Here is a 57,671-nt window from a genome sequence, read left to right on the forward strand (position 1 = left end):
GCCTCGCCCCCGGCGAGGCTTTTTCGTTTCAGGCCGCCAACTGTGCCATTACGCGCTGCTACTCAAGCATTTGCGCATGCGGTATGCGAGTTCCCGCGCCGGACATGGCGAGTGACATGGCTCTGACTTATACCTTCAAGACCCCTCCCGCCGATGTCAGTCAGTGAATCGAGATATGACGGTTGTTCTTGCTCAACGCGCGTTGCATCGCGAACGCAAGGTCAGGAACAACGCAAGGTCAGGAACAACGCAAGGTCAGGAACAAGACCGGCAACGTCATCGCTGCACTCGCGCGAGCGAGGGGACCAAGGAACATCGACCATCATCAGACAAGGGCCTCAAGGCCCGGATAAAGGACAGGGAGCAAGCCAAAGGCCACCCAAGAAGCCTGCGCCGCCCTTGCCGTGACTCGTCGCCGTCAGCGCAGCACCCGTGGATGGATGCGTCCAGGTGCGCCTCGGTGACCAAGGAGGACAGACCATGCTCAGGATTTCCCGTCTCACCGCCATCGCCGCCGCCATGGGCGCCAGCCTGATCGCCTTTGACGCGGTCGCCGAGACCTACTTCGAGATCACCGACGGGGAGCTCACGCGCCCCACCGGCTTCCGCGAATGGGTGTTCGTCGGCACCCCGCTCACGCCCAATGACATGAACAACGGCAAGGCGCCGTTCCCCGAGTTCCACGCCGTCTACATCGATCCGGAAAGCTGGGATCACTGGAAGGAGACCGGTGAATTCCGTGACGGCGCCATCATGATCAAGGAACTGATCAGCGTCGGCAGCAAGCAGGCGGCCAGCGGCAACGGCTACTTCATGGGCGAATACATCGGCCTCGAGGCGACCATCAAGAGCAGCGAGCACTTCCCGGATGAACCCGGCAACTGGGCCTACTACAGCTTCTCGACGCCGGACCACTCGAGCCTCAAGGAGACAGCGGCGCCCTTCCCCACCGCGGCCTGCAACGCCTGCCACGCGGCGGCGGCAGCCGATGACTTCGTCTTTACCCAGTACTACCCGGTACTGACCGCCGGCAAGGGCGCCGGCGACGACGCCGGTGGCGGCACCCAGTCCCAGCTTGGCAACGACGGCTGATCGCCTGTCTGGCCCCGTTCCGACAGTCCAGGGCCTGAACCATCGGCCAGGGAGTCAGAGTCAGGAACGGGGACCATCTGGAATATGGTGCCTAAAGGTGCCAATGAAAGGTGCCTATGAAAGGTGCTATGTAGAAACGTGCGGTACGTGCACATGCGAACCGCAGCCGGCCGTATAGACATATAAACACCCGATACCCAGTAGCACGAAGGCCGGCAAGACAAGCACCTGGCACCACCGAGCATGAAGCGATGGCGGTGACCCTGCGTCACCCTATGGCCTTGCAGGGTACGTCTACCGGCGAGCCACTGGATTCGCCCCGGAGTCCAGAAGTGGCATAGGGGCTGCCCCGAGAGAAGGATGTCTCTCGGCAGCGATATCCGCCATCCTTCTTGCGTTCCCTGCCCTCCTGGCGGCCCTCCCCGGCCGCCTTTTTTTATGTTCTCGGCGCCCTCTTCCCGCGGACCAGCGATATCCGTCCCAGCTCTTTGCTATCGGCCATATTCCGCTGCCCCGGCTCTCTTGATCCTTTACGACCAAAGTCGGCCCTTGGCGCCAATTGCAATCCAGCCAACCTGCGCCATACTACGGATAACGTCATGCTAGCAGCCTGTCATACCACCTAGCGAAAACCGCGACACGAGCAGGCTTCAGTTAGACGGAGAGCACCAGGCCTTCGTCACTACGACACCTGATGTTTCGCCGCCATAGCAACAACCTCGTCGCCCCTGCCAACAGGAGACATCATGCGTCTGTCAGGAAAGACCGCCTTGATCACCGCCGCCGGCCAGGGCATCGGTCGCGCCACCGTCGAGCGCTTTATCGCCGAGGGCGCGGAGGTCCACGCCACCGACCTCGATCCGGCCAAGCTCGAGGATCTGGCAGATCGCCGGGGTGTCCGCTGCCACACCCTGGATGTGACCGACCCTGCGGCGATCGCCGAGCTGGGGGCGAAGATTCCGACACCGACCATCCTGTTCAACTGTGCCGGTTACGTGCATAGCGGCAGCCTGCTGGAGTGCTCCATCGAGGACTTCGATCGCTCCATGGCGATCAACGTCACCGCCATGTACCACACCATCTCGACCTTTCTTCCCGGTATGCTGGAGGCCGGTGGTGGCAGCATCATCAACATGGCGTCGGTCGCCAGCAGCCTGAAAGGTGTTGCCGGACGCTTTGCCTACGGCACCAGCAAGGCCGCCGTCATCGGTCTGACGCGCTCGGTGGCGGCGGACTACGTGACCCACGGCATCCGCTGCAACGCCATCTGTCCGGGTACCGTGGAGTCGCCCTCCCTGGCGCAGCGTATTCGCGCCCAGGCCGAGGCTCAGGGACAGGACGAAGCCCAGGTGCGCCAGGCCTTCCTCGACCGCCAGCCAATGGGACGCCTGGGCAGGCCAGAGGAGATCGCCGCACTGGCCGTCTATCTGGCCTCCGATGAATCGGCGTATACCACAGGCACCAGCCAGATCATCGACGGTGGCTGGCTAGCGTAAAAGACGACACAACGACATCAATCCATCGACCTTATCCATCCAATCAACGACAAAGGACACCCCATGAAACTGCTGCGATTCGGCGCCCCCGGCCAGGAAGCTCCCGGTATTCTCGACGCCAACGGACGTGTCCGTGACCTGTCCGGCGTCATCGATGACGTTGCCGGAGAGGCCCTCGGACGTGACAGCCTGGCGCGCATCGCCGGCCTCGATCTGGAAAGCCTGCCCGAGGTCCCCGCCGACACCCGTATCGGCCCCTGCGTCGGCCAGGTCGGCAAGTTCATTTGCATCGGCCTCAACTACGCCGATCACGCCGCAGAGAGTGGCGCCGAGGTGCCGCCGGAGCCGGTGATCTTCAACAAGTGGACCAGCGCCATCTGCGGCCCCGACGACGACGTCATCATTCCCCGCGACTCCTCCAAGACCGACTGGGAGGTCGAACTCGGCGTGGTCATCGGCAAGGGTGGTCGCTATATCGACGAAGCCGACGCCCTCGAGCACGTGGCGGGCTACTGCGTGATCAACGACGTATCTGAGCGGGAATTCCAGCTGGAGCGAAGCGGTACCTGGGACAAGGGCAAGGGTTGCGACACCTTCGGGCCCCTCGGCCCCTGGCTGGTGACCCCGGATGAAGTGGAAGATCCCCAGGTGCTGAACCTGTGGCTCGAGGTCGACGGCAAGCGATACCAGGACGGCAATACCCGCACCATGGTCTATCAGGTGGCCTACCTCATCAGCTACCTGAGCCGTTTCATGAGCCTGCAGCCAGGCGACGTCATATCCACCGGCACGCCGCCTGGTGTCGGCCTGGGCCAGAATCCGCCGGTGTTCCTGCGTCCGGGTCAGACCATGCGCCTGGGCATCGAGGGCCTCGGGGTGCAGACCCAGAAGGTCGTGGCGGATTCGGACGCATGAGCCAGCGCGACCAGCCCATGACCGTGGCGGTGTGCGTCGAACCAGGGCAGATGGCCCTGGAACAGCGCCCCCGCCCCGAGCTTGCCGGCGGCGAGGCCCTGGTGCGCATTTCGCGCATCGGGGTCTGCGGCACCGATATCCACGCCTTCGGCGGCAACCAGCCCTACTTCGACTACCCCCGGGTGCTGGGGCACGAACTGGCCGGTACGGTGGAGGCCCTTGCCGACGACGTGGACGAGGCGACCCGTGCCCGCCTCGAGCATCAGCCGGTGTACGTGATCCCCTACCTGCACTGTGGCGAGTGTCGCGCCTGCCGGCGCGGCAAGACCAACTGCTGTCAGGCGATGCAGGTGATCGGCGTCCATCGCGACGGCGGCATGGCCGAGTGGCTGAAGGTTCCGGTCGATCATCTGGTGGCCTGCCCGGCACTGGAACCAGACGAGCTGGCACTTATCGAGTGCCAGGCCATCGGTGCCCACGCGGTGCGCCGGGCCGCGGTGGAAGCGGAGGAACTGGTGGCGGTGGTCGGCGCCGGCCCCATCGGCATCGGCGTCGCCCAGGTCGCGCGGGCCCGCGGTGCACGGGTACTGCTGCTCGATACCAGCGCCGAACGCCTGACCTTCTGCCGCGAAGCGCTCGGCTTCGAGCAGACCCTGGTAGTGGGCGAGGACGATCCGCAGGCGCGCCTGGCCAGTCTCAACGACGGCGCACTGGCCGACGTGGTGTTCGACGCCACCGGCAACCCGAGCGCCATGGAGGCCGGCTTCGGCCTGGCCGGACACGGCGGCCGCTACGTACTGGTCAGCATCGTCAAGTCAGACATTCGCTTTGACGACCCGAGCTTTCACGGCCGAGAACTGACCCTGCTCGCCAGCCGCAACGCCACCCGCGAAGACTTCGACTGCGTCACCGAACTGCTGGAAGAAGGCCGTATCCAGGTGCGCCCGATGATCACCCATCGTGCCAAGCTCGAGGCCCTGCCGGAGACCATGCCGGTGTGGTGCGGCGGCGAGGCCGGCGTGATCAAGGCGATGATTCACCTCGATCGATAAGTCGGCGCCAGGACCAGCGAGCCCCCTTCGACGGGCACCGAACACTCTTTCACCAGGCGGCGTACGGCACCCACCGTCATCTGCTGCACCCGATCACCAGGCCGTCACGATAACAACGTCAACGCCTTTGCCGAGGACCGTCCCATGTCCACACAGTCATCGACCACCACGTCATCGACCACCGCTGCATCGAACAAGGCAGCGTCGTCCAACGCGACCATCGCCAGCGACCAGCCCGCCCAGGAAAGCCTGCGGGTCCATCCTGCCGACAATGTGCGTGTCGCCCTGCGCGACCTGCCCCAGGGGCACCGCATCGACGAGGGTGCCGACACCCTGACGCTGGTGGAAGCCATCCGCCACAAGCACAAGTTCGCCCTCGAGGATCTGGCAGTCGGTGACACCGTCACCATGTACGGCGTCACCGTCGGCCGGGCCACCCGGGCGATCGCCCGTGGCAGCGTGATCCGCACCGACAACCTGGAGCACTTCACCCACTCGGATACCCCGGTCACCCGCCGGGAGCACTGGCAGGCACCGGACGTTTCCGCCTTCGAAGATCACACCTTCGATGGCTTCCATCGTCCGGACGGTGGCGTGGGCACCGCCAACCTGTGGCTGGTGGTGCCGCTGGTGTTCTGCGAGAACCGCAATATCGAGGTGCTTCGCCAGTGTGTGGCGGACGCCCTGGGTGACGACCCCTTCCGCGACTACAAGCAGATGGCACGCCAGATGCTTCATGGCGATAGCCCGAGCCATGTGACCGAGCCTCCCTCCTCGCCCTTTCCCAACGTGGACGGCGTGCGTTTTCTGACCCATACCCTGGGCTGCGGTGGCACCGACGACGATGCCCAGGCGCTGTGTAACCTGCTGGCGGGCTACATCACCCACCCCAACGTGGCCGGCGCCACGGTGCTGAGCCTTGGCTGCCAGAAGGCCCAGATCGCCATGCTCAAGCAGGCGGTGGCAAGCAAGGACCCGCAGGGCCTGCGCCCGGTGCACTACCTCGAGCAACAGGCCAGCACCAGCGAAGACGCCTTGATCGAACAGGCCCTGGGCACCATCTTCGATGGCCTGCGCGAGGCCAACCAGGTAACCCGCCAGCCGGCGCCGCTATCGGCCCTGCGTATCGGGGTGGAGTGCGGCGGGTCCGACGGCTTCTCGGGTCTGTCGGCCAACCCGGTGGTGGGCGGTGTCATCGATCGCCTGGTTGCCCTCGGCGGCAGCGGCATCCTCAGCGAATTTCCCGAGCTCTGCGGAGTCGAGCACGAACTGCTGTCGCGCTGCGTCGACGACGCCACCGCCGAACGTTTCTCGTCGCTGATGCAGGCCTACCAGCGCCACGCCGACGCCGTCGGCGCGAGTTTCTCGATGAACCCCTCGCCGGGCAATATCCGCGATGGTCTGATCACCGATGCCATGAAGTCCGCCGGGGCCGCCAAGAAAGGCGGCGACAGCCCGGTGGTCGAGGTCCTCGACTACACCGAGACCGCCACGCGACCCGGCCTGGCGCTGCTGTGCAGTCCCGGCAACGATGTCGAGTCCACTACCGCTCTGGTCGGCTCCGGCGCCAACCTGGTGATCTTCACCACCGGGCTCGGCACGCCCACGGGTAACCCGGTGGCACCGACCCTCAAGGTCGCCAGCAACTCGGACCTGGCCCGCCGCATGGCGGACATCATCGACTTCGATAGCGGAGCGGTGATCCGGGGCGAGGCCTCCATCGACGAGCTCGCCGATGACCTGCTGGCGCTGTGCATCGAGACCGCGTCTGGGCGCTACACCACCCGCGCCGTGGGGCTGGCCCAGCACGACTTCATTCCCTGGAAGCGCGGGGTGTCCTTGTGAGCGTTCCTGTGAAAGAGCCTGTGAGCGTCCCTGTGAGAGAGCCTGTGAGCGTCCCCGTGAGAGAGCCTGTGAGCTTCCCTTGAGAGAGACTGGCAACATGCAAAACGCAACCACCGTCACCCTGATGCAGTTCGGCATCGGCCGTTTTCTGCTGGCCCACGTCGACCTGTTCGCCAGCCAGGCGCGGGACGAACACGGCAGTGATATCCGTATCATTGCGGTACAGAGCTCGGACCGTGCGGCCGGGCGAACCAAGGCCCACGCCCTGGCCCGGGACCCGGTCTACCCGGTCAGGATGCGCGGCCGACGTGATGGCGAATTGATCGATACCACCCATCAGGTCGACAGCATCACCACCGCGCTGGTTGCCAGCGAAGCCTGGGCCGAAGTGGAGCGGCGTTTTCGCGATGAGGTAACTCACGTGGTCTCTAACACCTCCGAGGCGGGCTATCAGGTCCCGGCGGGCGATGGCCCACGGCGGGACTGCCCCGAGAGCTTCCCCGCCAAGCTGACGCACCTGTTGAAGACACGCTTCGACGCCGGCCGTCCCGGCGTCACCCTGCTGCCATGCGAGCTTCTGACCGACAACGCCCTCAAGCTCAAGGACGTCATCCTGGAATTGGCACAGGCCCACTACGACGACGATGGCTTCATGGCATGGCTCGAGCGGGACTGCGTGTGGGCGGTGACCCTGGTGGACCGCATCGTCTCCGCCGAGCTGGATCCGGTGGGCGCCGTCGCCGAGCCCTATGGCCTCTGGGCGATTCAGCAAACGCCCGGGCTGGTGATGCCGTTCTCCCACCCGGACGTACATCTGGTCGACGATATCCGTCCCTTCGAGCGGCGCAAGCTGCACCTCTTGAACCTGGCTCATACCTGGCTGGTCGCTCGCGTCCTGGATCTCGGTCTCGGCGAGGAAGTGACACTGGTTCGCCAGGCGATAGACGACCCCCGCCTGGGAGACGAACTGGAGAAGATGCTGCGCCAGGAGGTGGTGCCGGTGCTCGATCAGGAACTTCCGGGCATGGAACTCGAGGACTACGTCGACAGCATTCTGGATCGTTTCCGCAATCCATGGCTGGACCACCGACTGGGAGATATCGCCCAGAATCATCCCCAGAAGCTGGAGCGAAGGCTGGCGCCGGTGGTACAGATGGCCGCCCGCCAGGGTCGGGACGTACCACGCCTGGCCAGCGCTTTCCCCTCGACGGCTTCCGCGTCGACCTCGTCCCTGTCCTCGACCTGACAACGTCCTGGGCAAACTGGCGGATCACTCAAACAAGGCACCCTTCAATAACACGCCGCCGCCGGATGTCATCCGGCGGCGGCGTATGGCTTCGGCTCACGCCCTTGGCCCAAGGCCGTTCTCGTTGCCCGGTGCAGCACGGGTGCTTCCGCTCCCTCAGCTCAGGCGTCGTCCTGGCGACTCTTGAGGCGTTGCTTGAGCTGCATATAGGTGCCGTAGTGACGATCGAGGTGCCGTCGCATGGCGGCCTCGGCGGCTTCCGGGTCCCGGGCGGCGATGGCCTCGACGATCTCGGTGTGGGCCTCCAGGGCAGCCAGGTCCTCCCCGGGCTGCTGCAGCGCCAGGGCGCGACGGTCATCGAGCCACTCGGATAGTGCCTGATGGATGGCGTCGTAGATGGGGTTGTGCCCGATACTCGCCAGGACGCCATGAAAGTCGTTATCGGCCCGCTTGACGGCGGCATCATCGCCGATCACCGAACGCTGATGCGCCAGAGCGTCGCGCAACGCCTGGATCTCCTCATCGCTTGCGTGCTGCGCCGCCTGACGGGCCAGCGCGACCTCGAAAAGCGCCCGGGCCTCCTGAAAGTACTGCTGCCCTTCGGGTTTGGCCAACAACTGCCGGGTGACCCCGGACAGCCTCGCCATCACGGCCTCGGCGGTGGGCCGGATAACCCGTGCCCGAGTGCCGCTGTTTATCGCGATCAAGCCTAGCTGCTGCAGGTAGAACAGCGCCTCCCGCACGGCCGGGCGCCCGACCCCGAACTGCTCCATCAATTCACGTTCGGACGGCAATTGATCATTCTCGCCCAGCCGCCCTTCGAGGATTTCAGCCTCCAGTTGTTCGGCCACCTGCTCGGACAGCGTCTTGCGCTCCACCCGATATTTGCTCATCGACGCGGGTCTCCCTCGATCCATCACCCGGAGCGTCTCCGGGACACGGCGCACATGGTACTGCAAGGCGCACCCCCTGGGCAGCAAGGCGTCACTGCGGCACACTCGCCCCGGGCCAGGCCAAACCTCGACGGCGCTCGGTCATTGCTCGGTCAGCGCCGTCAGCGCATAGCGCTCGGCAATCTGGCGATACTGATCGCGCTGGGCATGGTCCAGGGGAATGCCGGTTTGCTTGCGCTCGTCGCGGGTCTGCCACTCGCGATCCCCCGGCGCCAGCACCCGCTGACCCTCTACCGGCGTCATCTGGCGCAGATCCTTGAGGTACTCGGCCAGGCGACGCTCGAAGGCGCTGCGCTCCTCGAAGGCGCCCGGGTCCATCACCAGAAAGAAGTGACCGACGCCGCGCGGAGTCGACATGTCCGGCCCGCCCATCGGCAGCAGGCGAAAACCGTGGACCATGTTGGCCAGGGTCGAACTCAGCACCTCGACCATGCCGCCAAGCCCGGCCCCCTTGAAGCCGAAGCCGGCGCCACCTACCGGCAACAAGGCGCTGACCTGGCGGGCGTCGGTGGTCGTGCTGCCGTCGCTGGTCGCGGCGATATCCGCCGGCAAGGGCCGTCCGATGGCCGCATACTGCTGCACCCGATTCATGGGCACCGAGCTGGTGGCCATGTCCAGCAGATACGGATCCTCTCCGGCCACCGGTGCAGCGAAGGCGATCGGATTGGTGCCGTGGAAGGCCCGCTGACTACCGTGGAGCAGAACGAACGGATCGGAATTGCAAAAGGCCATGCCCAGCATGCCCTGCTCTGCCGCGGCAAGGGCGTAGCAGCCGGCGGCACCGAAGTGCGACGAGTTGCCGACCGCCACCGCACCGATGCCGACCTCCCGGGCCATGCTGACGGCATGCTCGATGGCCCGATACCCGGCCAGATGGCCGAAGCCATCATCGGCATCCAGTACCGCAGTGCCGGCCAGACGCTGCTTGATGCTCGGCGTCGGGCTGCCCTTGATCCGCCCGCCTTGCAGGGCGTTGAGATAGTGCGGCAATAGCCTCAGGCCGTGGCTGTCGGTGCCCATCAGCGACGCCGTGACCAACGCCTTGGCCACCGCTTCCCGGGAGGCCTGATCGGCGCCGGCGGCCGTCAGCGCCTGTTCGATAAAGCGATGCAGATCCTTGTAATCGACCCGACAGGCCTCGTATTGACTGGCACTCATGGGGATTCCTTGTGAGGGGGATAAGGGCCGCAAGGCGCGCGCCGATCGCTCGGCGCCGCCTTGACTCGGCCATACCGGGTCACCGCCGCAGCGGCGACCCGGGACTCAGCGGTAGACCAGCGTCGGCAACCACAGCGAAATCGCCGGAATGAAGGTCACCAGCAACAGCGCCACCACCAGAGGGATCAGGAAAGGCAGGGTGCCGCGCATGCACTTCTCGAAGGAGATATGCGACACCCGCGACAGCACGTAGAGCACCATGCCTACCGGCGGGGTCAACAGGCCGATCATCAGGTTGAGCACCATGATCACACCAAAGTGCACCGGATCCACCCCGGACGCCACCGCTACCGGCAGCAGCACCGGCACCAGAATGGTGATGGCGGCGATGGTCTCCATGAAGCAGCCAACCACGATCAGCACCAGATTGATGATCAGCAGCACGGCGATGGGATTGTCCTGGAAGGGTCCCAGCAGCCCCATGACGTGCTGGGTGACCTGGTTGCTGGTCAGGATCCAGGCGAAGATCGAGGCGCCGGCAACGATGAACAGGATCACCGCGGTGGTCTCGATGGTTTCCATGCTGACCTTCAACAGTCGCCGCCAGGTCAGGGTACGGTAGACCAGTCCCCCCAGAATCAGCGCATAGACCACCGCCGCGATCGCCGCCTCGGTCGGGGTAAAGGCACCGGTGACGATGCCGCCGACGATGATCACCGGGGTCAGCAGCGACAGGAAGGCCCGCGAGAACGTCTTGCCCAGCACCGAGACCGAGAACCGTGCATCGCGCTTATAGCCGCGACGCCGCGACAGCCAGGTGATCATCACCATCAGCGTCAAACCCATCAGCAGGCCCGGCACCAGGCCGGCGGCGAACAACTGCCCCACCGAGACCGACGCCATCACCCCATAGATGACCATGGGCAGGCTCGGCGGAATGATCGGGCCGATGGTCGAAGACGCTGCGGTGATGCCTACGGCGAACTCCTGATCGTAGCCGGCGTCGCGCATGGCCTTGATCTCGATGGTGCCGAGGCCACCGGCATCGGCCACGGCTGCACCGGACATCCCCGAGAAGACGATGCTGGCACCGACGTTGACGTGGCCCAGGCCCCCACGCATCCAGCCCATCAGCGCCTTGGCGAAGTCAAATATGCGGGTGGTGATGCCGCCGTTGTTCATCAGGTTGCCGGCGAGGATAAAGAAAGGGATCGCCAGCAGCGGGAAGCTGTCAATGCCGTTGACCATGCGGTGCACCACGACCACGTCGGGCACGCGTCCTGTCAGCAGAACGTACATCAGGCAGGAGCCGGCCAGGCTGATGGCGATGGGCACCCCGCAGACCAGCAGGGTAAACAGGGCGGCAAACAGAAACGAAAGGTAGTTCTCGAAAAACGCCAGCGCGATGCAGCCGACGACCGCCAGTGCCGCCACCACCGGAGGCACTGGCGATCCGCGCCGGGCACTGATCATTGCTTCAGTCATGGGGTTGTTCCTTGTTCGTGGCGCTCAGTCGTCATCGTCGCGAAACATCAATTCACTCTCGCCGGTGCGCCAGTGACGCACCGCCAGCTGGATCGAGCGCACCAGCATCAGCACCACCCCGAAGAGCACCACGTAGTAGAGCAGACTCTTGGGCAGGTCCACCGACACCATCATCGAGTTGGTGCGCTGGGCCAGTTGCCAGGTGATCCAGGCCAGCATGCCGAGAAAGGCGATACGCACCAGATCCACCAGGGTCCACATGACCCGGGCGGTGGGCTCCGACAGGTAGCGATAGAAGAATTCCACGGCGATATGTGAGCCCTTGCGGGCGGCCATGGCGCTGCCGAGAAAACCCACCGCTACCAGCAGGTAGCGGGCGATCTCCTCGGTCCAGGCGATGGAGTTGCCGAGCACGTAGCGACTGAAGAACTGAACAAAGACGTCCAACGCCAGCAGCCAGAAGACCACCAGCGTCAGATAGTCCTCGATGCCGTAGTCACCCGGTCGGATCCGGTCGTCGTCATCGGGCACCTCGAAGGCGCTGGTAGTCTCGTGTTCGACGCCAGGGTCACTCACGTCAGATCGGGTCATGAAGGATCTCCCGAGGGAGGGCGCTCGGCGCCCTCCCCTCCGTCGTTTACTGGCCGATAGCCTGGAGGCGATCGTAGGTTTCCTGGTCCCAGGTCGCCGCGTCACCGTTGTGAGCCGGCATCACTGCTTCGCGGAACGGTGCGGTGTCGACCTCGTTGACGGTGACGCCCTGCTCCTCGAACCAGGCCACCAGGTCCTGCTCCTGCTGCACGATATCGGCGGTGATCTTCTCGCCGGCCTCTTCATAGACGTCACGGAAGATCTGCCGGTCCTCTTCTGACAGGCGATTCCACAGCGGACCGCCGGCAATCGTGATCAGGGAGTCGGTGATGTGACCGGTCAGGTTGATGACGTCCTGCACCTCGTAGAAGGCCTTGGCCTTGATCGTGGGCAGCGGGTTTTCCTGGGCGTCGACGACACCCTGCTGCAGGGCCAGGTAGACCTCGGCGAAGGCGATCGGTGTGGGATTGGCGTCGACCTGCTCGGGGAACATCATGTACATCGGCGCGTTGGGGACGCGGATCTTCAGGTCCTGCATGTCCTCCGGCGTATTGATCGGCTCGTTGGACGTGGTGTGGCGCTTGCCGTAGTAGTTCATCGCCAGCGGCACGTTGCCGGTAGCGTCCTCATAGCCCTGGGCGATCTCGGCGAACAGGTCGCTGTCGACGTAGGCCTGCCAGTGATCGAAGTCACGGAACATGTAGGGCGCACCGGCGATGCCGATGGGACCATAGGAACGGCCGGCGAACTGATTGCCGGTAAAGATGAGGTCGACGGTGCCGAGGCTCAGCCCCTCGTTGATGTCGGCTTCCTTGCCCAGTGAAGAGGCTGGGTGCACCTCTACCGAGTAGCGGCCATCGGTGCGTTTCTCGATCTCTTCGCCGGCCCAGACGGCCCACTCGTGGTAAGGCTCCGAGGTCTCGTAGACGTGGGCGAAGGTCAGCGTTTCCGCCTGGGCGGCCGCCGACAGGCTGACGCCGACCATGGCGGCGATCAGGCTACGACGAATGAAGCGGGCGGGCGGCTGGCAGTGATTGGGGCGCATCTTGTTGTTCTCCCGGGCTCTTGTGGCGTGTGGAGTGTGCAAGGTGGATGCACGCAATCGAATCGACAGGCTCCATGCCTGGGCGACTGTATACGTGTCATACCACCGAGACTGAATCTAGTTGTCCCCACTGGCCCATGCAAGGAAGTGACGACGAGACTTTGGTCGATGCTCCACCAACGTCGGCCATGACGAGGCACCAGTGCAAGGGGGCTTTGCAGGCGTGTCCGGAAGATCATGGCGCCTACCCACAGGACCTGGGACTTATCCTGCATCGCCCTGACATTACTGGCCTGAGCCTGGTCCCGCTGGCGTCGAACGGCAAATAATACCTAGCCCTCGACACTAGCAGCCTGCCGTCAGACTCGCTGGCCGGCGAAACGAGGCGACCTCACCTATGCTCCAGTAAGCCACGACGCGATCCCCAGAGGATCCCTTCGACGAGCCCGGAGACACGCCGTGACCGACAATGCCTATCTTGCCCCTCGACTCACCCTGCGCGTGGGCGTGACCGGGCACCGCCCCAAGGACCTGGCGGAGGCCGACCATGATGCGCTGGGCAAGGCGGCCCAGGACATACTCGAACGCCTCGCCACCGATACGCGCCGACTGGGAGAACAGGCCGAACCCGGCCTCTATGCCGATGAGCCTGCCTGCATGCGACTGGCCAGCGCCATCGCCGAGGGAGCCGACCGGCTGGTCGCCGAGGCGGCGGCCTCACGTGGCTACGAGATCAACCTGATCCTGCCCTTTCGACGTCGGCAATACGCCGACGACTTCGATGGCGACGCCCTAGCCGACTACTGGCGCTGGTTCGAGCATCCGGCGGTGACCAGCTGTACCGAACTCGACCTCGGCGAGCCCGGCAATCAGCGGGAAGCCGGTTACGAGGCGGCCGGCCATCTGGTGCTGGCGCATTCCGACGTATTGCTGGCGGTATGGGACGGCAAGCCCTCCCGAGGGCGTGGAGGTACCGCCGAGATCATCGACGAGGCACGCCTGCGTGGCCTGATCACACTGTGGCTCGACCTGCAGGGCCAGTTGCACCTGTGGGTCCCCCGAGAGCACGTCGTCGAGCCCCTGGACGACGGCGACTGGAAAGCCCTGACGCCAGGTGACATCAGCCAGCTACTGAACGACCGACTCGAGCAGCTGCTGTTACTGGGCCGCGGCCCCGACGACGCCAGCTGCCCGCTCAAGGGCCTTGGCGACTTTGCCCGCCAGTCCCCACGGCCGCGCACCCGTCACTGTGTTCATGAGTGGCTGCGTGCCCTGCTGGTGCGCGACGTACCCTTCGCCGCATCGGTCGACCTCGGGCTTGAACGTGAACGCAGCGGAGCCTGGAAGGAAACACTCAGAGCCGCACACCATCTTGGCGGTGATAGCTACGAGGCGACCCTGGACCAGCGCCTGCGACAACGCTGGATCGCCGCAGACAATCGCGCCATCGACTACGCTCACCGCTTTCGCAGCGCCTACACCACCAACTTCCTGCTGGCAGCGCTCGCCGTGCTGGTGGGTCTGCTGGCGGTGCTGGCGTGGGACAGCAAGGGCGTCAAGGCGCTGCTGGTCAGCATGGAGCTTGCGATCATCGCCAGCATCCTGCTCATCACCTGGCTCGGGCGTCGTGGGCAGTGGCAGAGCCGCTGGCTGGCCTACCGCAGCCTGGCCGAGGCGATCCGCCCGGCACGGCTATCGCTGCTGATCGGTACCTCACCCGTCGGCGCCGCCGAGCCGCCGGTGGACAACGGTCGCTTCGACTGGATTCCCTGGTACGTGCGCTGCTCACTGCGGGAAATCGGCCCACCCGACGCCGTCGTCTCCGGTGATAGCCTCAGGCGGGCCCTGGACGTGGCCCTGCACGAAGAGATCGACGGCCAGATCGGCTATCACCAAAAAACCGCCGAGCGCCTGGAGACTCAGGACGATCGCCTCGAGTACCTGGCGAAGGGGGCGCTCTGGCTGACGCTGGCCAGTGGCGTCCTGTATCTGGTGTGCTATCTGGTCTACCTCAACGGTCCGGCACTTCCGGCGGAGCTCTACAAGCCCGTAGCCACCCTGCTCGGCGGCTTTCTGCCGGTGCTGGGCGCGGCCATCTTCGGCATCCGCGCCACCGGCGATCTACGTGCCGCCGCTCAGCAGTCCCGGCGCATGAGTCAACGCCTGAAGCGCCTGGGCAGCAAGCTGACCTCTCGCCTGAACACACCGGAGCGCCCCGTGGTCCGTCGTCTGCTCGGTCAGCTGCAACTGACGATGGCCGACGACCTCAAGGTCTGGAGCATGATCTACAGCGAGCGGGAGCTGGTGCCCGGATTCTAGGCCCGTCGGAAAAGTACCTGCTGACCTGGCCGCCTTGAACACGGGATTCATGATCGAGAGACACCAGATTTTTGCCGCTCTGTTTGGCGCCGAAGCCGTTGCCAAGACGACAGCGGCTATCTAGGGTGAAGACAGACCCCCGGCCCCTGCTGCACCACCGGGGCTTCTGAAGCGGTAGCCCCAATACTGGCGGAGGCCTGCATGGACCGAGATCGCTGGGAGACATTTCTCGAGAAGCACCTCACGCCTGCAGACCAGGCCTTTCCCAGCGTGCCGCCCGTCCCGGGGGACTGGAAGACGCTGTCCCCCGAGGACAGTCTGCCGCTGTTGCTGGACCTGACCCAGGCCCAGCTCGCCGGCGATATCCGGCCCACCTGCGAGTGCTTCACCGCACTGGCGATCCGCGCCATGCCACTGTTGTGCTATCGCCGTCATCTGCTCTGCGACGTCCTGCTGGAGACCGAAGAAGGCCCCGGCCTGTTCGCCTTCATCTATGGCCAGAGCGGTGTCTGGCCGCTGGACCTGACCAGCAAGGCGCTGTTTCGACTGAACAGTGTCTATGGCGACCCCGCCACCTCCCCGGCCGCGGCGCTGGAATACCTGCACCTGTTCACCGGTTTCATCATCGGAGGCGCCGAAAGTGGCCGTTTCCGCGTGCTGGAATCCGCTGACTATTTTCCCTGGGTCGATGCCGATCCGCCGCCTCAGGCGCTCGATGCGGTCCGTCAGGCGCTGTCCAAGGTGAGCTATCCCCCCCGTGTGGTATGCGCCAACGACGAAGCCGACGCGCCAGCCCCCATGACCTTGCACAGCGGGGATCTGGCTGAACAGCGCTCTCTCAACAGCGACGTCGACAGTCCGGTCGTCGCCTGGCATATCCAGGTACCGGTGGTCTACGGGCGCTCGCTGTGGGACTGCGACTTCACGGTGCTGCGCGACGGCGAGGTCCACATGGAAGAGGACCGCACCCTGCTCGACGATCTGCCGCTGCGACTGGAACGCTTTATCGGCGCGGTGCGCCTGCCCTGAATCAGCTTACCTGCGCTGAGCCCCCTTGCCTGCCCACGAGGACCCCACACCATGACCCTGGTACCGGATGATTCGCCTCTGCCCCCTCGTCGCCTGCCGTCATCGGTGGAGGGGGACGGTCTGCTGGTGGGCTGGTCGCTGGAGCAGGGCCAGCCTCATCAGCCGTTCGGTTTCCGCATCGGGGCACCCACCACCAATGCCAACCAGGAGCAGCTCGATCCGATCCTGTTCGAGGGCAGCGGCCATCTGATGACCATTGCCCCCACCGGCTCGGGCAAGGGAACCGGCTGCATCATCCCCACCCTGCTGCGTTATCCGGGGCCGGTGATCGTGGTCGACCCCAAGGGCGAGAATGCGGCGGTGACCGCCCGTCGCCGCCGCCAGATGGGCCACAGGGTCATCGTGCTCGACCCCATGGGCATCACCGACCTGCCGGCGGATCGGCTGGACCCCACCGACATCGTCATCCCCAATTCACGCACCGAGCTCGATGACATCGCCATGCTGTCGGAGCTGATGATGGAGTCACACGGCTTCGACGGCCGTGACCGCTTCTGGCTGCAGCGCGCCCAGCAGGTGCTCAATGGTCTATTGCTCTACCTGATCCGAAGCCAGCCGGAACAGCGCAAGGGGCTGCTCGGCAAGCTACGCAAGATGGTCAGCCAGGACACCGAAGAGCTGGCCAAGCTGGCCGAGCGCATGCGCCAGATGCAGGATCCGGACCTGGAAGCCACCGCCGCCAGTCTGACTCTGCCGGCCGAGACCACCCTGGCCGGCTACATGGCCTTCGCCCAGAACAGTCTCGGCTTCCTGCGCGGCGAAGCGGTACTGGAGGCTACCCAGGACTCCACCTTTTCGCTGGATGACGTCACCCGCGGGGAACTGGTGTCGATCTACCTGGTGATTCCCCCGGAGAAGCTCGAATCCCACGGCCGCCTGCTGAGACTGTGGATCGGCGTGCTGATCGCGGCGGTGGTGCGCCGACGCCGGGCGCCAGCGCTGCGCACCCTGTTCCTGCTCGACGAGGCACCCCAGCTCGGTCCTCTGCCGCAGCTGCGACAGGCCATCACCCTGCTGCGCGGCTACGGCCTGCAGACCTGGAGCTTCTGGCAGGACATGAGCCAGTTGCGACAGCTGTATCCCCAGGACTGGCAGACCATGCTCAACAACTGTCGGGTGGTGCAGTCCTTTGGCGTACCCAACATGAACGCGGCGATGGACCTGGCGACCCTGACCGGCTTCCCGCGCCCGGAGGAGCTGCTCGACCTGGATTTCGACGAGATGCTGCTGATGATCGCCGGCGACGAGGCACGCCTGGCCAGGCGGCCGGAATATCGCAGCGACCCGCTGTTTCGTGGCCAGTTCGACCGCAACCCCTTGCACGACAGCAGCCGAGAGATCATGCCCCAGGCGCTGCGTCCGCAACGTCGTCTGCGCAGAGTCAGTCCGTCACGGCCCAAGCCTACGCCACCGCCGGTGGTCGATCCCGCCTTCCTGGATCGACTGCTGGCGCAGTGGGCCTGACGCCCGGGACAGCACCTTGCCCATGAGCGATGTCTCCCGCGAGCCCCCGGGCGCCAGCACGGCCGGCCACCCCCCTCACGGGACAGCCGGTTCATCCAGTTCAACCGATTCACCCGAAAGCACCTTTCCGTCGCTGGAACACCCCAGCATCTTTCTTGCGTCACCCGGTGACGTGGCCTACCTGCGCCGCGCCTGCCGGGACGAGATCGAGACGCTGCATCACCAGGCCGCCGACGATCACGGCCTTCGGCTCTACGCCTGGGAGGTCGATACCGCCGAAGACGGTTTCGATGATGCGGTGCCGGCCCAGCAGCAGATTCCCCACCCCTCGGATCCCCTCTGCAGAGGGGTGATCTGCCTTTTCGGTGAAAAGGTCGGTAGCCCTCTGGCAAGCCATCACCCCATCGATGACCTGCGGGTCCTCGATCCCATGAAGCCCGACGACGGCGGCGATACCCCAGGCTTGGTGATTCCCTGGGACAACGCCTGGGCCGACCGTGGTGGATTCGCCCTTACCGGTTCCACCTTTGAACTGCTGGCCACCCTGGCCTACCGCGAGCGACAGCGTCAGGAGGCATCGGCCGGATCTCGCCCACTGCCACTGCTGCTGTGTCTGGTCGGGCCGAGGGACCTGCTGGACACCACCGAGCCACTGAAAGCCGCCTGGGGCAACTATCGTCACTTTCATGAATGCCAGGACAAGTGCGGAACGGATTCGGCCTGCATCACCAGGCGACTGGAAGACCGCACCCAGCAGCTCAAGCAACTGATCAATCTGGTGGCCTTCGTGCAACGTCGCGGCCACGTCATTCGTGTCATCGATTCTCAGGACGCCTTTATCGGTGAATTGCGACGTTTCATGGAGCGGGACCTGAACCTGGCCCTGACGGCGTCGGACAGAGACCCCTTCAAGGGTCTGGAGTCCTACGACGTCGGGGACCACGCGCTTTTCTGCGGGCGATCCGACCAGCGAAGCACCTTGAGAGAGGAACTCAAGCAGCGCTGGAACCAGCAGGACCGGGTCCCCGTGGTCTGGGTCGAGGGCGGAAGCGGCTCGGGCAAGTCGTCGTTCCTGCGTGCCGGCATCATCGGAGCCCTGGTAGCGGACAGCGCCGATCATCGCTGCCTTGACGGCATATTGCGCCCTTCCGACCTGGCCCCGGATAGCCGAGCCACGGACGCAGCAAGCGGCGACAGATGCGTGCTGACGATGCTCTTCGACGCCATCGTGAAACGCCTGGAAGGCGCCGGCTGGTGCGATGAACCAACTGCCAGGAGAGCTCGCCGTCTGCTGGGAAGGACGTCAACGGACCTGCGTATCGAAGCCCTGAACGAGGAGTTGTGTCTACTGCTGGACGCCGCCGCCACGCGCCTGGCTCGACCTCCTCGTCTACTGCTGGGCTTCGACCAGTTCGAGGAGATCGTCGACGCTCTGTATGGCGAACAGCAGGAAGCCGAGTTCTGGGATCCGCTGGTGCAGTGGCTCCACGCGGCCCATTCATGCCGCGCCCTGGCCCCGCGTCTGGGCATCTTTGTCACCCTCCAGGGAAACCGTCAGGAGCTGGTGGAGCGCGACAGTCTGCTCAACGAACTCCATGCCACTGGCCAGGTAACGAGGATGTCGTTTCCTCCTGACAACAGTCTCGACGAAATTATTCGCAAGCCCTTTCGGCTGACCGGACGCCTGGCCATCAGCGACGCACTGGTGGCCCGGCTCAAGGACAATATCCAGCGGATTCGCGGCCATCATGGTCGAGGCGACGCCCAGGACAGCCTGCTGCCGCTGTTGTCACTGGCGCTGCGCAATCTCTACGAGCACGGCCTGCGGCTCGCCGAAGAAGCCACCATCGCTGACTCGGCGTCCCTGGGTGACGCTATCACCACGAGCTTTGGCCGCAGTGGGGACCGCCAGGCCGACGACGACACCCAAGAGCTCGGCACCAGCGCCAGAGCAGGTTTCACCGAGAGCGCGTCTGGCTCCGAGGCCTTCCAGACCACCGGTCACCTTCGTACCCCCGACGGGGGCGACCGCCAGCGGGAGCCCCCCCTGTGGGTACTGGACACCGCCAACGCCGAGGGCCACGACAGTATCGAAGGCGCCATCACCCAACTCGCCAATGAGGCCTTCGAGCAGGCCAAGGCGGCGTCCGGCGCACTGTGGTCGGATAGCGTCGTCGGTGACCTGCTGCGTCGCCTGGTGGATTGGCGCCAGGTCGGCGAAAAGCATTTTACGCTACCCGCCACGGTCTTCCCCGCGGCGGATGCCACAGACGCCTTTCAATTGGCCCGGGCGTTGCGCGAGCGGCGCCTGCTGATCGATGAACGCCACGGGCGTGTCCGCCTGGTCCACGAAGCGGTACTCCACCACTGGCCCCAGGCCAGCGAGTGGCTGGAACGGGAGCGCCCGGTACGCGAATGCGTCCGCCAACTGGTGGGGGAAGCCGAGCACTGTCTTGCCAGCCCGCCGGACGCCGCGCGCTGGAACGCCTATCGCCTGCTCTACCTGGATCGCGCGGCCCGGGTGCTGGCGATCTGGCATGATGTGCTCGGCGAAGGCCCGCCAACGACCAAGGAGCTTGCCCGCCTGCGGGAGTTCTGCCTTACCCTGCTGCTGCTGGAAGCCGATCCTGCAGCGGTGGTCACCCAGAGCCCTCGCAAGCCGACACACCTGATCCTGGCCACCTTCTACCAGCGCGCCGATATCATCGCGGCAATGGTGGCCAGAAGGCCCGAGGCGGTCGATCTACCGCGCAAGGATGGCCGCACCGCGACCTTCTGGGCGGTCTGGAAAAACCGCCTCGACCTGTTGCAACCGCTGCTGGCGGCCGGTGCCGATCCTGACCACGTCGATGAGGACCACTGGCGCCCCGTACACCTGGCGGCACAGGCAGGAGCCGTCGACTGCCTGCAGCGTCTGGTGGAAGCAGGGGCCAGCCTGGACGCACAGCAAGCGCCCCACGGCCAGACACCGATGCACCTGGCCGCGCTCGCCGGCCAGCACAGGGTGCTCGACTACCTGATACAGCAACGCGGCCAGAGCCCCGACCTCACCAACGCCAACCGTCAGACCCCGCTGGAACAGGCGATCGCCAACGATCGAGCCGACACCATCAGCCACCTGATTGCCCTCGGGGCTGACCCGGCAGCCCCCCATCAGACGCACTGGAGCTATCTGCACTTCGCCGCCCGCGGCAATCATGTGAAGGCCGCCGAGGCGCTGGTGGCCCAAGGACTCGAGATCGACGCCAGGTTGGCCAACGACGCCACGCCGTTGCACCTGGCCGCCTACAATGATCATCCGGAAATAGCCCGCTGGCTGATTGAACGCGGCGCCGACCTCGGTGCCCTCGCGCTCGCCGCGGACTGGGGCAAGGAAAGCAGCGCCCGGGAACGGCAGGATGCCTGGCGCAAGGAAGGCGCAAAGGGAGTCCCGTCAGGCAAGCTCGGCGACTTCGAACACACCCCCTTGCACATCGCCGCCGCCCGCGGAGCCACCAGGGTGGCCGAGCTGTTGCTCGAGCACGGGGCCGATCCCGCCGCGGCGATCGGCGACGGCCGCACAGCGCTGCACCTGGCCGCCGAGCACGGCCACCCGGATACCCTGGCCCTGCTCTGCCATACAACTGCCACACTCGACGCCAGAGACCATCGAGAAGACACCAAGGCAGAGCAACCGATCCATCAGACCGCGCTGCAGGCATCGGTGACCGGTGGTCATGTCGCCTGTGCCGAGGTACTGCTACGCGCCGGCAGCGACCCGAACACCCAATTGCACTGGGCTGGTCGCAGCCCCTTTGCCGGCTGGAACCTGGTGCACCTGTGCGCCGATCAGGGACATGCCGAGCCAATCAGGCTGCTGGCTCGCCACGGGGCCGACATGCAGGCCACCACCCCGGATGGCCGCACGGCGCTTCACCTGGCCGCCCTGGCCAATCGAGCCGAGGTCGTTACGGCATTACTGGATCTCGGCGGCGTATCGATGAACGCCCTCGACCAGCACGCCATGAGCGCCCTGCAGCTCGCCTGCCTCAAGGGCGCGAGCGAGGCGGCCAAGGTCCTGCTCATCGAGCAGGCGATCATCGAGCAGGCAACCGAGCCAGGCGTTGCCACAAGAGAAAGCGCCAAGGCGCCCCTAGCCCCCACTCTGCTCCACCTGGCCTGTGTCGGCGGCGCGCTGGACCTGGTCGAGACGCTTATCATGGCGGGGGCAGACTGTGACGCCAGCGACGCCGAGGGCTGGCGCCCCCTGCACCTGGCCGTGCAGTTCAATCACCAAACCCTGGTCGAACGGCTTGTGGCAGCCGGCGCAGAGGTCGATGCCTGCGCAGAACAGCCAGGCGTCACCGCCTTGCAACTGGCCGCCGAAGGCGGTTACAAGGACATCGCTATCGTGCTGGCAGACGCCGGAGCCGATATTGACATGGCCACTCGTGACCGCGATGCACCGGTGCTGATCGCGCTGTCACTAGGCCAGTTTCCACTGGCGCTGGCCTTGATTCAGCGAAACGCCGATGCGGCCATGCGAACTCGCGACGGACGCAGCGTAGCCCAGGTATACGCTGAACGTCTGACCCGGACATGCACTCGCGACGACGCTGGACGCGCCCTCGAGGACGGCCCGGTGGCCGACCCCAGGATACTTGCCTGGCTCGAAGGCGCGGGTCAGTCCACCGCGGTTATCGAGAAAGCGGTGGCGGCCTTGCGCGCCCCTGCGGCGGATGGGGACCAGGAACAGTGCGCAGGCACCTCGCCCAACGACATGGGCCCCGATCCAGCGATTGCCCGCGGCGCTCTCGCCCCGACCCTGGAAGGCAACCCCTGGCAGTACCCCTGGCGGCGCTGCAGGCCGGCATTTGTCGAGTCCCACTGGCCCTGCGGCAGCCGTATTGATGGAAAGCATCTCGCCGACAACAGACTGGTGGCCGACGCCTGCCGACTGCCCTGGTACCCCGACGCCACCCTGATACGCCTGCAACATCCCGACTGGATGCAGGGCCTGGCGCTGTACTTCGTCGAGGAAGGTGCGGCTGGGGTCCACGTGCCGCGCCCGCTGACCCGGCTGACCGGTACTGCACCGCCGATCCACGAGTTGAACGCTCGCCAGCCGATCCAGCTTTGCGCTGCCAATGCGCTCGGCTACCTGCGCTTCTTCTGCTTCTTCGTCAGGGGGCCGGACGGTCCCTTCTATATTGTCGATTCGCTCGAGGATCCGCTGCTCCCGGTCCATCCCGATATTCAGGCCATCGTCGCCGGAAGCTGTCACGCGCCGCGCCAGGACCCGGCCGATGACGAAGACGTCTATCGCTACCTGGCGACGCTCTACTATGCCGACGCCTTTTTTCTCGCCCGCTTCATGCTGAGCGCCAGCGGCAACATCGAGATGCTCGATGACGAACCCATCGCTGCCGGATTGCCCGAGCGCATCCACGCGCCGCTGGACTGACCAAGCTACGGACGTCAGGACGACGGAACCGAAGAGGCGGTGGCATCTGAACCGCCCCCGGCCATCAGCCGCGATTCGCTCATCGCCAGCGCTTCGGCGATTCGCTCGCCCCCTAGCGGGCCCTTCCTCGAGCGCCAGTACGCCAGAATCTGCGGGAACTGATTGAAGCAAAGCCCCTGTTGACTGACGACCCGCCGATCCAGCGGAAAAAGGCGCAAGCCTTGCTGCATCAGGCCGTCCGCTCGCCCCTCTCCCCTCGCTCTCAGCAACTCGACCAGGGTCAGTGGATCGTCGCTACCGAAGCGTTCTCTGGCGGCGGCTCGCGCCTCCATCACACGCTCCAGCAGGACGCGTGCTCGCAGTTGCAGCCGCCTGTCGAGGCGCGCAGCAAAAATGACGGGGGCCAGCCGATTGAGGTCCGCCTGGGTCACGCCGGGCAGCCACACCAGTACACCGGAACGCATGGAAGGCACCAGATCCAGGCGATTCACCTGATCACAGAACAGACAGGCCGTCACGATATCATCGACATTGCGACTGTCAGTCCCCAGGGTCACCGCCTGCTGATACTTGGCGCTGCGAAAGCCACAAAAGCGACAACGGTAGTCGTCCCTGGCCCAGACCGCTTCGCGCGCGCCTGGCGGGGTGCAAGGTATCCCCGTGCAACGATAGCCAAGGACGTCATAGGCGCTGGTGGGACGCGCCAGGCGAAAACGCAACTTGTCGGCGAGCAGGGAGTCTTGTTCAGACAGGGGACAGGACATGGCGCAACCTTGGCCAGACTGGCCATCCAGAGGACTCGATCGGGACACAGGGCCGCACTACGCAGCCAGTGCGCACCAGATCAAGGCGTGTCGTGGACGCAATCGTGCTTTCATTGACGCCGGTCAAGTTCAGCATAGCCTGCCGGCGCGTCCGCATGACGGTTTCGCCCGTCCATCGCCATGGTCTCGCCTTGGCGGCGCCCGGTTCACGCCTACGACACTGCACACCCGCCCTGCGGCTGGTAACATGAAATGACGCGACAGGCGGCATCACATCAAGCCAACCTAGACGTTGGGGCTCATGCAGCAGTCCCGGGCGACAAGCGCCCGATACCGCGGCGCGCCGCTATCAGAGATATAGCACACTATCAATGCAGCTATGCTGAAAACGCCGTCGCCCCCCGGAGACCCAATTCCCCTTAGGATCAATTTGTGACAGTCTACTGCGAATCATCATGAGAAGACCCCGCAATGAGCATTGGCTCGCCTCGGTCAAATCCATGATCCCAGTTTTCACCTTTTCCAGGAGTATCGGCATTGATCAGGGTTCTTGTCGCTGACGATCATCACCTGGTACGCACCAGCATCGTTCATCTGCTCAATGCAGAGAAGGACATCAATGTCGTCGGGGAAGCCGCGGACGGAGAAGAGGCCATTGCCCAGACTCGCCGCCTCAATCCCGACGTGGTGGTGATGGACATTCGCATGCCGGGCATCGGCGGGCTCGAGGCCACTCGCAAGATCCGCCGACTGACCTCGGACATCCGTATTCTTGTGTTGACGGCCTTTATCGAGGAAGCCTTTGCCCAGCGGCTGCTGGAGGCCGGTGCCCACGGCTTCATCAGCAAGGGTTCCCAGCACGACGAGATGGTCAAGGCCATCCGCGCGGTGTTTGCCGGACAGCGCTTCGTCAGCCCGGAGATCGCTCAACGGCTGGTACTGTCGCGCATCGACCACGAGGAAAATCCGTTCGATCAGTTGTCCCAGCGCGAGCTTCAGGTCGCGATGATGATCGTCAACGCCCAACGCGTCGCCGACATCGCCGATCGCATGTTCCTGAGCCCGAAGACGGTCAACACCTACCGCTATCGCATCTTCGAAAAGCTCGGCGTCAATTCCGATGTGGCGCTGACCCACCTGGGACTGCGGCATGGACTTGTCGAAGGCTTCAAGGAAGACTAGAAGCCAGCCTGAGGCTCTTACCCAATGTGCCGTCGGGGACGATACGTCCCCCGCCAGGCTCTGGTAGCATGAGCTCCCTGACGTGATGTGACAGGGTGAGCCTTACCAGACCATGACCTTCGATGCCCGACGCTTTCTCGAGACCGTCAGCGAATCACCCGGTATCTACCGGATGTTCGATGACCAGTCCAATACCCTCTATATCGGCAAGGCTCGCCGCCTGAAGGCCCGCCTGGCGAGCTATTTCCGCGGCGCACTCAATACCAAGACTCAGGCGCTGGTCGCTCGCATCCACGACATCCAGGTCACGGTGACCAACAGCGAGACCGAGGCGCTGCTGCTCGAACAGACCCTGATAAAGCAGCTCAGACCGCCCTACAACATCCTGTTGCGTGACGACAAGTCCTACCCCTTTGTGTTTGTCACCGACCGTCATCCCTTCCCCGCTCTGGAACACAAGCGCGCACGGACCCGCCACGATGACGGCCGCTATTTCGGGCCCTATCCCTCCAGCGGCGCTGTGCGCGAAACACTATCGCTGATGCAGAAGGTGTTCCGTATCCGCAACTGCGAGGACGGCGTCTTCGCACACCGCACCCGGCCCTGCCTGCAGTATCAGATTCAGCGCTGCAGCGCCCCCTGCGTGGGCTACATCAGCGAAGAAGACTACCGCCGCGACATCGAACACGCCATCCAGTGCCTGGAGGGACGCAGCGAATCGGTCAGCCAGGAGCTGACCCGCGACATGGAGGCCGCAAGCCAGGCCCTCGACTTCGAGGAAGCGGCACGTCTGCGCGACCAGTTGCAGGATCTGCGCCGTCTGCAGCAGCGCCAGGTGGTGGATACCGGCAGCGGAGACGCCGACGCCTTTGCCCTGGCCTCCCAGCCGGGCGCCCTGTGCATCTCGGTGCTGTCGATTCGTCAGGGGCGTCTGCTGGGGGCGCGGCACTACAGCCCCACCAACAGCCTCGATCTCGGGGAGCCGGAACTGCTGGGTGACTTCGTCAGCCAGTACTACCTCGGACAGGCCCGGGAGATCCCCACTGAAGTGCTGACCAGCCACGCCGTACCCGACGCCGAACTGATCGCCCGGGCGCTGAGCGAGCATGCCGGACGCCGGGTACGCATGACCGACAAGGTCCGCGGTCACCGCGCCCAGTGGCGTGAACTCGCCCGCACCAACGCCGAGCAGCAACTGGCTGGCCAACTGGCCAACCAGACCCAGCTCGCCAAACGTTTCGAAGATCTTCGCCAGGCACTCGAGCTCGACGAGACGCCGCAACGACTCGAATGCTTCGATATCAGCCACAGCCACGGCGAGGCCACGGTGGCATCCTGCGTCGTGTTCGACCAGGACGGCCCGCGCAAGAGCGACTATCGGCGTTTCAACATCAAGGGAGTCGCCGCCGGCGATGACTACGCAGCGATGCAGCAGGCGCTGACTCGTCGCTTCAAGCGCTTCAACGAAGGGGAAGGCGTGTTACCCGACATCCTGGTCGTGGACGGCGGCAAGGGTCAGTTGAACATGGCGCGAGAGGTGCTCGCCGAGCTCGCCATCACCGGCGTGATCCTGCTCGGGGTGGCCAAGGGCACCACCCGCAAGGCTGGCCTCGAGACCCTCTTTGTCGAGACCGTGGATCGCTCTCTGGCGCTGCCACCGACCTCGCCGGGTCTTCACCTTATCCAGCACATCCGCGACGAATCGCACCGATTCGCTATCGCCGGCCACCGTGCCAAGCGCGACAAGGCCAGGCGCACCTCGACGCTTCAGGATATCCCCGGCGTCGGCCCCAAACGCCGACGTGAACTGCTGCGCTTCTTCGGCGGACTCCAGGGCATCAAGCAGGCCACCCGCGATGAACTGGCTCGGGTTCCCGGCATCAGCGCCACCATGGCAGACACAATTCATCGTGCCCTGCATGGATGAGTTGAGGTATCACGGATAGAATGAACCACTTTGACGGGCGCCAACGTCGTCCGTCGCTTCTTGTCGCCCCCCTCCAGCAAGGACAGCGGTATCGATGAACATTCCCAATATTCTGACCCTGGCACGCATCGTCTTCATCCCCCTGCTGGTGGTGCTGTTCTACCTGCCCTTCGAATACAGCATGCTGACCGCCGCCGCCCTGTTCGGCCTGGCCTCCATCACCGACTGGCTGGATGGCTATCTGGCGCGCAAGTGGGACCAGTCGACGCCATTTGGCGCCTTCCTCGACCCAGTGGCGGACAAGCTGATGGTGGCAGTGGCGCTGGCACTGCTGATCGAGCGCTACGACGCCGCCTGGCTGACGTTGCCGGCGCTGGTGATCATCGGCCGCGAGATCGTCATCTCGGCACTGCGCGAGTGGATGGCGGAGATGGGCAAGCGCGGTTCGGTCGCGGTGTCCTGGATCGGCAAGGTAAAGACCACCCTGCAGATGGTCGCCCTGCTGCTGCTGCTGGCCTTCCCTCCCGGCCACCTGATCGCCGAACTGGGCGTTATCACCCTGTACGCCGCCGCCATACTGACGCTGTGGTCGATGATCCAGTACCTGCGGGCCGCCTGGCCGCACCTGAGCCGCTCGCTGTAGGCAGCGCTCTGGCGATCCGGGGCCTATTCGAAAATTCAGGGAAAAGCGTTTGACAGTCACCGACTTATCCGTATAATACGTCCTCGAGTCAGGCGGGAATAGCTCAGTGGTAGAGCACAACCTTGCCAAGGTTGGGGTCGCGAGTTCGAATCTCGTTTCCCGCTCCATCATCAGAAGATGGATGACTCATGAGGCTGGATGGCAGAGTGGTTATGCAGCGGACTGCAACTCCGTGTACGCCGGTTCGATTCCGACTCCAGCCTCCATTTTTCCTTTCAGGTGTGCCCCGCTTCCCAGAAGCCGTGTCCGATCCCTTCGGACCCTATCGCCTTACCTCTGGCGACGTTCCTGCCCGGATGGCGAAATTGGTAGACGCAAGGGACTTAAAATCCCTCGGTGGCAACACCGTGCCGGTTCGAGCCCGGCTCCGGGCACCAACCCTATCGATGTCTTACGTGACTCACTCCCTCGATGACCTGCCTTGTCGTGGTGTTCTAGTCGCGCTCTGGTCGCGCAGTCCAACTTAGCCATCCTGCCGTTGGCGTTGCACGCCAGACGCTTTCCCTGCCCCGCCCCGTCTTTCATCATCCTCTGATCGCCCTCTCGTCGCTTTCTCATCGCCTTCTCATCGCCTTCTCATCGTTCCCCACACCCTTGCTCATCGCTTGCGCCGAAATATCAATAATGGCGAATAAAGAAATACCTCCTATAGTGAATTGTGCCAGTTCAGTTCACGGACGGCAGAGCGCCATATCGCCTCGATGGAGTGAGCGCGGGCCTTCACAGGGTTCAGGGACGACTTCCAGGAGATGCCACATGAAACGCACGCTAGTCGGAACGACCATGATCGCCGCATTTGTGATGGCGGGCAGCACCTTCGCCATGGATTCGGAAGCCCTGCAGGAGCACATGCAGGAAATCGAGGAGAAAGCCCAGCAGAACAGCGAAGAGGACCGGGTGGAAGCCCTCGAGCAACAGGTCGAGGACCTCAAGGAGCTCATTCACAAGATGATGGAAGAGGACGCTGCCGCCTGAGCCATTGGCGCTGAGTCTTGCCGAGTCATGACTCACCACAATAACTCACCATGATGAAAGGGGCCCCAGGGACGGGGCCCCTTTCCGTTGTCAGCCACCTGGACACCGTCCCTCGAGACATCATTTGGCTCGGGACGGCACGCGAGCCTGCGTGGTAAACTTCACCCCCATTTTCATCAGCACTGCACGGTCTTCAGCATCTTGAGCGACAATGCTTCTCTACCCCGAGATCCCCTGCCCGACGATCTCGGACAGCGTATGACGGCGCCTCCCACCGCCCACCCTCAACCGGCTCGAGAGCCGGCCCCAGGCCGACAGAGAGGCTGAACCATGCTGCTCGGACGCCTGCGCGACCCTTTCATCAATCACCGCCATCGCCGCCTCTTCCACGTACTCCGGGTCAGTCTGGCACTGATCGTGACCTTTGCCATCGTCCAGACGTTCCCCTTCCAGCACAGTGGCTGGGCGCTGGTGAGCACGGTCATGGTGATGGGCAACCTTCCCCATATCGGGGGCGTACTGGACAAGGGGCGCCAGCGCCTGGCCGGCACCCTGATCGGCGCCGCCCTCGGCCTGGCGCTGATCATCCTCCCGCTGCCAGGCTGGGGGGTACAACTCGGCGCGCTGATCGGCATCGCCATCGCCACCTGGGTAGTCTTCGGCGGTCGCCAGGCCTACAGCGGACTGATGTTCGCCATCAGCCTGCTGCTGGTGATCGGCGACGGCTCGCAACAGCTCAGCGTGGCACTCTGGCGAAGCGCCGACGTGCTGCTCGGCACCCTGGTCGGCATCGGCGCCACCCTGGTCTTTCTGCCCCACAAGGCCACCGACATGCTGCGCTTCCTGCTGGCCGACTGTCTGGATCGCATGGCGCGGCTGTATCACACCCACACCAGCGCCACATCGGCACCGGGCATCGATACCCAGGCACTGTTCAAGGCCGCCAGCCAATTGCTGGTCAAGCAGCGCGGACTGACCGACGCGGTCCACCGCGAAGGTCGCCTGACCCGCGGCGAGGTCGACGAGCTGATCTCCTACCAGCGACGCATGCTGTCCACCCTGGAGCTATTGCTCGAGACCCACTGGACTACGCGCGCCGGTCACGAACAGATCGATGCCATGGCAGGGCTGCGCGATCAGCAGCACGCCCTGGCGCGGGATCTCGGCACCCTCGCCTTCGAGGTGCGCACCGGACGCCCGGTCACCCTCGAGGTCACCCCCTTCGCGCTGGACGATTTCGCCGACCTCGCCTCCACGGCACGCGCCGAGGATGGCAGAATGCTATTCAGCCCCAGCGGTTATCTCTGGCTGAACCGGGAACTGGCCCGCCTGACCGAAGCAACCGCCCGCCGCCTGGGCGGACTCGAGCGACTACCCAGCAGGCGCCTGCGCCGCCGCGCCCCCCGACACGGGCTCCACCGAGCCCCCTCTTTCGACCGCAAGGAAGGAACCACGCATGGCAAACGCCCCTCTTGACGTCCTTATCATCGGTGGCGGCGTCGCCGGTCTGGCGATGGCCCTGGAGATCGCCGATCGCCGGCCGGTCACCCTGCTGCGCCCCGGTGTCGAGGCGCAAGGTGCCAGTCGCTGGGCCCAGGGTGGTATTGCCGCGGTGCTGTCGCCTCAGGACGACATCGAGGCCCACATCCAGGATACCCTGATTGCCGGGGACGGGCTGTGCGATGAAGCGGCGGTGCGCTTCACCGTGGAAAACGGCCCCGACGCCATCGCCTGGCTGTTGAGCCTTGGCGTGCCCTTCACGCCGGATCCCGAGGCGGCCAGCGGCTACCCCTACCACCTCACGCGGGAAGGTGGCCACAACGCTCGCCGAATCATCCACGCCGACGACGCCACCGGCCGGGCCGTGACCGACACCCTGCTGGCCCGGGTGCGCGCCCATCCGCAGATCACGCTGCGCGACGACCTGATCGCGGTCGAACTGCTCACCGATGACCTGGGTGCCTGCTGCGGTGCCCGCTGCCTGGACGCCCACCAGCGTCCTCACGACCTTGTCGCCCAGGACACCGTCCTGGCTACCGGCGGCGCCAGCGGGCTCTACCTGCATACCACCAGCCCCGCCCCGGCCAGTGGCGAGGGCATGGTCATGGCCTGGGAGATCGGCGCCGAACTGATGAACCTGGAGTTCCAGCAGTTCCACCCCACCTGCCTGTTCGATCCACAGGGACCGCCCTTTCTGGTCAGCGAGGCGGTAAGAGGCGAAGGCGGCCTGCTGCTGAACGTGCGTGGCGAGCGGTTCATGCCCGCCATCGATGAGCGCGCTGAACTGGCCCCGCGAGACGTGGTCGCCCGCGCCATCGACGCCGAGATGCAGCGCACCTCGAGCGACCATGTGCTGCTGGACATCCGTCACCTCGGCGACGCCGCCATACGTCACCACTTCCCCACCATCCACGCTCACTGCCTCACACGTGGCCTGGATATCACCACCCAGGCCATCCCGGTGGTGCCGGCGGCCCACTATAGCTGCGGCGGCGTCGCCACCGACCATCGGGGAGCCACGCGCGTGGCGGGGCTCTACGCCATCGGCGAAGTCGCCTGTACCGGACTGCACGGCGCCAATCGCATGGCCAGCAACTCCTTGCTCGAGTGCCTGGTCTACGCCAGATCCGCCGCTCGCCACCTGAGTGAGCCGGCGCCGGGACGCACCTTGACACCACGGCCGAGCGCAACAACCGGAGATCGACAGGTTTCCAGCGAGAGACTCGCCTCGTTGCGCCAGCGCGTCCGCCAGATCATGAGCGCGAGGGTCGCCATCGTGCGCCAGGACGAAGGGCTGGCCGAGGCACGCACGACCCTCGAGCAACTGGAATCGGAGTTTCATGACCTGACTCGGGGCGGCGCCGCGAGTGTCGAGCTGCACGCCTGTCGCCAGGCGCTCACTCTGGCCAGTCTGACGGTCGCCAGCGCCTGCACCAGGCGAGAATCCCGGGGGCTGCACTACAATCCGGACTGCGCCCGCCACGCGGACCCGACACCGCAACCGTCACGCCAGATCAAACCGGCCTGAGGCAAGGTCGCCGGCCCTGCTCAGCTCACGGGCCCCGGCCGCCGCGACCATCGTCGTCCAGGTAACGGCTGTCGTTGAAGGTGGCGACCCAGTGTGGGTGGTAGAACATCAGAATGCTCAGCAGCATGCCGCTGATAAAGGCCTCCGACGGCATCAGCAGCGGCAGGAAACGCGCGTACTCACTGGCCTGGAATAACGCTGACGGGTCACTGGCGCCGAGCCGCGTCAAACCCAGCACCGCGAGCCCCGAAGCCAGTGCCGACAACGCCGCGCACCAGAAACCGCCGATAAACAGGAAAACCATGGGATGAGATGGCAGCCGTCGATCGACCAGGCGCCATATCAGCACCGTCACCAGCATCGGTACCAGGCCGGTGACCACCAGATTGACGCCCAGCAGTGGCCAGGCGACGCGCCCGGTCAGCACCAGTGACAGATTGACCAGCAGACAGCTCAAGAGCGCCAGGGGGCCTCGAAAGACCAGCGTCATCAGAGTGGTGAACAGCAGGTGCAGACTGAGCCAATCGACCGCCTGGGCCCTTAGTTGCCACAGCATCGCCACCATCAGCGTTGCCGCCAGCCAGCGATGCTGCAGGCCAGTATCTTGAAAGAGGGCGCGCCAGGGACGCTGGCAAAGGGCAAGCACCAGGGCCGACAACGCCACCCCCGCGCAAACCCAGATCAGCCAGGGGGCAAGGATCACCTGAGCAAAGGACATGGCCCCTCCTCTTCCTGCTGCCTACCTGTGCGGGCGATTCCGGCTCGGTTGGCATGCCAGGGTGAGTGACCGGACCAGGCTTTCGACACCCCCTCGATCACCCATTCCCGCGCTCACCCACTCCCGCCCAGGCGCCGGGCGTCGAAAGAACGGCCGGCGCCCTTGATGCCGGCTCAGGCAAAGACGACGGTCTTGTTGTCGTGGATCAGCACCCGATCCTCGAGGTGCCAACGCAGCCCCCGTGCCAGCACGGTCTTTTCTACATCGCGCCCGAAACGCACCAGGTCATCCGGCGTATGACAGTGACTGACCCTGTGAATATCCTGCTCGATGATCGGCCCGGCGTCGAGTTCCTCGGTGACGTAGTGGCAGGTCGCACCAATCAGCTTGACGCCGCGCTGGTAAGCCTGGTGATAAGGCTTGGCCCCGGCAAAGGATGGCAGGAAGCTATGGTGAATGTTGATGACTCGCCCACTGTAGCGCTCGCACAGATCAGGCGGAAGAATCTGCATATAGCGCGCCAGCACGATACTGTCGGCCTCGGACGCCTCGACCAGACGCTCGACCTCGGCGAAGGCGGCACTCTTGTCGTCTGCCGAAACCGGCACATGATGGTAGGGAATACCGTGCCACTCGACCATCTTGCGCATGTCGTCATGGTTCGAAATCACCGCCGCGATCTCGCAATCGAGCTCACCAGCGGTCCATCGATACAACAGATCCACCAGGCAATGAGATTCCCTGGAAACCATCAGCACGACGCGCCGCTTCTGACGAGTGTCGCGCAGCGCCCAGTCCATCTCGAATTCACGCGCTACCGGCGCAAAGGCCTCGCACAGGGCTTCCTTCGACATGCCGATGGAGTCGGCCAGGATTTCGTAACGCATGAAGAAGCGACCAGAGGCCAGGTCCGAGTGCTGATTGGCCTCGGTGATGGAACCACCGTGGCCAGCAATGAAGTTCGACACCCTGGCGACAATACCCAGTCGATCGGGACACGACACGACCAGACGATAGAAATGGGACATAACACCTGTATCCTTGGACCAACGCTTGGTGACCAACCTTGCACCACCATGGGGAGGGGCGATGAGCACGCCCGTTCGGGGCGTGCATTGTAGCGAAAAGTAAGATGGCGAACGACCGCTGCACGGGTCCTTTGACCTCTCGCGTTGAGTCGTGCGCGGTCGATCCCGTATAGTGAAATGAACACCGTCCACGATGCCGAGCATGATGCCGATTCCGCGAGCCCAGATTCGACCACGACGACGCCCACCGGTGCATTTTCTGCCCCTGGGAGGCTGTGGCGAGATCGGCATGAATCTAAGCCTGTACGGCTATCAGGACGCCTGGATTGCCGTCGACTGTGGCATGCTTATTCGCCAGGACCTTCCTGGTGAGCCGCTCCAGGTGCCAGACACCTCGATACTGGATACCCGCGGCATCCGTCCGCAGGCGCTGCTCATTACCCATGGCCACGAAGATCATATCGGTGCCGCCGCCTGGCTATGGCCACGCTGGGCCTGCCCTATTCTGGCGACCCCTCTGGTCGCCGCCATGTTGCGCGTCAAGTTCGGCGAACGGGGACTTCCCACCGACGCGATAGACGTCATCGAACCTGGGGACGCCAGGGACATCGCAGGGTTTTCCCTCCGTTTCCTGCCGTTGACCCATTCCATCCCGGAAAGCTGCGCCCTGCTCATTCAGGCAGGCAACTCGCGCATCCTGCATACCGGCGACTGGAAACTGGACCCAGAGCCGCTGATTGGCCAGCCGGTGAACGAAGATCTGTTTCGCGCCCTCGCGCCGGTCGATCTGGTGGTGGGTGATTCCACCAATGCCAACGTGACCGGCCATTCACGAAGTGAAGGCGAGGTCGCAAGGGCCATGGTGTCTACCATCTCCCGCTGCCAGGGCCGCGTTGCCGTTTCCTGCTTCGCCAGCAATCTGGCACGGGTCCTGGCCATCGGCCGCGCCGCTGCTCGTTGCGGACGCCGGGTCAGCCTGCTCGGGCGCTCCATGGAGCGCATGGTGGGCCATGCCAGGCAACTGGGCTATCTCGACGACTTTCCTGCGCTGGTGCCCGTCAGCGACCTGGGCTATCTACCACCCGAGGAAGTGCTGGTCATTGCCACGGGGAGCCAAGGCGAACCCCGCGCCGCGCTGTCGCGCCTTGCCCAGGGAAGGCACCCCCACTTCGAGCTGACCACTGGCGACACCGTCATCTTCTCGGCCAAGGCCATTCCCGGCAACGAGCACCTTATCGAGCGGCTCAAGCGCGGCCTGGCGCGCTTTCAGGTCACCATCATCGATGATGCCAGCCACCCCGAACTGCATGCCTCCGGGCACCCCGCACAGCAGGAACTGGAACGCTTCTATCGCTGGCTCCAGCCGACCAGACTGCTGCCGGTCCATGGCGAGGAAAACCATCAGTCAGCTCATCAGGAACTGGCCTGTCGCCTGGGCATCGAGGCTCCGCTGGCACCTCGCAACGGCGATCTGATCCGGTTCGACCAGGGCGGCCTGACCCGCGAGGAAAGCTTCCCTCTGTCTCAGTGCATCATCGAACGCGGGGGCATCGACCGGCGTCAATCTCCGGCACATGCGCGCAATCGCCACGGCGTACTCTTCCTCGCCATCAGCCTGGTAGCGACCGACACCGGCTGGGCCAGAATTGGCCGGCTGATGATCGACTCAAGCCAGACCAGCCCCCTGGACGAGGACAATTTCATCGACTGGCTCGACGAACAACTCGACGACCTGGCCGTCGATACCCTGTCGGCGCTCCGTCGTGGCCTCTACCCTCGTATTCAGGCCTGGCTGGGCGAACACTTACAGCGTCTGCCACAGGTCGAACTCCAGTTGATGGCGAGCGATATCGAAGGCATCGCCGGCGACGTCTGAGCCTCCCCCCTATAAACAAAACAACCGGCCCTGGACGTTTCCAGGGCCGGTCGCGGCTCGACGTTCGCCGTACTTGTGGCCGTGCCGTCACCATTCACGCGCTTTGCGTCATGCACGCGCCTTGGTGACACAGCGGCCAAGCTGCACTGGCGACGCGACACGTCCGTGCAAGGTCAGGTCAACCGAACTCGCGTGACCACACCTGCGCCAGCAGAATCACTTGGCGTTCTTGGGCGGACGTCCACGCTTGCGCTTGGGCTGCTCCGATACGAGATCATCCAGCGACAGGCCGGCTTCGGTGATCTGCTCACGGATCTCCGCCAGCTTCTGGGCCTTCTGCATCTCTTCTTCCTGGCGCTGGCGCTCCTCGTCGCGCTTCTGATCGATGACCTCCTCGACCACTTCCGCCAGTTTTTGCAGCTGTTCCATGCTCAGTTGACGAGCCGCTGCCCGTGCCACGTTCTTGTTTCTCGCAATACGTTCCAATGATTCGCTGGACATAGCTCACTCCATAGCTTTGACACCAAGCGGCGCACGCCGCAATTCACTTGAAGAAAAGTATATGCAACCGGCCACTCTTGGCAAGAAATGCTGGAGATTTTTCCTTGTCAATTACCGAAATATTGGCGGTCTTTATACGTCAACAGCGAGCTCATTGGACGAGCCCAGTCACCCCTTGACCGGTCAATATTGGTTGAAACGCTGACACCTCGAGGAAAAAAGACAGCGGCCAGGATACAAAGAGCGGGCGCCCAAGGCGCCCGCGCAGGTAAGGAGACAAGCGGTCACTTGGCGAAAGCGCTGTCAGCCACCGGTCATGTTCATGAAGCGAACCACCTGAACATCCCCATCGGTGGTGAAATGGTGCCGCTCAGGCTTTAGCGGCATCGCCTCCACGATGGCGGCCTTGAGCTTCTCCATGTCACCGGGGTAGCGCCTCAATACCGCCCTGAGATCCACCGAATGCTCGTTGCCAAGGCACAGCAGCAGACGCCCTTCCACCGTGACCCGAACACGATTGCAGGAAGCACAGAAGTTATGGCTATGGGGCGAGATGAATCCGACCCGCGTCTCGCTATCCTCCATACGGTAGTAGCGAGAAGGCCCTGCGGTGGCTTCCGTCGTGGCCATCAGGGGGTAGCGCTGCTCGATCCTTTCGCGCACCTCGTCACTTGAACAATAGGTCTCGGCACGGGAATGGTCGGACACATCGCCCAGCGGCATCTCCTCGATAAAGCTGATATCCAGCCCCTCTGCCCTGGAGAACTCGACAAGATCCAGCACCTCGTCTTCGTTGCGCCCCTTGAGCACCACCGCATTGAGCTTGATGCGCTCAAAGCCGGCCTGCCGAGCGGCGCTGATGCCGTCCAGCACCTTGTCGAGGTCACCGGTACGTGTCAGCCGTCGAAAGCGCTCGGGATCCAGCGAATCCAGGCTGATGTTGAGACGCTTCATGCCGCCCTGGCGCAGCGCCTCGGCATGCCGCCTCAGGCCCGCCCCGTTGGTGGTCATGGCAAAGTCCCGAAGCCCCGGCAAGGCCCCTATACTGGACACCAGTTGCTCGATATTGCGACGGACCAGCGGCTCCCCCCCGGTCAAACGAATCTTTTCCACGCCGAGCTCGGTGAAGGCTTGCGCCACCTGAGCGATTTCCTCCAGCGTCAGCACCTGGGCACGTGGCAGGAAGGTCATCTCCTCGCTCATGCAGTAGACGCAGCGAAAGTCGCAGCGGTCGGTGACAGACAATCGGACGTAGGTCACCCGGCGACCGAAACTATCGATCAACTGTTGTGTCATTGCGAAGCGACCTCCCAACGCTTGGCGTCATCATGATCCTGACGACGTTCAGATACCCAGTAATCGCCGCTTTCGGTGTGCTCCTTCTTCCAGAATGGCGCCCGGGTCTTCAGATGGTCCATCAAGAATTCGCAGGCTTCGAAGGCGGCACGCCGATGGGCGCTGGCCACCACCACCAGTACGATGGGATCACCGGGCTCCAGACGACCGATCCGGTGGATCAGGGTTACCTCATCGAGCGGCCAGCGCTGTCGCGCCTCAGCTTCGATCTCGGAAAGCGACGCTTCGGTCATGCCGGGATAATGCTCAAGCGTCAGCGCCGTGACGTCCGGGCGTTCATTGAAGTCCCTGACCAGTCCGGTGAAGCTGACCACCGCTCCGATGTCGGTGCGATGTTCGAGCATCCGGCGCTGTTCATGACCTGCATCGAAGGTCTCATGCTGCACGCGTATCATCGATCAGCCTCCTGTCACCGGCGGGAAGAAGGCCACCTCGTCCTCACAGGTCAGACGGGTACCGTCACTCGCCATCACCTGATTGACGGCGCACAGCACGCGCCCTTCATCCAGCCCCTTGAAGCGATCATCCAGGGTCTTCAGTGCCTGCTTGAGACCGGCAACATCGGCACTGGGCAACCTGTCCAGTGGCACCGATGCTTCACCGACGCCAAGCCTTTCGCGCAGTTCAGCCAGGCACTTCACCCTGACACACTGCTCCGCGGCGGACGCAAGCCCCAGGGTCAACGCCGGGCTGTTCTCGGGGCTGGTCACGATCGGCGTTGCCGTCGCAGCGGTCGCGCTCCGACGCAGATAGTCACCGGACTTGCCACCCTGTTTTGCATCCACGTGGATTTCGCCGATCTCCATCTCCTTGTCCACCGCCTTGCACATGTCGTAAAGGGTGAGACAGGCCACCGATACGGCCGTCAGGGCTTCCATCTCGACCCCGGTCCGTCCGGTCAGACGGCAGGTGGCGGACACCCTGACACAACTGGATTCGGCGTCGATCTCGAAGTCGACGCTGACCTTGGACAACGCCAGCTGGTGGCAAAGCGGGATCAGCTCGTGGGTGCGTTTCGCGGCCTGAATACCGGCAATCCTGGCGGTCGCCAGCACGTCGCCCTTGGGCAACTTGCCATCGCTCAACAGCGCCAGAGTCTCCGGCGCCATGGAGATGCTTCCGGTCGCCGTCGCCTCCCGTCGGGTCGCTGCCTTGTCGCCGACATCGACCATGTTGGCTTCGCCGCGTGCGTTGAGATGGGAAAGCGTCATGTTCAAGCCTCAGGAAAATCGAAAGAGAGGGAGTACCATCACGATATCATCGATGGACGCCGAGTCCGTATCCTCGGGAATCTCGACCAAGCAATTGGCCGAGACCATGGACGACAGAATACCGGAACCCTGATTGCCTGTATTGACCACCCGCAAGGTCCCGTCCGCATCACAGTGAAAGACACCGCGACTGTAGTCCGTACGTCCGACCCTGCTGCGAAAGGCGCTACCGGCCACGGCCTTCCAGCGTGGCTGAGTGGGTGAGCGCCCTTCCAGAGCCGCCAGCATCGGCACCACAAACACCAGACAGGTCACCATGCAGGCCACCGGGTTACCCGGCAGTCCCAGCAAGGGTGTCTCGTCGGGGCCAATCACCCCACATGCCATGGGCCGGCCTGGCCGCATGGCGATCCGCCACAGGGTCAACCTGCCAAGACGCTCCACCGCATCCCGGGTGTGGTCGGCCTGCCCCACCGACACTCCGCCACTGGAGACCACCAGATCCGCGGTCCGGGCGGCGTCAGCGAGCTGTTCGACCAGGGCGTCGGTGTCATCGGCGACGATGCCGAGATCGATTACCTCGGCGCCATGCTCCTGCAACGACCCCATCAGAGAATAGCGGTTGGCATCATAGATCGCCGCCTGGGCGCGTGCCTCACCGGGTGCCGTGACCTCATCGCCGGTGGAGAACACGGCTACCCGAGGACGTCGCCGCACCCGGACCTCGGCCTGCCCGAGAGACGCCAACAGGCCAAGCGCGGCGGCTTCGAGGCGCCTGCCTGCTGCAATGGCCACCTGGCCGGCACGCAGATCCTCGCCCGCCTGGCGCACGTTCTGCCCCTGCTTGACGCGGTCGGCGCGTGTCACCCTCACACGATCGCCATCTCGCTCGAGCTGTTCGAGCATGACCACGGTGTCGGCCCCTGGCGGCAAGGGCGCCCCCGTGGTGATGGCAATACACTCACCTTCGCCCAGGCGACCCTGAAAAGGCTGCCCCGCCAGGGCTTCTCCCACCTGGAGAAAGACCTCGCCGGGGTCCTCGGTCGACCAGTTGAGCGCCACCCCATCCATCGCGGAGTTGGTATGCCCGGGCACATCGAAAGGCGCTTCTACCGCCTCGGCCAGCACTCGGCCGTGGGCCCTGGCCAGGGGCACCTTTTCCGCCGCCAGGCGACCAGCTACCAGCGTCAACAGGGCATCGCGCGCCTCCTCGACGCCGAGCATGCGCTCACCAAGATCGAAACAGGAGAGCGTTGTCATGACGGTTCTCCTCCCTGGTGCGCGACAATCCACTCGGGCCAACGCCTCACCCAGGCCTGGACCCAGGCGGCGATGGCGTCATGATCATTGAGATCGAGCACATCGCCCCTTGTCGCCAGGGGCGCGTCACTGGCGACGGCCTGAATCCATGGATCGTCTTCCACCATCAGCGGCTTTTCCAGCGCCGGCCGATGGAGCTCCAGCTTGGGCAAAGGCCAGTCCTTGAAGCCCTCGACCAGCACCAGTTGCGGTTCCAGCGGCGCGACCATGGCCAGCAGGGTTGCCAGATCGGCCTCTTCGCCCCCCGGCGTCTCCATCATCAATGCCAGCCGGGCGCGGGAGGCGATCAGGATAGGTTCGGCCCCCGCCATACGCAGGCGATGACTGTCCTTGCCAGGCTGGTCTACCTCGAAGCGGTGGTGGGCGTGCTTGATCACCGCCACCTTGAGCCCGGCACCCTTCAACATCGGTACCAGACGTTCCAGCAGGGTGGTCTTGCCGGTCCCGCTCCAGGCGGCGATGCCCAACAGCGGCTGATCGGGGCGCAAGCTCAGCGCCTGCGTCATGAGTCACGCTCCTGGCGACACGCCTCCAGCCGTCGTCTTTCCTCTTCGGTGTTGAGATTGGCGAAGGCGGCAGCGCAGTCGCTGACGTCGACCCGATCCCAGCGGTGGCGATCGTACCAGCGGTCGATCTTGCGTTCGCCCTGCTCCAGTACCGCCGCCAGATCCTCATGCAGGTGACGGGACAGCAACGCCACCACGGGGTGCAGCCGCTCGCCGTCATGGGCGACGACAATATCCAGCCCATCGCGCCAGCCAGCCACCAGCCGGGGCACCAGATCGGCGGGCAGCGCCGGGCTGTCACAGGGCACCACCACCACCCAGGGCGTAGAGGACGCGACCAGACCACTGTAGATGCCCATCAAGGGTCCGTGGTAGCCCGCCTGGTGATCCTCGACCACTCGATCGGCAAGAGCCGCGTACTCGTCCAGATGGCGATTGGCATTGATCATCACGCTAGCCACATGGGGCTTCAGACAGGCAACGGCGTGCGCCGCCAGCGGCTTGCCGTCGAACGGCACCAGCCCCTTGTCGACTCCCCCCATGCGTCGCCCCTGGCCTCCCGCCAGAACCACGCCGCTTATCTCCTTCGCGTCCAGCCTCGCCACCATTGCACCTCTTTTATTGGTCGTCGACAGCATCCTCCATGATGCCTTAGCCACCCGCAGGCTGCCATGAGCGTATCGGGGTAGACAGTAGACGCCAGGGATGTCGGACAGCGGCGTTAGCGGGTATCATGTGTCCATCATTATGCACAACATCGGCTTTGCCGAGACGGGAAACAGGATGGAAGACAGTTTCGACGTCGGCGCCAGATTGCGCCAACTACGACAGGAAAAGCAGCTTTCTCAACGCGAACTGGCGAAAAGAGCCGGTGTGACCAACAGCACCATTTCGCTGATTGAGCTTAACAATGTGAGCCCATCGGTCAGCTCGCTTAAGAAGATTCTTGACGCCTTGCCGGTATCGATCAGCGCTTTCTTCGCGGGTGACGAACCGAACCACCCCAGCCCCTTCTATCGCGCCGCGGAGCTCACCGAGATCGGTGATGGCCATCTGTCCTGGCGGCTTGTCGCGGCCAGACGCCCGGACCGACGCATGTCGGTGCTCCACGAGCGCTATCCGCCCGGAGCCGATACCGGCGAAGAGATGCTTGAACACGACGGCGAGGAAGGCGGCGTCATCATCGCCGGCGAGATCGAGATCACCGTCAACGGCGAGACAGGTCTGCTCGGCCCCGGCGACGCCTACTACTTCGACTCACGCCTGCCCCATCGGTTTCGCAACCTGGGGGATCAGGAATGCGTGATTGTCAGTGCGAATACTCCCCCGACCTTTTCCGATGGCGGGGAGCAGCTGCACCATTGAGAAATGCCTTCGACAGGGCATGATCGTCAGTGCCCTGTCGCCAACACCTGTCCCCCCACCTTTTCCGACGGTGGAGAGCAGCTACATCACTGAGTGAATCGCTCAGCGAACAGCTGCACCATTGTTAGAAGCCTTAGACAGGGCATGATTGTCAGTGCCCGGTCGCCAACAGCCGATGGCCCGGCTGTCACGCCGGGCCATGGTAATAGCAGGATTCATTCGTCCTCGCTGGCCCGGGGCAACACCAGGTTGAGGGCGATGCCGATCAAGGCGGCGAGGCTGACCCCCTGCAGGGCGAACTGGCCATCGCCGAACTGCATACCACCGATGCCGAACACCAGGATCAGCGAGACCACCACCAGGTTACGCGGGGCGGTCAGGGGTTTGCCGGCGCGCACCAGGGTATTCATGCCGACCACCGCGATGGAGCCGAACAGCAGGGTCATGATCCCGCCCATCACCGGGGTAGGAATGGTCTGCAATACTGCCCCCAGCTTGGCGACGAAGGCCAGGGTGATGGCTACCAGTGCGGCGGACACCATGAACATCGGATTGAAGGCGCGGGTCAGGGTGACCGCCCCGGTGACCTCCGAGTAAGTGGTGTTGGGCGGCCCACCGAACAGCGCCGCCGAAATGGTCGCCAGGCCGTCGCCCAACAGGGTGCGGTGAAGGCCTGGTTTCTCCAGGTAGTTGCGTCGGGTCACCGAGCCGATCGCCACCATATCACCGATATGCTCCACCGCCGGCGCGATGGCGACGGGGATCATGAACAGGACCGCCGCCCAGTGAAAGCTCGGCGCGGTGAAGGATGGCAACGCCAGCCAGGCCGCCTCACGTACCGGGCTGAAGTCGACCACTCCCATCAGCAATGCCATCAGATAGCCGGTGACGATCCCCCCCATGATCGGCACCAGGCGCAACAGACCGCGCCCGAAGACCGCCAGGATCAGCGTCACCAGCAGGCTCGACATGGACAGCACCATGGCCTGGGTGTAACCGATGGTCTCGCTGTTCTCGCCGGTGGCCATGCTCACCGCGACTGGTGCCAGGGCAAGACCGATGACCATGATCACCGGTCCTACCACCACCGGCGGCAGCAGCCGATGCAGCCACCCCGTCCCCTTCAGCCGAACCGCCTGGGAGATCGCCACGTAGACGAAACCGGCAGCGATCAGCCCGCCCAGGGTGGCGGAGACACCAAAGTGGGCGATGGAGCCCTGAATAGGGGCAATAAAGGCAAAGGACGACGCCAGAAACACCGGAACCGTCAGACGCGTGGTCAGATGGAACACCAGGGTGCCGATACCGGCGGTGAACATGGCGACGTTGGGATCGAGGCCGGTCAGCAATGGCACCAGCACCAGGGCGCCGAACGCCACGAACAGCATCTGGGCACCGACCAGCACCAGCCGAGGCAAGGAATCCGTCGTTGCTTCGACGGGCGAGGAAGAGGACGAGGGGTCTGACATGGAGGGCTCCGCGGTGGACAAACGCCGGCTATGGTACCAACGCACGCGCAACGTTTCGGCAAAATTTTGCGCGTCTTTCGACGCCACCGCCAACGCTTGGCAGACGCTCCTCTCATCCAGACTGTGCTATCCACCCGGCGCCATGTATTGCCCACAAGGCACCGGGCCCCCGCTGTCTCCAGCGAGGGCCCGGCGTCCTGCACATCAGGGGCCATGCACGAAAGGCGACCTGCGAAGCGCCGTCACCTGCGCACAAGTCCCCGTCCTACTCACGGGTACCGGCCGACATCCATTCCTCCATCATCTGCTCGTAGGGCACTGTGGTGCCCTGGGGCATCTCGTTGTCCAGCTTGGCCTTGGGCGCGCCGGGCTGGCTCAACCATTCTTCGGGATCCTTGGGTTCATTGAGCACCGGCGCGTAGGTGGCAAACACCTTGGCCCGCGCCAGACGCGCCATGATGTTGTCGAGGTCACCGGCCAGATTATCCAGCGCCTCCTGGGCCGAGATGTCGCCATTGACCGCAGGGGCCAGATTCTGCCACCACAGCGGCGCCATGCGCGGATAGTCAGGCACGTTGGTGCCGGTAGGCGTCCAGTTGGACTCGTTGGGACTGCGGTAGAATTCCACCAGGCCACCCAGCTTCGGCGCCATCTCGGTCATCTGGTCGGAGAAGATGTCGGACCGGCGGATCGGCGTCAGCCCCGCCATCAGCTTCTCCAGCGAGACGGTCTTGGACACGGTGAACTGGGCAAACAGCCAGGCTGCGCTGCGCCGATCCTCCGGCGTCGAATCGAAGAAGGTCCAGGCCCCCACGTCCTGATAGCCGACTTTCATCCCCTCCTCCCAGTACGGGCCGGTGGGAGACGGCGCCATGCGCCACTTGGGATTGCCCTCATCGTCGGTCACCGCCACATCGGGACTGACCATGTCGGCGGTAAAGGCGGTGTACCAGAACATCTGCTGGGCCACGTTGCCCTGGGCCGGCACCGGCCCGGCCTCGCCGAAGGTCATGCCCTGGGCTTCGGGCGGCGCATAGTCTCGAAGCCACTCCACCATCTTGGTGACGGCGAACACCGAGGCCGGTGAATTGGTGGCGCCGCCACGGCTGACGCTGGCCCCCACCGGGTGGCTCTCTTCATCGACCCGAATGCCCCAGTCGTCTACCGGGTTGCCGAACGGCACCCCGGGACTGCCCATGCCGGCCATGGACAGCCAGGAGTCATGGAAGCGCCACCCCAGCGACGGATCCCGACGGCCGTAGTCCATGTGGCCGTAGACCTTCTGACCGTCGATCTCGCCGACGTGCTCGCTGAAGAACTCGGCGATGTCCTGATAGGCGGTCCAGTTGGTGGGCACACCCAGGTCGTAGCCGTAGATGTCCTTGAACTCTGCCTTCAGATCATCGCGCTGGAACCAGTCATAGCGGAACCAGTAGAGGTTGGCGAACTGCTGGTCGGGCAGCTGGTAGATGCTACCGTCGGGCCCGGTGGTGTACTGAATGCCGATAAAGTCGTCCAGATCGAGGGTCGGCAGCGTCAGGTCCTTCCACTCGTTGGCCATGGCCTCGCTCAGGTTGATGGTCGAGCCGTAGCGAATGTGGGTACCGATGGCGTCCGAGTCGTTGACGTAGGCGTCATAGATATTGCGCCCCGACTGCATCTGGGTCTGCATGTTCTGCACCACATCACCTTCGCCGATGATGTTGTGGGTTACCTCGATACCGGTCAGCTCGGTAAAGGCCGGCGCCAGCACGTCACGCTCCCAGGTGTGGGTGGTCAGGCCCTCGGCGACGGTGTTGATCTCCATGCCTTCAAACGGCTCGGCAGCCTTGGCAAACCATTCCAGTTCAGCGATGCGTTCCTCGCGGCTCAGGGTCGAGTCCTTGAACACCTCGCCGGCCAAGCGCTCGATCACCGCCGTTCGATCGTCCTGGGCCAGGGCGCCGCCGCTGAGCAGCAATAGCCCCACAGCACCTAGTCTGGTCAGCTTGAGTCTAGCGTTCATGGTCACCTCTATTGTTGTCGTCGACCGTCAGGTCGATCGTTGTCGTCGAAGGGAGCCTGGCCCCCGCTAGCCCCATCGCAGCAGGACCAGCATCCACACCACCGATACGCCCAGCGCCAGCCACAGACTCAGGCTGGTGAAGCCCACGACCGCCAGATGGATGTAGGCCGCCGACAGCATGCCGATGAAGAAACGGTCCCCCCGGGTGGTGCTGATCGGCAGAAAACCGCGCCGTTCCCGCGTCGGCGATACCAGCTCCCAGGTCGTCATGACCACCAGCAACAGCGCAATGACACCAAAGAAGATCGCCGTGGGCAGGGTCCATACCATCCAGTCCATGTCGGTGCTCCTCAGGTCCGGCCCAGGGCAAAGCCCTTGGCGATGTGATGGCGCACGAAGAACACCACCACGATGCCTGGCACGATGGTCAGTACCCCGGCCGCCGCCAGGGTGCCCCAGTCGATGCCCGAGGCGGTCGAGGTTCGCGTCATCACCGAGGCGATGGGCTGGGCCTCGGTGGAGGTCAGAGTGCGTGCCAGCAACAGCTCGACCCAGGAGAACATGAACAGGAAGAACAGCGTCACGCCGATGCCGGAGCGAATCATCGGAATGAACACCTGGACGAAGAAGCGCGGGAAGCTGTAACCATCAATAAAGGCGGTCTCGTCGATCTCCTTGGGCACGCTGGACATGAAGCCTTCGAGGATCCATACCGCCAACGGAATATTGAACAGACAGTGGGCCAGCGCCACGGCGATGTGGGTATCGAACAGGCCCACCGTGTAGTAGAGCTGAAAGTACGGCAGCAGGAACACCGCCGGTGGCGCCATCATGTTGGTCAACAGCCAGAAGAACAGGTGCTTGTCACCGATGAAACGGTAGCGACTGAAGGCATAGGCCGCCGGCAGCGCCACGCTCATGCTGATCGCCATGTTCATCAACACATAGGTGATCGAGTTGACGTAACCCATGTACCAGCTCGGGTCGGTGAATATCTTGGCGTAGTTGGCCAAGGTCAGCGATTGCGGCCATAGGGTCAGCTCGCCGAGGATCTCGCTATTGGTCTGCAGCGACATGTTGACCAGCCAGTAGATCGGCAGCAGTACAAACACGATGTAGGCCAGCATCAAGAAGCCACTGCGAAAGCGTCGTCCTGTCGAACGGCCCTGTCGACGGCGGCGGGCCGCCTCCTTTTCCGCGCGCTTTCGCACCTGGTCGGGACTGGATGGCGTGGAATCAGTCATGGCGAGCCCCTCCCTGCCGGTCCTTCTGCAGATTCATGATGGCGGTATAGAACACCCAGCAGACCAGCAGGATGATCAGGAAGTAGATCAGCGAAAAGGCCGCCGAAGGCCCTACATCGAACTGGGCGGTGGCCATGATCGCCAGCGATTGACTGAGGAAGGTGGTCGCGCTTCCCGGCCCGCCGCCGGTCAACACGAAGGGTTCGGCGTAGATCATGAAGGAGTGCATGAAACGCAGCAGCACCCCGATCACCAGTACGTTGGTGAGCTTGGGTAGCTGGATATAGCGAAACACCGCCCAGCGTGAAGCGCGATCGATGCGCGCCGCCTGATAGTAGGCCTCGGGAATCGCCTGCAGACCGCTGTAGCAGAGCAGTGCGATCAGCGAGGTCCAGTGCCAGACATCCATCAGCACGATGGTTACCCAGGCGTCCAGCGGACTCGAGGTGATGTTGTAGGGATAGCCGATCTGGCGCAGGCTCCAGCCCATCAGACCGATGTCGCCACGGGTGAATATCTGCCAGATGCTGCCCACCACGTTCCACGGGATCAACAAGGGCAAGGTCACCAGGATCAACACCAGCGACGCCCGCCAGCCACGCTTGGGCATCAACAGCGCGATTCCCACCCCCAGCGGCACCTGAATCGCCAGAATGGTCAGCGAAAACGCAAACTGCCGGGCCAGCGCCGCCTGCAGCGCCGGATCGTTGAGCATCTTGACGAACCATTCGGTGCCGGTGAAGAACCGGGTATTGGCGTCGAAGACGTCCTGCACCGAGTAGTTGACCACCGTCATCAGCGGCACGATGGCGGAAAAGGCGACCAGCGCCAGCATCGGCAGCACCAGCCACCAGGCGCGATTGTTGGGGACCTTGTTCATGACGCCACCTCTACACGGGATTCATCTACGTACAAAGTCAGCCATCTTTCTGGGAAACGCACCGACACGCGCCCGGAAAGCGCGAGCCCGCCCTCCTCCACGCGCACCTTGAAGCGCGCCTGGTCTAGCGCCAGCGTCAAGATCGAGTAGGTCCCGAGATCCTGGCAGTGGTCCACCACGGCGCTGAGGGTCCCGCTCGTGCCGTCCTCGGCAAGCTCGATGAATTCCGGACGAATGCCCAGCTTGAGGTTGTCGCTGCGTTCACGAGCATCAAGCAGCGAGCGGTGCATCGCGGCGGACAGTTCGAGGCGCTGGCCGTCGATCAGGATGTTGTCGCCATCGATGCATGGCGTGAAGAAGTTCATGCCGGGACTACCGATGAAGTAGCCGACGAAGGTGTGGGCGGGGCTTTCGAACAGCTCGCGCGGGGTACCGAACTGGACGATTCGACCGTCGTACATCACCGCAATCTTGTCGGCAAAGGTCGAGGCTTCGAGTTGATCGTGGGTCACGTAGATCATGGTGATGGCGAAGCGCTGATGGATCTCCTTCAGCTTGCGCCGCAGCTTCCACTTGAGCTGCGGGTCGATCACCGTCAGTGGCTCGTCGAACAGGATGGCCGCCACATCATCACGGACCAGGCCACGCCCCATGGACACCTTCTGTTTCTCGTCGGCACTGAGGTTGCGCGCCTTGCTGGCCAGGCGGTCGGTCAGGTCGAGGATGTCCGCGACCTCCTCGACCCTCTCGCGAACCCGCTCCTCCGGGGTCTTCACGTTGCGCAGCGGGAAGGCCAGGTTGTCGTAGACCGTCATGGTGTCGTAGACCACCGGGAACTGAAACACCTGAGCGATGTTGCGCTCTTCCGGCGGCAGCTCGTTGACCATGACCCCGTCGAAGCGCACCTCGCCCTGGGAAGGTACCAGCAGCCCGGAGATGATATTGAGCAGGGTCGACTTGCCGCAGCCGGATGGCCCCAGCAGGGCATAGGCACCACCCTGCTCCCACACGTGCTCCATCTGTTCGATGGCGTAGTCGCTGCGCTTCGAAGGCGACGCCGAATAGCTGTGCGCCAACTGTGAAAGGCGAATCTCGGCCATGCTAGCGCTCCTCCCCTGACGCCGACGCCGGCGGTGCCTGCCGTGAAGACGGAAGCGGCGGACGCACCCCTCCGTCACCGGCTTCCGGCGGCACGTGCAGGGTCTTGCCATCCATGTCGAACACGAACAGGCGATGCACCGGTACATAGAGTGTGATCGGCTCATCCACACGAAAGCTGTGAACACCGGAAAGATGCGCCACCAGCGACATCCTCTCGTTGCCCACGTGCAGGAAGGTCTCGGAGCCACTGATCTCGGCCAGCTCGACCTTGACGTCAAGCGCCAGGTCATCGTCTGCCCGGGGCTGCATGGCCAGATGAGCCGGCCGCACACCGAAGCGGTAGCCGCCCTCGTCAAGCGCCGCCAGAGCTTCATCGAGCGGGAAGTGCACCTCGTCGTCGAAGCTGACCTCACCGTCGCGGATGCGCCCTTCCAGCACATTGATGGGGGGTTCGGAGAACATCTCCGCCGCGGTCAGGGAGGCCGGCTGGCGGAACACCGTAGCGGTCGGGCCATGCTGAACCAGGCGCCCCTCGTGCAGAATTGCCGTATTGCCACCCAGCGCCAGCGCTTCCGCCGGTTCGGTGGTGGCGTAGACCGCGATGCAGTCACGCCGGGCGAACAAGGCACTCAACTCCTCGCGAAACTCCTCGCGCAGCTTGTAGTCGAGGTTGACCAGAGGCTCATCGAACAGCACCAGGTCCGCGTCCTTGACCAGCGCCCGTGCCATGGCGGTGCGCTGCTGCTGGCCACCGGACAGGTCCAGTGGCTGGCGGTCGAGCAGGCCTTCGATGTGCAGCAGCTCAGCGATCTCGTGGACACGTCGCTGGATCTCGCTCTTGGCGACACGGGCCAGCTTCAGCGGAGAGGCAATATTGTCGAAGACACTCTGGTGGGGGTAGTTGATGAACTGCTGGTAGACCATCGCCACGTTGCGTTGGCGAACCCCCTTGCCGGTCACGTCTTCACCCTGCATCAGGATGCGCCCGCGGGTCGGCTGGTCCAGCCCGGCCATCAGGCGCATCAGGCTGGTCTTGCCGGCCAGGGTGCGGCCCAACAGGACATTGAAGGAACCCGGCTCCAGGGTCAGGCTGACGTCATCGATGTGGGTCTCGCTCGCCACCTTGCGGGTGACGCCGTCGAGGATCAGGGACATGGGCGTACTCTTTCGCGCAGAGGTTCCCCTCGTCTCCGAGGGGCGTCATCTGTACGGTAGTAGAGAATCTCTACTCGCCCGTGATGTTTTTAAACGAAAGGCCCCACCACGCGCCAGAAGGCGCCCTTTTTATTTCTCATCTTTCTGTTTTTGCTTTACTTCTCCCATGTCATCAACTTTTGTCTAATGCGAAAAGCCACCGCCCTGATAACTGAGCCTCGGTGCAGATGTTGTTTCCAGAAAAAAAAAGCGCCCAATGTTCGCAAAGGAACATTGGGCGCACGACGGAGGCGGGAGAACCCGCTGACGTCAGTTCAACAGCGTACGCACTGGCTTATCCAGCGCATCATCGACCTTCCCGCCCGCTCGCTCGACGCTGTCGTGTGCAGTATCCACCCGGTTGGAAACCCCACCCCGAGCATCGTCGACGTGATCCTCGACCCCGTCCCGGGCGTCATCGACACGATCATTGACGTTGTCCTTGGCGTTTTCCACGGCGCGATCTGCGGTGCAACGACCAGACACCCCCACCGTGGCCTCGAGTGCCGCATTCTTGGCGACCTTTTCAGCATCGCAGTCGGGGCGTATCACCCCAGCCTGAACGCTTGCCGCCAGACTCAGAATTACTGCAGCACTAGCTGCCACACGCAACAACTTCATCCATGCCTCCTTGATCCTTGAATCAACCACCGACAGCCACAACGAGAGCGCGGCGTCTGTCCAGACGGACAATGGCTGAACTGCGTTCCCGCCCAACTGACTTGCGGACACAGCAAAGCAGACATTTCACCTGAAATGTCTGCTTTGAATCATAGGCATGAAACCACTGGGTAAAATGCCACCGCTGGATAGTCTGGCCGTGGCATTGGCGGGATATCGCGTGCTTAGCGGGTACCGAAGATCTTGTCCCCGGCGTCGCCCAGTCCCGGCACGATATAACCGTTTTCGTCGAGGCGCTCGTCCACCGAGGCGGTGTAGATCTCGATATCCGGGTAGGCTTCCTGAACGCGGCGGATGCCTTCAGGAGCCGCTACCAGCACGATCACTCGCATCAACTGGCAGCCACGGTCGCGCAGCATGTCCAGGGTGGCCACCATGGAACCTCCGGTGGCCAGCATCGGATCGATGACCACCGCCATGCGCTCGTCCAGGTCGTTGGCGAACTTGGAGAAATAGGGCACTGGCTCGAGGGTCTCTTCATCGCGGTAGAGACCGACCACGCTGACCCGTGCACTGGGAATCAGGTCGGTGACACCTTCCAGCATGCCAAGTCCCGCTCGCAGGATCGGTACGATGGTGACCTTCTTGCCCTTGAGCTGCTTGACGGTGATGGTCTCGCCACTCCAGCCATCGATGTCATAGTCCTGCAACTCCAGGTCCTGGGTCGCCTCGTAGGTGAGCAGTTTTGCCACCTCGCCGGCCAGTTCACGGAAGCTCTTGGTGCTGATGCCGGCTTCACGCATCAGACCGAGTTTGTGCTGGACCAGGGGGTGATCGATGGCATGGACGCTCATTGGCGAGTCCTCTTTGATAACGGGAGGTGGTGCTTGGACGACCTTCGTCGCATGGACGCGGGCGACAAATTGCGCGCCATTCTACCTGCAACGCCGCGTCAGGTTAACCCGCAGCGTGCACCGAAAGCCGGCGGACGACCACGCCGTCCGCCCAACACGTTCATGGAGTCGGCGGCAGCTGCCAATCTACCGGGGATCTCCCATGCTCGGCGAGAAAGGCGTTGGCCCGAGAGAAATGGTGATTGCCGAAAAAGCCGCGGTGGGCCGACAACGGCGACGGGTGCGGCGACTCCAGCACCAGATGACGCTCCTGATCCACCAGCGCCTTCTTCTGGCGGGCGTGGCTGCCCCACAGCAGAAAGACACAGGGCGGCGCCTCGGCGTTGACGGTCTCGATGGCGCGGTCGGTGAAGGTCTCCCATCCCTTGCCCCGGTGGGAGCCGGCGTTGCCCTCCTCCACCGTCAAGGAGGTGTTGAGCAGCAACACCCCCTGGCGCGCCCAGGCCTCGAGGTGGCCGTGGTTGACCGGAGTCACCCCCAGGTCTTGGGCCAGCTCCTTGTAGATATTGACCAGTGACGGCGGCGGCTTGACGCCCTCGCGCACCGAAAAGCACAACCCATGAGCCTGGCCAGGACCGTGGTAGGGATCTTGCCCCAGGATCACCACTCGTACCTCGTCCAGCGGCGTCAGCTCGAAGGCCCGAAACCAGTCCGACGAGTGCGGATAGATGGTCTTCCTGGCGGCCTTCTCTGCCGCCAGAAACGCCTTGAGCTGCTGCATGTAGGGCGCCTGGAACTCGGCTCCGAGCCAGCGCTCCCAGCTGTCGGGCAATACCTGAACCATGTCGCTCACCGCCGCTGGTCCGCCAGGGGCTCGACGTAGGCCACGCCCATGTCCCAGGGGAACTGGATCCAGCAGTCCTGGGCGACCTCGGTGAGGTACTGATCCACCAGCGGACGACCCTCGGGCTTGGCGTAGATGGTCACGAAGTGCGCCTTGGGCAGCATCTCGCGCACCTTGCGCGCGGTCTTGCCGGTGTCCACCAGATCATCGACCAGCAGCCATCCTTCGCCGTCGTGATCCACGCCCTTGAGCACCTCGAGGCTGTCCTGCTCCATATGGTCGTAGCTCTTGATGCAGACGGTGTCGATCAGGCGAACATTGAGCTCCCGAGCGATCAGCGCGGCCGGAATCAGCCCACCCCGGGTGATCGCAATGATGCCCTTGGTATCGCGCTCGATCAGGCGATGACACAGCTCGCGCACGTCGCGATGAAGCTGGTCCCAGGACACCACGAAATGGCGATGGTAGCGTTGACTGCTCATGGGTCACTCGTCCTCGGTGAAGGAACACACGGCGAACACGCTGTGGCCAGCGTCACGGATTCTCTGGGAGCCGCCGAGATCCGGCAGATCGACGATGGCAGACGTCTCCACCACATGTCCCCCGCTGCGGCTGATCAGTTCGGCCGCGGCCAGCATGGTGCCACCGGTGGCAATCAGGTCGTCCACCACCAGGATACGGTCGCCATCGCGGAAGGCATCGGAGTGCAGCTCTACCTCGGCCTGGCCGTATTCCAGGGTGTAGGTCTGACTGATGGTCTTGAACGGCAGCTTGCCCTTCTTGCGTACCGGCACAAAACTGCAGCCCAGCTCGTAGGCCACCGGCGCGCCGACGATGAAACCGCGGGCGTCGATGGCGGCGATGGCGTCCAGATCCATCTCCTGATAGCGGTGCACGAAGCTGTCGATCAGCTTGCGAAAGGCCGCACTGTTCTGCAGTAGCGGGGTGATGTCACGAAAGTTGACACCCGGCTGGGGCCAGTCGGGAACGGTGCGAATGACGGACTTGATATAGTCGCCGTAGATACTCATGGCGGTTCTCGCTAGGGGTCGAAAGAAGAATGCATGACACATGCGGCGCCTTGTCTCGGCGCCGCATGGCGGGGCTGGCCAACCTGCCGGCTCAGCCGGTCCTGGTCAGCCAGCCCCGGTCAGCCCGATGGGCTCAATCGAGGTAAATCATCTTGATCGCGAACAGCACACCGAGGATCACCACGGCGGCGTTCAGGTCCTTGAAGCGACCGGACAGGGCCTTGATCGCCACGTAGCTGACGAAGCCGAAGGCGATACCTTCGGCGATGGAGAAGGTCAGCGGCATGGCCAGGGCGGCGATCAATACCGGCGCCGCCTCGGTGGCGTCGTCCCAGTCGGCGTGGGCAAGGCTTCCCGCCATCAGCGACGCCACGTACAGGAGTGCCCCCGCGGTGGCATAGGCCGGAATGGAGCCCGCCAGCGGAGCGAAGAACAGGCTGGCCAGAAACAGTACCGCGACCACCACGGCGGTCAGACCGGTACGCCCACCGGCGGCGATGCCGGCGGTGCTTTCCACATAGCTGGTGGTGGTCGAGGTACCGAGGGCAGCGCCGGCCATGGAGGCGGTGGAGTCCGCCATCAACGCACGACCCAGGCGCGGCAGCTTGCCGTCCTTGTCGAGCAGGCCACCGCGATGGGCAACGCCCACCAGGGTACCGGAGGTGTCGAACAGATCGACGAACAGGAAGGCAAAGACCACGCTGATCATGGCCACGTCGAAGGCACCGGCCAGGTCCATGGACATCAAGGTCGGCGCGATCGACGGCGGCATCGACACCACCCCGCCGAATTCATTGTGGCCCAGCAGCATGGCCACCAGGGTCACCCCCAGAATACCGATCATCACCGCCCCGGTGACGCGCAGATGGGCCAGCGCGGTAATCACGAAGAACCCGGCCAAGGCGTACAGCGGGGCCGGCTCGGACAGATCGCCCACCGACACCAGGGTGGCCGGATTGTCGACGATGATGCCGGCATTCTTCATCGCCACCATGGCCAGAAACAGACCGATACCCGCCGCGATGCCGAGTCTCAAGGTGATCGGAATCGAGTTGATGATCCACTCGCGAATGCGAAAGATGCTGAGCAGAAAGAAGGTAACACCGGACAGGAAGACCGCTCCCAGCGCTGCCCCCCAGGTGTAGCCCATGCCCAGCACCACACCGTAGGTAAAGAAGGCGTTCAGACCCATGCCTGGCGCCAGAGCGATGGGATAGTTGGCCCACAGCCCCATTACCAGACAGCCCACCGCGGCGGCGACACAGGTCGCCACGAAGACCGCCCCGTAGTCCATGCCCGCCTCGGACAGGATGCTCGGGTTGACAAAGATGATGTACGCCATGGTCAGGAAGGTGGTGATCCCGGCGATCACCTCCGTCTTGACGGTGGTGCGGTGCTCACTGAGCTTGAAGAAGCGATCGAGCGGGCTCTTGCCGGAGCTCGGTTCAGGCTGCTGGTTGGACATGCGCTGGGTCCTGCACGTGGAGTCAATAGGGGAGTGTCCAGGACGAGAGTTCGCCGAACGCGCCCTGCCACCCTGCGACTAGTGACACCATATAGCAGGCCGTCCAGGGAATCACGACGATCCTGCACAACCTGGCCAACGCACAGGGAGCACGCAGGGTCGTCCGCGCGACCTCCAGCGCCACCACGTCAAGCAAGGCTGCCCGCCCCATAAAGCGGCATCCCAGCCCTCGACGATCGGCCGGGGCCAAACGCACATCGGGCGCGGTACGGCGAGTCCGCCGTACCGCGCCCGATGTCGGCGACTCTCGAAGGCGCGCTACTCTACCAGAATCGGATAGGCTTCGGTATAGATCCAGTCCTTGTCCTGGGCCGGGACATGACAGCCAAGACAGTCGGCCTTGTAGTCGGCTGAAACGTTGGTGGAAGGATCATCGGTCTTGAACAGCGCCCAACCCCAGCCATCGCCCCAACTGCCATTGCTGTCGGCAAAGCGGTCGGTGGAGTCCTTGACCATCACGAACCACTGCTTGATGGTCTCGTTCTCGTAGCTCACCCCGGCGCCGGTGGTGTAGTCGCCGGTGCTGTGTGCCCGCAACTCCTTGACCAGCACGGCCCCGTCGGGGAAGACCCCATTCTCGCGGAAGGACGCGACGCTCTCGGGCTCGGTATAGACGTTATGGAAGCCACTGGCGTCCCCTTCGGGTACGAACCAGGAGCCCAGGTGCGCCATCTCGGTGCGGAAGTTGTCCGGCAAGGAGATGGTGCCCTCGCTGTCCACCCAGGGAGACAGATCCTGGGCCACGGCAGCCGTGGCAATTCCCAACGCCGCTGCGGCGCACACGCCTGTCGCCAATGCCTTGGCTGTCATTTTCATGGTAGTCCCTCGCTGATCACGGTCGGTGCACTTAAAGGAATGTTACATCCGGTTAAGTTAGCACCTTCTCAAGCGAGGGAGACCACCGCCGACGCCCGTCCGGGCGCTGCGGCACAAAGCTACAGCACTTGGCTGCAATGGTAGTTGTCGACGCTCAGCCCCTGGCCGCCATGACCCGCTCTACCGTCTCGACGATGGCCTGGGTCTGGGGATCGATCTCGAGATTGACCCTGTCTCCCGGGCGACGGTCGGCCAGTGTGGTACGGGCCAGCGTTTCCGGAATCAGGTCGACGCAAAAGGCCGGCCCTCGGGTATCGTTGCGCAACTCACCAATGGTCAGGCTGATGCCGTCCACCCCGATGTAGCCCTTGGCAAAGACAAAGCGCTCGAGCCCTTGCGGCAACAGGAACCACAGGCGACGGTTGTTGGGTGCCTCGTCGAGCTCCACCAGCTCCGCCTGCCCCATGACGTGACCGGACATGGCGTGCCCGCCGATCTCGTCACCGAAGCGCGCCGCCCGCTCGACGTTGACGCGATCACCGACGCTCAGACCGCCGAGATTGGTGACCCGCAGGGTTTCGCGCATCAGGTCGAAGCTGACCAGATCCCCATCGATATCGGTGACGGTCAGACAGACCCCGTTGTGGGCCACCGATGCGCCCAGCTCCAAGCCTTCACACAGGTGACGCGGCAACCGCACCAGATGGCTGCGAAAGGCCTCCGCTTCCTTGATCTCGACCACCTCGGCGGTGCCCTGAACGATACCGGTGAACATCTTTGTCTCCTTGCCATCACGGGGCCTTCCCCGAACCGGCCCAGTCTAGAAGCCGCGCCTCCAAAGGTCCACGCTTGCGCTGTTGTTCAGAAAACCTATCGCCAGTCACGGCGTCCGGCGGGCGGATCCACTACGACGTGGCGCCTACCCCGAAAGACCTTGCCAGCGGCTATGCGTAAACGATTGACAGGGTCCTTCGCTCGCCCTATCCTTGCCCGCTACATTTTTAGGCGCCGATTTGTACCCGGATTGCGGGCGCCCGTGCCGCGACGCTCACAAGGCGTCGGTGCATGAAGTGCAGCTAAAAGGGTGTGTCCAGCGTTGATGGCCACCCGTCAGGGTGGCCTTTTTTTGCCTGCCCATTGCCGTTCTCTTGCCCGCCCAGGTCCCTCGGTGCCCACCCGGTAGCTGAGATGATACGACTGACCAACCTTTCCAAGACCTTTGGTGCCGGCTCACGCGCCGTCAAGGCGCTAGCCGACGTCGACCTGCACGTACCCCAGGGGCAGATTCACGGCGTCATCGGCCTGTCCGGCGCCGGCAAGTCGACGCTGATTCGCTGCGTCAACCTGCTCGAGCGGCCTACCTCCGGCACCGTGGAGGTGGATGGCCAGACGTTGACCAGCCTCTCCGGCCCCGCCCTCAATCAGGCGCGCCACCGTATCGGCATGATCTTCCAGCACTTCAACCTGCTGACCTCGCGCACGGTATTCGCCAACGTCGCCCTGCCGCTGGAACTGATGGGCGTCAAGCGCGACGAGATCACCAAGCGCGTCACGCCTCTGCTGGAGCTGGTCGGCCTGGCCGACAAGGCCCAGCAGTATCCGGCACAGCTGTCCGGCGGTCAGAAGCAGCGCGTGGCCATCGCCCGCGCCCTGGCCAGCCGTCCCCAGGTACTGCTGTGCGACGAGGCCACCTCGGCGCTGGACCCACACACCACCGCCTCGATCCTCGAACTGCTCAAGGACATCAACCAGAAGCTCGGGTTGACCATTCTGCTGATCACCCACGAGATGGAGGTGGTCAAGTCGATCTGCCATCGCGTCAGCCTGATCTCCGGTGGCAGGCTGGTCGAGGAAGCCGATGTCGGTGACTTCTTCACCGCCCCGCGCACTCAGCTCGGCCGCGACTTCCTCAACGAATTCCTCGAACTCGAACCGCCCAGGGAGCTGATCGACCGCCTCGAGCAGACACCCGGGCCGAATTCGCATCCGGTGGTACGCCTGGCGTTTTCCGGCGACGCCGTGTCCACCCCGCTGATCTCGCGGCTGGCGCGGGAGTGCGGCGTGGACGTCAGCATCCTGCAGGCCAAGGTCGAGTCCATCCAGGAGCGAACCCTGGGCCTGATGATCGCCGAACTGATGGGGGATGCCGAGGACACCCGGCGCGCCCTCGCCTACCTGCAATCTCACGACCTGACAGTGGAGGTGCTTGGCCATGTCCAGCGCGATGTTTAACCTCATCCTCGAAGCCACCCTCGACACTCTCTATATGGTGGCGGTGTCCGGTGTGATCGCGGCCCTGGTCGGCATCCCTCTGGGCGTGCTTCTTTATGTCACTCGCCCGGGCCAGATCCTGGCCCAGCCGGTGCTGCAGTCGGTCCTCGGCATCATCACCAACATCGGCCGCTCGATCCCCTTCATCATCCTGATGGTGGCG

50 protein-coding genes and 3 tRNA genes (1 of these 53 running past the window's edge) are annotated in these 57,671 nt (G+C 64.0%); 23 read left to right on the plus strand and 30 right to left on the minus strand.

The genetic code is table 11. From position 1 onward, the window contains the following. Positions 1-480: 480 nt before the first annotated feature. The 6 genes from EBB56_RS16335 to EBB56_RS16360 all read left to right on the plus strand — a co-directional run bounded on the left by EBB56_RS16335 (position 481) and on the right by EBB56_RS16360 (position 7,646). Entirely contained in the window at positions 481-1,092 is a 612-nt protein-coding gene (locus EBB56_RS16335) for a cytochrome P460 family protein (protein ID WP_124804839.1), read from the plus strand. Between the two features lie 746 nt (positions 1,093-1,838). Then, positions 1,839-2,588 (plus strand): SDR family oxidoreductase, encoded by a 750-nt coding sequence (locus tag EBB56_RS16340; RefSeq protein ID WP_108133185.1) that lies wholly within the window; start codon positions 1,839-1,841, stop codon positions 2,586-2,588. Between the two features lie 63 nt (positions 2,589-2,651). Continuing rightward, complete coding sequence (locus EBB56_RS16345) at positions 2,652-3,503, plus strand: fumarylacetoacetate hydrolase family protein (RefSeq protein WP_124804840.1); 852 nt, start codon at positions 2,652-2,654, stop codon at positions 3,501-3,503. Next, positions 3,500-4,555 carry a zinc-binding alcohol dehydrogenase family protein gene (locus EBB56_RS16350; protein ID WP_260425382.1) on the plus strand — a complete coding sequence of 352 codons (1,056 nt, stop codon included), beginning with the start codon at positions 3,500-3,502 and terminating at the stop codon, positions 4,553-4,555. The genes EBB56_RS16345 and EBB56_RS16350 overlap by 4 nt, the downstream gene beginning before the upstream one ends. Before the next feature lie 144 nt (positions 4,556-4,699). Further along, positions 4,700-6,400, plus strand: a complete 1,701-nt coding sequence (locus tag EBB56_RS16355) for a UxaA family hydrolase (RefSeq protein WP_108133183.1) — start codon at positions 4,700-4,702, stop codon at positions 6,398-6,400. A gap of 97 nt (positions 6,401-6,497) precedes the next feature. Beyond that, positions 6,498-7,646, plus strand: coding sequence for a mannitol dehydrogenase (locus tag EBB56_RS16360; RefSeq protein ID WP_108133182.1), 1,149 nt, complete (start codon positions 6,498-6,500; stop codon positions 7,644-7,646). Between the two features lie 161 nt (positions 7,647-7,807). Here the strand turns inward: EBB56_RS16360 and nanR are convergent, their stop codons facing one another. From nanR to EBB56_RS16385, 5 genes are all read right to left on the minus strand, one after another. Continuing rightward, the gene (nanR, locus tag EBB56_RS16365; protein ID WP_108133181.1) at positions 7,808-8,539 is read right to left on the minus strand and encodes a transcriptional regulator NanR; all 732 of its coding nucleotides are present in this window, start codon (positions 8,537-8,539) and stop codon (positions 7,808-7,810) included. Between the two features lie 141 nt (positions 8,540-8,680). Next, positions 8,681-9,757, minus strand: coding sequence for an Ldh family oxidoreductase (locus tag EBB56_RS16370; RefSeq protein ID WP_124804841.1), 1,077 nt, complete (start codon positions 9,755-9,757; stop codon positions 8,681-8,683). 105 nt (positions 9,758-9,862) lie between these two features. Continuing rightward, positions 9,863-11,242 (minus strand): TRAP transporter large permease, encoded by a 1,380-nt coding sequence (locus EBB56_RS16375; protein WP_045995039.1) that lies wholly within the window; start codon positions 11,240-11,242, stop codon positions 9,863-9,865. Positions 11,243-11,266: 24 nt separating this feature from the next. Beyond that, complete coding sequence (locus tag EBB56_RS16380; RefSeq protein WP_052704549.1) at positions 11,267-11,833, minus strand: TRAP transporter small permease; 567 nt, start codon at positions 11,831-11,833, stop codon at positions 11,267-11,269. A gap of 46 nt (positions 11,834-11,879) precedes the next feature. After that, positions 11,880-12,878 (minus strand): sialic acid TRAP transporter substrate-binding protein SiaP, encoded by a 999-nt coding sequence (locus EBB56_RS16385; RefSeq protein WP_045995038.1) that lies wholly within the window; start codon positions 12,876-12,878, stop codon positions 11,880-11,882. A 459-nt stretch (positions 12,879-13,337) separates the two neighbouring features. On the opposite strand from EBB56_RS16385, the gene EBB56_RS16390 reads away from it, so the two are divergent. The 4 genes from EBB56_RS16390 to EBB56_RS16405 all read left to right on the plus strand — a co-directional run bounded on the left by EBB56_RS16390 (position 13,338) and on the right by EBB56_RS16405 (position 23,193). Beyond that, entirely contained in the window at positions 13,338-15,197 is a 1,860-nt protein-coding gene (locus tag EBB56_RS16390; protein ID WP_124804842.1) for a DUF4231 domain-containing protein, read from the plus strand. A 201-nt stretch (positions 15,198-15,398) separates the two neighbouring features. Continuing rightward, on the plus strand, positions 15,399-16,226 hold the full coding sequence (locus tag EBB56_RS16395) for a hypothetical protein (RefSeq protein WP_108133175.1): 828 nt from the start codon (positions 15,399-15,401) through the stop codon (positions 16,224-16,226). A gap of 51 nt (positions 16,227-16,277) precedes the next feature. Further along, on the plus strand, positions 16,278-17,750 hold the full coding sequence (locus EBB56_RS16400) for a type IV secretory system conjugative DNA transfer family protein (protein WP_124804843.1): 1,473 nt from the start codon (positions 16,278-16,280) through the stop codon (positions 17,748-17,750). 22 nt (positions 17,751-17,772) lie between these two features. Continuing rightward, the gene (locus EBB56_RS16405; RefSeq protein ID WP_124804844.1) at positions 17,773-23,193 is read left to right on the plus strand and encodes an ankyrin repeat domain-containing protein; all 5,421 of its coding nucleotides are present in this window, start codon (positions 17,773-17,775) and stop codon (positions 23,191-23,193) included. 14 nt (positions 23,194-23,207) lie between these two features. On the opposite strand, the gene EBB56_RS16410 is transcribed toward EBB56_RS16405, so the two are convergent. Continuing rightward, positions 23,208-23,957, minus strand: a complete 750-nt coding sequence (locus EBB56_RS16410; protein ID WP_052704470.1) for a hypothetical protein — start codon at positions 23,955-23,957, stop codon at positions 23,208-23,210. 537 nt (positions 23,958-24,494) lie between these two features. On the opposite strand from EBB56_RS16410, the gene EBB56_RS16415 reads away from it, so the two are divergent. From EBB56_RS16415 to nadB, 9 genes are all read left to right on the plus strand, one after another. Then, the gene (locus tag EBB56_RS16415; RefSeq protein ID WP_045994188.1) at positions 24,495-25,139 is read left to right on the plus strand and encodes a response regulator; all 645 of its coding nucleotides are present in this window, start codon (positions 24,495-24,497) and stop codon (positions 25,137-25,139) included. Positions 25,140-25,251: 112 nt separating this feature from the next. Next, a complete protein-coding gene (gene uvrC / locus EBB56_RS16420; RefSeq protein WP_124804845.1) occupies positions 25,252-27,066 on the plus strand; it encodes an excinuclease ABC subunit UvrC in 1,815 nt (604 codons plus the stop codon). A 94-nt stretch (positions 27,067-27,160) separates the two neighbouring features. Continuing rightward, on the plus strand, positions 27,161-27,709 hold the full coding sequence (gene pgsA, locus EBB56_RS16425; RefSeq protein ID WP_124804846.1) for a CDP-diacylglycerol--glycerol-3-phosphate 3-phosphatidyltransferase: 549 nt from the start codon (positions 27,161-27,163) through the stop codon (positions 27,707-27,709). A 92-nt stretch (positions 27,710-27,801) separates the two neighbouring features. After that, positions 27,802-27,876, plus strand: a tRNA-Gly gene (locus EBB56_RS16430). 25 nt (positions 27,877-27,901) lie between these two features. Continuing rightward, positions 27,902-27,975, plus strand: a tRNA-Cys gene (locus EBB56_RS16435). Positions 27,976-28,059: 84 nt separating this feature from the next. Next, positions 28,060-28,146, plus strand: a tRNA-Leu gene (locus EBB56_RS16440). Positions 28,147-28,525: 379 nt separating this feature from the next. Next, positions 28,526-28,744, plus strand: coding sequence for a hypothetical protein (locus tag EBB56_RS16445; protein ID WP_124804847.1), 219 nt, complete (start codon positions 28,526-28,528; stop codon positions 28,742-28,744). Positions 28,745-29,074: 330 nt separating this feature from the next. Beyond that, positions 29,075-30,220, plus strand: coding sequence for an FUSC family protein (locus tag EBB56_RS16450; RefSeq protein WP_045994192.1), 1,146 nt, complete (start codon positions 29,075-29,077; stop codon positions 30,218-30,220). Beyond that, complete coding sequence (nadB, locus tag EBB56_RS16455) at positions 30,201-31,772, plus strand: L-aspartate oxidase (RefSeq protein ID WP_124804848.1); 1,572 nt, start codon at positions 30,201-30,203, stop codon at positions 31,770-31,772. Before EBB56_RS16450 ends, nadB begins: the two co-directional genes overlap by 20 nt. A gap of 25 nt (positions 31,773-31,797) precedes the next feature. Here nadB and EBB56_RS16460 read toward each other — a convergent pair whose 3' ends face one another. After that, entirely contained in the window at positions 31,798-32,490 is a 693-nt protein-coding gene (locus tag EBB56_RS16460; RefSeq protein ID WP_124804849.1) for an energy-coupling factor ABC transporter permease, read from the minus strand. A gap of 173 nt (positions 32,491-32,663) precedes the next feature. Beyond that, the gene (gene purU, locus EBB56_RS16465) at positions 32,664-33,518 is read right to left on the minus strand and encodes a formyltetrahydrofolate deformylase (protein WP_045994195.1); all 855 of its coding nucleotides are present in this window, start codon (positions 33,516-33,518) and stop codon (positions 32,664-32,666) included. Positions 33,519-33,807: 289 nt separating this feature from the next. On the opposite strand from purU, the gene EBB56_RS16470 reads away from it, so the two are divergent. Then, positions 33,808-35,394: a ribonuclease J gene (locus EBB56_RS16470; RefSeq protein WP_124804850.1), complete on the plus strand. Its 1,587-nt coding sequence runs from the start codon at positions 33,808-33,810 to the stop codon at positions 35,392-35,394. Positions 35,395-35,610: 216 nt separating this feature from the next. Here EBB56_RS16470 and EBB56_RS16475 read toward each other — a convergent pair whose 3' ends face one another. The 7 genes from EBB56_RS16475 to mobA form a co-directional block, all read right to left on the minus strand. Continuing rightward, the gene (locus tag EBB56_RS16475; RefSeq protein ID WP_045994196.1) at positions 35,611-35,895 is read right to left on the minus strand and encodes a hypothetical protein; all 285 of its coding nucleotides are present in this window, start codon (positions 35,893-35,895) and stop codon (positions 35,611-35,613) included. A gap of 303 nt (positions 35,896-36,198) precedes the next feature. After that, complete coding sequence (moaA, locus tag EBB56_RS16480; protein WP_108448781.1) at positions 36,199-37,191, minus strand: GTP 3',8-cyclase MoaA; 993 nt, start codon at positions 37,189-37,191, stop codon at positions 36,199-36,201. Next, positions 37,188-37,646 (minus strand): molybdopterin synthase catalytic subunit MoaE, encoded by a 459-nt coding sequence (gene moaE / locus EBB56_RS16485; protein WP_045994198.1) that lies wholly within the window; start codon positions 37,644-37,646, stop codon positions 37,188-37,190. The genes moaA and moaE overlap by 4 nt, the downstream gene beginning before the upstream one ends. Positions 37,647-37,649: 3 nt before the next feature. Next, the gene (gene moaC, locus EBB56_RS16490; protein ID WP_045994199.1) at positions 37,650-38,462 is read right to left on the minus strand and encodes a cyclic pyranopterin monophosphate synthase MoaC; all 813 of its coding nucleotides are present in this window, start codon (positions 38,460-38,462) and stop codon (positions 37,650-37,652) included. Positions 38,463-38,471: 9 nt separating this feature from the next. Next, a complete protein-coding gene (gene glp, locus EBB56_RS16495; RefSeq protein WP_124804851.1) occupies positions 38,472-39,722 on the minus strand; it encodes a gephyrin-like molybdotransferase Glp in 1,251 nt (416 codons plus the stop codon). Continuing rightward, complete coding sequence (mobB, locus tag EBB56_RS16500; protein ID WP_108133104.1) at positions 39,719-40,288, minus strand: molybdopterin-guanine dinucleotide biosynthesis protein B; 570 nt, start codon at positions 40,286-40,288, stop codon at positions 39,719-39,721. The genes glp and mobB overlap by 4 nt, the downstream gene beginning before the upstream one ends. After that, the gene (mobA, locus tag EBB56_RS16505; RefSeq protein WP_045994202.1) at positions 40,285-40,896 is read right to left on the minus strand and encodes a molybdenum cofactor guanylyltransferase MobA; all 612 of its coding nucleotides are present in this window, start codon (positions 40,894-40,896) and stop codon (positions 40,285-40,287) included. Before mobA ends, mobB begins: the two co-directional genes overlap by 4 nt. A 175-nt stretch (positions 40,897-41,071) precedes the next feature. On the opposite strand from mobA, the gene EBB56_RS16510 reads away from it, so the two are divergent. Then, positions 41,072-41,653, plus strand: coding sequence for a cupin domain-containing protein (locus EBB56_RS16510; protein WP_045994203.1), 582 nt, complete (start codon positions 41,072-41,074; stop codon positions 41,651-41,653). 215 nt (positions 41,654-41,868) lie between these two features. Here EBB56_RS16510 and EBB56_RS16515 read toward each other — a convergent pair whose 3' ends face one another. The 15 genes from EBB56_RS16515 to EBB56_RS16585 all read right to left on the minus strand — a co-directional run bounded on the left by EBB56_RS16515 (position 41,869) and on the right by EBB56_RS16585 (position 56,012). After that, entirely contained in the window at positions 41,869-43,122 is a 1,254-nt protein-coding gene (locus EBB56_RS16515) for a uracil-xanthine permease family protein (protein ID WP_124804852.1), read from the minus strand. Positions 43,123-43,387: 265 nt separating this feature from the next. Then, on the minus strand, positions 43,388-45,127 hold the full coding sequence (locus tag EBB56_RS16520; RefSeq protein WP_124804853.1) for an ABC transporter substrate-binding protein: 1,740 nt from the start codon (positions 45,125-45,127) through the stop codon (positions 43,388-43,390). A 66-nt stretch (positions 45,128-45,193) separates the two neighbouring features. Beyond that, entirely contained in the window at positions 45,194-45,466 is a 273-nt protein-coding gene (locus EBB56_RS16525) for a DUF2160 domain-containing protein (protein WP_108133102.1), read from the minus strand. Between the two features lie 11 nt (positions 45,467-45,477). Beyond that, entirely contained in the window at positions 45,478-46,371 is an 894-nt protein-coding gene (locus EBB56_RS16530) for a carbohydrate ABC transporter permease (RefSeq protein WP_124804854.1), read from the minus strand. Beyond that, positions 46,364-47,251: a carbohydrate ABC transporter permease gene (locus tag EBB56_RS16535; protein WP_045994208.1), complete on the minus strand. Its 888-nt coding sequence runs from the start codon at positions 47,249-47,251 to the stop codon at positions 46,364-46,366. Before EBB56_RS16535 ends, EBB56_RS16530 begins: the two co-directional genes overlap by 8 nt. Then, positions 47,248-48,351, minus strand: coding sequence for an ABC transporter ATP-binding protein (locus EBB56_RS16540; RefSeq protein ID WP_124804855.1), 1,104 nt, complete (start codon positions 48,349-48,351; stop codon positions 47,248-47,250). The genes EBB56_RS16535 and EBB56_RS16540 overlap by 4 nt, the downstream gene beginning before the upstream one ends. A 1-nt stretch (position 48,352) precedes the next feature. Further along, positions 48,353-49,507, minus strand: a complete 1,155-nt coding sequence (locus tag EBB56_RS16545) for an ABC transporter ATP-binding protein (RefSeq protein WP_124804856.1) — start codon at positions 49,505-49,507, stop codon at positions 48,353-48,355. A gap of 309 nt (positions 49,508-49,816) precedes the next feature. Then, a complete protein-coding gene (locus EBB56_RS16550) occupies positions 49,817-50,167 on the minus strand; it encodes a hypothetical protein (RefSeq protein WP_124804857.1) in 351 nt (116 codons plus the stop codon). Positions 50,168-50,391: 224 nt separating this feature from the next. After that, positions 50,392-51,021, minus strand: coding sequence for a uracil phosphoribosyltransferase (gene upp / locus EBB56_RS16555; RefSeq protein ID WP_045994211.1), 630 nt, complete (start codon positions 51,019-51,021; stop codon positions 50,392-50,394). Positions 51,022-51,181: 160 nt separating this feature from the next. Continuing rightward, positions 51,182-51,865, minus strand: coding sequence for a uracil-DNA glycosylase (gene ung, locus EBB56_RS16560; protein WP_124804858.1), 684 nt, complete (start codon positions 51,863-51,865; stop codon positions 51,182-51,184). Positions 51,866-51,870: 5 nt separating this feature from the next. After that, positions 51,871-52,347: a xanthine phosphoribosyltransferase gene (gpt, locus tag EBB56_RS16565; protein ID WP_045994212.1), complete on the minus strand. Its 477-nt coding sequence runs from the start codon at positions 52,345-52,347 to the stop codon at positions 51,871-51,873. Between the two features lie 3 nt (positions 52,348-52,350). After that, the gene (locus EBB56_RS16570) at positions 52,351-52,896 is read right to left on the minus strand and encodes an adenine phosphoribosyltransferase (RefSeq protein ID WP_108133097.1); all 546 of its coding nucleotides are present in this window, start codon (positions 52,894-52,896) and stop codon (positions 52,351-52,353) included. A 133-nt stretch (positions 52,897-53,029) separates the two neighbouring features. Next, positions 53,030-54,361, minus strand: a complete 1,332-nt coding sequence (locus EBB56_RS16575) for an NCS2 family permease (protein WP_124804859.1) — start codon at positions 54,359-54,361, stop codon at positions 53,030-53,032. Positions 54,362-54,679: 318 nt separating this feature from the next. After that, positions 54,680-55,237 (minus strand): cytochrome P460 family protein, encoded by a 558-nt coding sequence (locus EBB56_RS16580; protein ID WP_231498667.1) that lies wholly within the window; start codon positions 55,235-55,237, stop codon positions 54,680-54,682. A 154-nt stretch (positions 55,238-55,391) separates the two neighbouring features. After that, positions 55,392-56,012 carry a riboflavin synthase subunit alpha gene (locus tag EBB56_RS16585; protein ID WP_124804860.1) on the minus strand — a complete coding sequence of 207 codons (621 nt, stop codon included), beginning with the start codon at positions 56,010-56,012 and terminating at the stop codon, positions 55,392-55,394. A gap of 413 nt (positions 56,013-56,425) precedes the next feature. On the opposite strand from EBB56_RS16585, the gene EBB56_RS16590 reads away from it, so the two are divergent. Continuing rightward, on the plus strand, positions 56,426-57,469 hold the full coding sequence (locus EBB56_RS16590) for a methionine ABC transporter ATP-binding protein (RefSeq protein ID WP_045992472.1): 1,044 nt from the start codon (positions 56,426-56,428) through the stop codon (positions 57,467-57,469). Further along, on the plus strand, positions 57,450-57,671 hold the beginning of the coding sequence (locus tag EBB56_RS16595; protein ID WP_045992473.1) for a methionine ABC transporter permease. Its footprint extends 432 nt past the window's final position; the window shows 222 of its 654 coding nt (coding positions 1-222); the start codon lies at positions 57,450-57,452; the stop codon falls past the right edge of the window. The genes EBB56_RS16590 and EBB56_RS16595 overlap by 20 nt, the downstream gene beginning before the upstream one ends.

It is taken from the genome of Halomonas sp. YLB-10 (genome assembly GCF_003856855.1).
GTDB classification, from domain to species: Bacteria; Pseudomonadota; Gammaproteobacteria; order Pseudomonadales; family Halomonadaceae; genus Halomonas; species Halomonas litopenaei.

What these genes read in the sequence shown, in the direction of transcription:
- EBB56_RS16335 (WP_124804839.1), top strand. Translation starts at nt 481, where the DNA reads ATGCTCAGGATTTCCCGTCTCACCGCCATCGCCGCCGCCATGGGCGCC.
- EBB56_RS16340 (WP_108133185.1), top strand. Translation starts at nt 1,839, where the DNA reads ATGCGTCTGTCAGGAAAGACCGCCTTGATCACCGCCGCCGGCCAGGGC.
- EBB56_RS16345 (WP_124804840.1), top strand. Translation starts at nt 2,652, where the DNA reads ATGAAACTGCTGCGATTCGGCGCCCCCGGCCAGGAAGCTCCCGGTATT.
- EBB56_RS16350 (WP_260425382.1), top strand. Translation starts at nt 3,500, where the DNA reads ATGAGCCAGCGCGACCAGCCCATGACCGTGGCGGTGTGCGTCGAACCA.
- EBB56_RS16355 (WP_108133183.1), top strand. Translation starts at nt 4,700, where the DNA reads ATGTCCACACAGTCATCGACCACCACGTCATCGACCACCGCTGCATCG.
- EBB56_RS16360 (WP_108133182.1), top strand. Translation starts at nt 6,498, where the DNA reads ATGCAAAACGCAACCACCGTCACCCTGATGCAGTTCGGCATCGGCCGT.
- nanR (WP_108133181.1), bottom strand. Translation starts at nt 8,539, where the DNA reads ATGAGCAAATATCGGGTGGAGCGCAAGACGCTGTCCGAGCAGGTGGCC.
- EBB56_RS16370 (WP_124804841.1), bottom strand. Translation starts at nt 9,757, where the DNA reads ATGAGTGCCAGTCAATACGAGGCCTGTCGGGTCGATTACAAGGATCTG.
- EBB56_RS16375 (WP_045995039.1), bottom strand. Translation starts at nt 11,242, where the DNA reads ATGACTGAAGCAATGATCAGTGCCCGGCGCGGATCGCCAGTGCCTCCG.
- EBB56_RS16380 (WP_052704549.1), bottom strand. Translation starts at nt 11,833, where the DNA reads ATGACCCGATCTGACGTGAGTGACCCTGGCGTCGAACACGAGACTACC.
- EBB56_RS16385 (WP_045995038.1), bottom strand. Translation starts at nt 12,878, where the DNA reads ATGCGCCCCAATCACTGCCAGCCGCCCGCCCGCTTCATTCGTCGTAGC.
- EBB56_RS16395 (WP_108133175.1), top strand. Translation starts at nt 15,399, where the DNA reads ATGGACCGAGATCGCTGGGAGACATTTCTCGAGAAGCACCTCACGCCT.
- EBB56_RS16400 (WP_124804843.1), top strand. Translation starts at nt 16,278, where the DNA reads ATGACCCTGGTACCGGATGATTCGCCTCTGCCCCCTCGTCGCCTGCCG.
- EBB56_RS16405 (WP_124804844.1), top strand. Translation starts at nt 17,773, where the DNA reads ATGAGCGATGTCTCCCGCGAGCCCCCGGGCGCCAGCACGGCCGGCCAC.
- EBB56_RS16410 (WP_052704470.1), bottom strand. Translation starts at nt 23,957, where the DNA reads ATGTCCTGTCCCCTGTCTGAACAAGACTCCCTGCTCGCCGACAAGTTG.
- uvrC (WP_124804845.1), top strand. Translation starts at nt 25,252, where the DNA reads ATGACCTTCGATGCCCGACGCTTTCTCGAGACCGTCAGCGAATCACCC.
- pgsA (WP_124804846.1), top strand. Translation starts at nt 27,161, where the DNA reads ATGAACATTCCCAATATTCTGACCCTGGCACGCATCGTCTTCATCCCC.
- EBB56_RS16445 (WP_124804847.1), top strand. Translation starts at nt 28,526, where the DNA reads ATGAAACGCACGCTAGTCGGAACGACCATGATCGCCGCATTTGTGATG.
- EBB56_RS16450 (WP_045994192.1), top strand. Translation starts at nt 29,075, where the DNA reads ATGCTGCTCGGACGCCTGCGCGACCCTTTCATCAATCACCGCCATCGC.
- nadB (WP_124804848.1), top strand. Translation starts at nt 30,201, where the DNA reads ATGGCAAACGCCCCTCTTGACGTCCTTATCATCGGTGGCGGCGTCGCC.
- EBB56_RS16460 (WP_124804849.1), bottom strand. Translation starts at nt 32,490, where the DNA reads ATGTCCTTTGCTCAGGTGATCCTTGCCCCCTGGCTGATCTGGGTTTGC.
- purU (WP_045994195.1), bottom strand. Translation starts at nt 33,518, where the DNA reads ATGTCCCATTTCTATCGTCTGGTCGTGTCGTGTCCCGATCGACTGGGT.
- EBB56_RS16470 (WP_124804850.1), top strand. Translation starts at nt 33,808, where the DNA reads ATGAATCTAAGCCTGTACGGCTATCAGGACGCCTGGATTGCCGTCGAC.
- EBB56_RS16475 (WP_045994196.1), bottom strand. Translation starts at nt 35,895, where the DNA reads ATGTCCAGCGAATCATTGGAACGTATTGCGAGAAACAAGAACGTGGCA.
- moaA (WP_108448781.1), bottom strand. Translation starts at nt 37,191, where the DNA reads ATGACACAACAGTTGATCGATAGTTTCGGTCGCCGGGTGACCTACGTC.
- moaE (WP_045994198.1), bottom strand. Translation starts at nt 37,646, where the DNA reads ATGATACGCGTGCAGCATGAGACCTTCGATGCAGGTCATGAACAGCGC.
- moaC (WP_045994199.1), bottom strand. Translation starts at nt 38,462, where the DNA reads ATGACGCTTTCCCATCTCAACGCACGCGGCGAAGCCAACATGGTCGAT.
- glp (WP_124804851.1), bottom strand. Translation starts at nt 39,722, where the DNA reads ATGACAACGCTCTCCTGTTTCGATCTTGGTGAGCGCATGCTCGGCGTC.
- mobB (WP_108133104.1), bottom strand. Translation starts at nt 40,288, where the DNA reads ATGACGCAGGCGCTGAGCTTGCGCCCCGATCAGCCGCTGTTGGGCATC.
- mobA (WP_045994202.1), bottom strand. Translation starts at nt 40,896, where the DNA reads ATGGTGGCGAGGCTGGACGCGAAGGAGATAAGCGGCGTGGTTCTGGCG.
- EBB56_RS16510 (WP_045994203.1), top strand. Translation starts at nt 41,072, where the DNA reads ATGGAAGACAGTTTCGACGTCGGCGCCAGATTGCGCCAACTACGACAG.
- EBB56_RS16515 (WP_124804852.1), bottom strand. Translation starts at nt 43,122, where the DNA reads ATGTCAGACCCCTCGTCCTCTTCCTCGCCCGTCGAAGCAACGACGGAT.
- EBB56_RS16520 (WP_124804853.1), bottom strand. Translation starts at nt 45,127, where the DNA reads ATGAACGCTAGACTCAAGCTGACCAGACTAGGTGCTGTGGGGCTATTG.
- EBB56_RS16525 (WP_108133102.1), bottom strand. Translation starts at nt 45,466, where the DNA reads ATGGACTGGATGGTATGGACCCTGCCCACGGCGATCTTCTTTGGTGTC.
- EBB56_RS16530 (WP_124804854.1), bottom strand. Translation starts at nt 46,371, where the DNA reads ATGACTGATTCCACGCCATCCAGTCCCGACCAGGTGCGAAAGCGCGCG.
- EBB56_RS16535 (WP_045994208.1), bottom strand. Translation starts at nt 47,251, where the DNA reads ATGAACAAGGTCCCCAACAATCGCGCCTGGTGGCTGGTGCTGCCGATG.
- EBB56_RS16540 (WP_124804855.1), bottom strand. Translation starts at nt 48,351, where the DNA reads ATGGCCGAGATTCGCCTTTCACAGTTGGCGCACAGCTATTCGGCGTCG.
- EBB56_RS16545 (WP_124804856.1), bottom strand. Translation starts at nt 49,507, where the DNA reads ATGTCCCTGATCCTCGACGGCGTCACCCGCAAGGTGGCGAGCGAGACC.
- EBB56_RS16550 (WP_124804857.1), bottom strand. Translation starts at nt 50,167, where the DNA reads ATGAAGTTGTTGCGTGTGGCAGCTAGTGCTGCAGTAATTCTGAGTCTG.
- upp (WP_045994211.1), bottom strand. Translation starts at nt 51,021, where the DNA reads ATGAGCGTCCATGCCATCGATCACCCCCTGGTCCAGCACAAACTCGGT.
- ung (WP_124804858.1), bottom strand. Translation starts at nt 51,865, where the DNA reads ATGGTTCAGGTATTGCCCGACAGCTGGGAGCGCTGGCTCGGAGCCGAG.
- gpt (WP_045994212.1), bottom strand. Translation starts at nt 52,347, where the DNA reads ATGAGCAGTCAACGCTACCATCGCCATTTCGTGGTGTCCTGGGACCAG.
- EBB56_RS16570 (WP_108133097.1), bottom strand. Translation starts at nt 52,896, where the DNA reads ATGAGTATCTACGGCGACTATATCAAGTCCGTCATTCGCACCGTTCCC.
- EBB56_RS16575 (WP_124804859.1), bottom strand. Translation starts at nt 54,361, where the DNA reads ATGTCCAACCAGCAGCCTGAACCGAGCTCCGGCAAGAGCCCGCTCGAT.
- EBB56_RS16580 (WP_231498667.1), bottom strand. Translation starts at nt 55,237, where the DNA reads ATGAAAATGACAGCCAAGGCATTGGCGACAGGCGTGTGCGCCGCAGCG.
- EBB56_RS16585 (WP_124804860.1), bottom strand. Translation starts at nt 56,012, where the DNA reads ATGTTCACCGGTATCGTTCAGGGCACCGCCGAGGTGGTCGAGATCAAG.
- EBB56_RS16590 (WP_045992472.1), top strand. Translation starts at nt 56,426, where the DNA reads ATGATACGACTGACCAACCTTTCCAAGACCTTTGGTGCCGGCTCACGC.